Source organism: Gordonia liuliyuniae (genome assembly GCF_021739025.1).
Taxonomy (GTDB): Bacteria; Actinomycetota; Actinomycetes; order Mycobacteriales; family Mycobacteriaceae; genus Gordonia; species Gordonia liuliyuniae.
Window position 1 is genome coordinate 749242 of sequence record NZ_JAKKOT010000002.1, and the last position, 56310, is coordinate 805551.

Annotated in this window: 56 protein-coding genes, 1 tRNA gene and 1 pseudogene (2 of these 58 cut by a window edge); 35 read left to right on the plus strand and 23 right to left on the minus strand. The window is 67.2% G+C overall.

Annotated elements, in window-relative coordinates; translation table 11 throughout:
• The 4 genes in view from nth to L5G28_RS04495 are tightly spaced (each overlapping or abutting the next) and all read left to right on the plus strand, a layout consistent with a single transcriptional unit that may run on beyond the window.
• Positions 1–247, plus strand: the final stretch of a protein-coding gene (gene nth, locus L5G28_RS04480) for an endonuclease III (RefSeq protein ID WP_237000554.1). Its footprint begins 440 nt before the window's first position; 247 of the gene's 687 nt are visible here — the last part of the coding sequence; its start codon lies beyond the left edge, outside the window; its stop codon occupies positions 245–247.
• The gene (locus L5G28_RS04485; RefSeq protein WP_237000461.1) at positions 244–948 is read left to right on the plus strand and encodes a TlpA family protein disulfide reductase; all 705 of its coding nucleotides are present in this window, start codon (positions 244–246) and stop codon (positions 946–948) included. Before nth ends, L5G28_RS04485 begins: the two co-directional genes overlap by 4 nt.
• Positions 945–1736, plus strand: a complete 792-nt coding sequence (locus L5G28_RS04490) for an NUDIX hydrolase (RefSeq protein WP_237000462.1) — start codon at positions 945–947, stop codon at positions 1734–1736. Before L5G28_RS04485 ends, L5G28_RS04490 begins: the two co-directional genes overlap by 4 nt.
• On the plus strand, positions 1733–2944 hold the full coding sequence (locus tag L5G28_RS04495) for a MarP family serine protease (RefSeq protein WP_237000463.1): 1212 nt from the start codon (positions 1733–1735) through the stop codon (positions 2942–2944). Before L5G28_RS04490 ends, L5G28_RS04495 begins: the two co-directional genes overlap by 4 nt.
• A 22-nt stretch (positions 2945–2966) precedes the next feature.
• Here the strand turns inward: L5G28_RS04495 and L5G28_RS04500 are convergent, their stop codons facing one another.
• The 3 genes from L5G28_RS04500 to acs form a co-directional block, all read right to left on the minus strand.
• On the minus strand, positions 2967–3905 hold the full coding sequence (locus tag L5G28_RS04500; RefSeq protein ID WP_308191558.1) for an alpha/beta fold hydrolase: 939 nt from the start codon (positions 3903–3905) through the stop codon (positions 2967–2969).
• Positions 3906–3927: 22 nt separating this feature from the next.
• Positions 3928–4455 carry a phage holin family protein gene (locus L5G28_RS04505; RefSeq protein ID WP_236997929.1) on the minus strand — a complete coding sequence of 176 codons (528 nt, stop codon included), beginning with the start codon at positions 4453–4455 and terminating at the stop codon, positions 3928–3930.
• A gap of 204 nt (positions 4456–4659) precedes the next feature.
• Positions 4660–6600, minus strand: coding sequence for an acetate--CoA ligase (acs, locus tag L5G28_RS04510; protein WP_236997928.1), 1941 nt, complete (start codon positions 6598–6600; stop codon positions 4660–4662).
• A 251-nt stretch (positions 6601–6851) separates the two neighbouring features.
• Between acs and L5G28_RS04515 the strand changes: the two genes are divergently transcribed.
• Entirely contained in the window at positions 6852–7604 is a 753-nt protein-coding gene (locus L5G28_RS04515) for a Fic family protein (RefSeq protein ID WP_237000464.1), read from the plus strand.
• 424 nt (positions 7605–8028) lie between these two features.
• Here L5G28_RS04515 and L5G28_RS04520 read toward each other — a convergent pair whose 3' ends face one another.
• The gene (locus tag L5G28_RS04520) at positions 8029–8847 is read right to left on the minus strand and encodes an HAD family hydrolase (protein ID WP_237000465.1); all 819 of its coding nucleotides are present in this window, start codon (positions 8845–8847) and stop codon (positions 8029–8031) included.
• Between the two features lie 273 nt (positions 8848–9120).
• Here L5G28_RS04520 and L5G28_RS04525 point away from each other — a divergent pair, with 273 nt between their 5' ends.
• From L5G28_RS04525 to L5G28_RS04560, 8 genes are all read left to right on the plus strand, one after another.
• Complete coding sequence (locus L5G28_RS04525) at positions 9121–10011, plus strand: esterase/lipase family protein (protein WP_372477173.1); 891 nt, start codon at positions 9121–9123, stop codon at positions 10009–10011.
• Between the two features lie 127 nt (positions 10012–10138).
• Positions 10139–11188, plus strand: coding sequence for a septum site-determining protein Ssd (ssd, locus tag L5G28_RS04530; RefSeq protein ID WP_237000466.1), 1050 nt, complete (start codon positions 10139–10141; stop codon positions 11186–11188).
• Entirely contained in the window at positions 11185–12363 is a 1179-nt protein-coding gene (locus tag L5G28_RS04535) for a TadA family conjugal transfer-associated ATPase (protein ID WP_237000467.1), read from the plus strand. The genes ssd and L5G28_RS04535 overlap by 4 nt, the downstream gene beginning before the upstream one ends.
• Complete coding sequence (locus L5G28_RS04540) at positions 12360–13148, plus strand: type II secretion system F family protein (RefSeq protein WP_237000468.1); 789 nt, start codon at positions 12360–12362, stop codon at positions 13146–13148. The genes L5G28_RS04535 and L5G28_RS04540 overlap by 4 nt, the downstream gene beginning before the upstream one ends.
• Positions 13145–13729 (plus strand): type II secretion system F family protein, encoded by a 585-nt coding sequence (locus L5G28_RS04545; RefSeq protein ID WP_237000469.1) that lies wholly within the window; start codon positions 13145–13147, stop codon positions 13727–13729. Before L5G28_RS04540 ends, L5G28_RS04545 begins: the two co-directional genes overlap by 4 nt.
• An 89-nt stretch (positions 13730–13818) precedes the next feature.
• Entirely contained in the window at positions 13819–14037 is a 219-nt protein-coding gene (locus tag L5G28_RS04550) for a DUF4244 domain-containing protein (protein WP_236997920.1), read from the plus strand.
• A gap of 34 nt (positions 14038–14071) precedes the next feature.
• Positions 14072–14386: a TadE family type IV pilus minor pilin gene (locus L5G28_RS04555; protein ID WP_237000470.1), complete on the plus strand. Its 315-nt coding sequence runs from the start codon at positions 14072–14074 to the stop codon at positions 14384–14386.
• Positions 14383–14742 (plus strand): Rv3654c family TadE-like protein, encoded by a 360-nt coding sequence (locus L5G28_RS04560; RefSeq protein ID WP_237000471.1) that lies wholly within the window; start codon positions 14383–14385, stop codon positions 14740–14742. Before L5G28_RS04555 ends, L5G28_RS04560 begins: the two co-directional genes overlap by 4 nt.
• 91 nt (positions 14743–14833) lie before the next feature.
• On the opposite strand, the gene sftH is transcribed toward L5G28_RS04560, so the two are convergent.
• A complete protein-coding gene (gene sftH / locus L5G28_RS04565; protein ID WP_237000472.1) occupies positions 14834–17167 on the minus strand; it encodes a DEAD/DEAH box helicase in 2334 nt (777 codons plus the stop codon).
• 291 nt (positions 17168–17458) lie between these two features.
• Between sftH and L5G28_RS04570 the strand changes: the two genes are divergently transcribed.
• Positions 17459–17662 carry a cold-shock protein gene (locus L5G28_RS04570; RefSeq protein WP_236997916.1) on the plus strand — a complete coding sequence of 68 codons (204 nt, stop codon included), beginning with the start codon at positions 17459–17461 and terminating at the stop codon, positions 17660–17662.
• 136 nt (positions 17663–17798) lie between these two features.
• Complete coding sequence (locus L5G28_RS04575; protein ID WP_237000473.1) at positions 17799–18377, plus strand: hypothetical protein; 579 nt, start codon at positions 17799–17801, stop codon at positions 18375–18377.
• On the opposite strand, the gene L5G28_RS04580 is transcribed toward L5G28_RS04575, so the two are convergent.
• The 4 genes from L5G28_RS04580 to L5G28_RS04595 form a co-directional block, all read right to left on the minus strand.
• On the minus strand, positions 18374–19519 hold the full coding sequence (locus L5G28_RS04580) for a hypothetical protein (RefSeq protein WP_237000474.1): 1146 nt from the start codon (positions 19517–19519) through the stop codon (positions 18374–18376). The two genes, L5G28_RS04575 and L5G28_RS04580, sit on opposite strands and share 4 nt — an antisense overlap.
• A 60-nt stretch (positions 19520–19579) precedes the next feature.
• Complete coding sequence (locus L5G28_RS04585) at positions 19580–20509, minus strand: hypothetical protein (RefSeq protein ID WP_237000475.1); 930 nt, start codon at positions 20507–20509, stop codon at positions 19580–19582.
• A 115-nt stretch (positions 20510–20624) separates the two neighbouring features.
• Positions 20625–21005 carry a hypothetical protein gene (locus L5G28_RS04590; RefSeq protein ID WP_237000476.1) on the minus strand — a complete coding sequence of 127 codons (381 nt, stop codon included), beginning with the start codon at positions 21003–21005 and terminating at the stop codon, positions 20625–20627.
• A 53-nt stretch (positions 21006–21058) separates the two neighbouring features.
• Positions 21059–22075: an LppP/LprE family lipoprotein gene (locus tag L5G28_RS04595; protein WP_237000477.1), complete on the minus strand. Its 1017-nt coding sequence runs from the start codon at positions 22073–22075 to the stop codon at positions 21059–21061.
• 388 nt (positions 22076–22463) lie between these two features.
• Here L5G28_RS04595 and L5G28_RS04600 point away from each other — a divergent pair, with 388 nt between their 5' ends.
• Both L5G28_RS04600 and topA read left to right on the plus strand, forming a co-directional pair.
• Positions 22464–22754: a helix-turn-helix transcriptional regulator gene (locus L5G28_RS04600; RefSeq protein WP_237000478.1), complete on the plus strand. Its 291-nt coding sequence runs from the start codon at positions 22464–22466 to the stop codon at positions 22752–22754.
• Between the two features lie 139 nt (positions 22755–22893).
• On the plus strand, positions 22894–25956 hold the full coding sequence (gene topA, locus L5G28_RS04605) for a type I DNA topoisomerase (protein WP_237000479.1): 3063 nt from the start codon (positions 22894–22896) through the stop codon (positions 25954–25956).
• A 163-nt stretch (positions 25957–26119) separates the two neighbouring features.
• On the opposite strand, the gene L5G28_RS04610 is transcribed toward topA, so the two are convergent.
• Positions 26120–27679, minus strand: a complete 1560-nt coding sequence (locus L5G28_RS04610) for an adenylate/guanylate cyclase domain-containing protein (RefSeq protein ID WP_237000480.1) — start codon at positions 27677–27679, stop codon at positions 26120–26122.
• Positions 27680–27763: 84 nt separating this feature from the next.
• Here L5G28_RS04610 and L5G28_RS04615 point away from each other — a divergent pair, with 84 nt between their 5' ends.
• Positions 27764–29038, plus strand: coding sequence for a DNA polymerase III subunit delta' (locus tag L5G28_RS04615; protein ID WP_236997912.1), 1275 nt, complete (start codon positions 27764–27766; stop codon positions 29036–29038).
• Between the two features lie 11 nt (positions 29039–29049).
• Here L5G28_RS04615 and L5G28_RS04620 read toward each other — a convergent pair whose 3' ends face one another.
• Together L5G28_RS04620 and L5G28_RS04625 are read right to left on the minus strand one after the other, a co-directional pair.
• A complete protein-coding gene (locus tag L5G28_RS04620) occupies positions 29050–29982 on the minus strand; it encodes an LLM class F420-dependent oxidoreductase (protein WP_237000481.1) in 933 nt (310 codons plus the stop codon).
• A 55-nt stretch (positions 29983–30037) separates the two neighbouring features.
• A complete protein-coding gene (locus tag L5G28_RS04625) occupies positions 30038–30238 on the minus strand; it encodes a hypothetical protein (RefSeq protein WP_237000482.1) in 201 nt (66 codons plus the stop codon).
• Between the two features lie 109 nt (positions 30239–30347).
• Here L5G28_RS04625 and crcB point away from each other — a divergent pair, with 109 nt between their 5' ends.
• Together crcB and L5G28_RS04635 are read left to right on the plus strand one after the other, a co-directional pair.
• Complete coding sequence (crcB, locus tag L5G28_RS04630) at positions 30348–30773, plus strand: fluoride efflux transporter CrcB (RefSeq protein WP_237000483.1); 426 nt, start codon at positions 30348–30350, stop codon at positions 30771–30773.
• Positions 30770–31126 (plus strand): fluoride efflux transporter FluC, encoded by a 357-nt coding sequence (locus L5G28_RS04635; RefSeq protein ID WP_237000484.1) that lies wholly within the window; start codon positions 30770–30772, stop codon positions 31124–31126. Before crcB ends, L5G28_RS04635 begins: the two co-directional genes overlap by 4 nt.
• A 19-nt stretch (positions 31127–31145) precedes the next feature.
• On the opposite strand, the gene L5G28_RS04640 is transcribed toward L5G28_RS04635, so the two are convergent.
• Positions 31146–31712 (minus strand): TetR/AcrR family transcriptional regulator, encoded by a 567-nt coding sequence (locus L5G28_RS04640; RefSeq protein ID WP_237000485.1) that lies wholly within the window; start codon positions 31710–31712, stop codon positions 31146–31148.
• On the minus strand, positions 31709–32935 hold the full coding sequence (locus L5G28_RS04645) for a cytochrome P450 (RefSeq protein WP_237000486.1): 1227 nt from the start codon (positions 32933–32935) through the stop codon (positions 31709–31711). Before L5G28_RS04645 ends, L5G28_RS04640 begins: the two co-directional genes overlap by 4 nt.
• Positions 32936–33447: 512 nt before the next feature.
• On the opposite strand from L5G28_RS04645, the gene L5G28_RS04650 reads away from it, so the two are divergent.
• Entirely contained in the window at positions 33448–33903 is a 456-nt protein-coding gene (locus L5G28_RS04650; protein WP_237000487.1) for a glycine-rich domain-containing protein, read from the plus strand.
• 338 nt (positions 33904–34241) lie between these two features.
• On the opposite strand, the gene L5G28_RS04655 is transcribed toward L5G28_RS04650, so the two are convergent.
• Entirely contained in the window at positions 34242–34718 is a 477-nt protein-coding gene (locus tag L5G28_RS04655) for a hypothetical protein (RefSeq protein WP_237000488.1), read from the minus strand.
• 327 nt (positions 34719–35045) lie between these two features.
• On the opposite strand from L5G28_RS04655, the gene L5G28_RS04660 reads away from it, so the two are divergent.
• The 5 genes and pseudogenes from L5G28_RS04660 to L5G28_RS04675 all read left to right on the plus strand — a co-directional run bounded on the left by L5G28_RS04660 (position 35046) and on the right by L5G28_RS04675 (position 37384).
• Entirely contained in the window at positions 35046–35705 is a 660-nt protein-coding gene (locus tag L5G28_RS04660) for a glycoside hydrolase family 19 protein (protein WP_237000489.1), read from the plus strand.
• Positions 35695–36030 (plus strand): hypothetical protein, encoded by a 336-nt coding sequence (locus L5G28_RS04665; RefSeq protein ID WP_237000490.1) that lies wholly within the window; start codon positions 35695–35697, stop codon positions 36028–36030. Before L5G28_RS04660 ends, L5G28_RS04665 begins: the two co-directional genes overlap by 11 nt.
• A complete protein-coding gene (locus L5G28_RS04670; RefSeq protein WP_237000491.1) occupies positions 36027–36437 on the plus strand; it encodes a hypothetical protein in 411 nt (136 codons plus the stop codon). Before L5G28_RS04665 ends, L5G28_RS04670 begins: the two co-directional genes overlap by 4 nt.
• A 102-nt stretch (positions 36438–36539) precedes the next feature.
• Positions 36540–36773, plus strand: a pseudogene (locus L5G28_RS19480) (recombinase family protein); the annotation flags it as partial.
• Positions 36774–37048: 275 nt separating this feature from the next.
• Positions 37049–37384, plus strand: coding sequence for a hypothetical protein (locus L5G28_RS04675; RefSeq protein ID WP_237000492.1), 336 nt, complete (start codon positions 37049–37051; stop codon positions 37382–37384).
• Positions 37385–37477: 93 nt separating this feature from the next.
• Here the strand turns inward: L5G28_RS04675 and L5G28_RS04680 are convergent.
• The 3 genes from L5G28_RS04680 to L5G28_RS04690 form a co-directional block, all read right to left on the minus strand.
• A tRNA-Thr gene (locus L5G28_RS04680) sits at positions 37478–37550 on the minus strand.
• Positions 37551–37613: 63 nt separating this feature from the next.
• Complete coding sequence (locus L5G28_RS04685) at positions 37614–38474, minus strand: arylamine N-acetyltransferase family protein (protein WP_237000493.1); 861 nt, start codon at positions 38472–38474, stop codon at positions 37614–37616.
• Positions 38475–38509: 35 nt separating this feature from the next.
• On the minus strand, positions 38510–39667 hold the full coding sequence (locus tag L5G28_RS04690) for an NAD(P)-dependent malic enzyme (RefSeq protein ID WP_372477167.1): 1158 nt from the start codon (positions 39665–39667) through the stop codon (positions 38510–38512).
• 230 nt (positions 39668–39897) lie between these two features.
• Between L5G28_RS04690 and L5G28_RS04695 the strand changes: the two genes are divergently transcribed.
• Genes L5G28_RS04695 through L5G28_RS04705 form a run of 3 tightly spaced genes read left to right on the plus strand, consistent with a single transcriptional unit; the run spans position 39898 to position 42402 of the window.
• Positions 39898–40536 carry a GntR family transcriptional regulator gene (locus tag L5G28_RS04695; protein ID WP_237000495.1) on the plus strand — a complete coding sequence of 213 codons (639 nt, stop codon included), beginning with the start codon at positions 39898–39900 and terminating at the stop codon, positions 40534–40536.
• The gene (locus tag L5G28_RS04700) at positions 40533–41798 is read left to right on the plus strand and encodes an MFS transporter (protein ID WP_237000496.1); all 1266 of its coding nucleotides are present in this window, start codon (positions 40533–40535) and stop codon (positions 41796–41798) included. The genes L5G28_RS04695 and L5G28_RS04700 overlap by 4 nt, the downstream gene beginning before the upstream one ends.
• Positions 41799–41817: 19 nt before the next feature.
• A complete protein-coding gene (locus tag L5G28_RS04705; RefSeq protein WP_237000497.1) occupies positions 41818–42402 on the plus strand; it encodes a hypothetical protein in 585 nt (194 codons plus the stop codon).
• 25 nt (positions 42403–42427) lie between these two features.
• Here the strand turns inward: L5G28_RS04705 and galE are convergent, their stop codons facing one another.
• Both galE and rfbB read right to left on the minus strand, forming a co-directional pair.
• The gene (gene galE / locus L5G28_RS04710) at positions 42428–43453 is read right to left on the minus strand and encodes a UDP-glucose 4-epimerase GalE (protein WP_237000498.1); all 1026 of its coding nucleotides are present in this window, start codon (positions 43451–43453) and stop codon (positions 42428–42430) included.
• Complete coding sequence (gene rfbB / locus L5G28_RS04715) at positions 43453–44469, minus strand: dTDP-glucose 4,6-dehydratase (RefSeq protein WP_237000499.1); 1017 nt, start codon at positions 44467–44469, stop codon at positions 43453–43455. Before rfbB ends, galE begins: the two co-directional genes overlap by 1 nt.
• Before the next feature lie 126 nt (positions 44470–44595).
• On the opposite strand from rfbB, the gene rfbA reads away from it, so the two are divergent.
• Complete coding sequence (gene rfbA, locus L5G28_RS04720) at positions 44596–45471, plus strand: glucose-1-phosphate thymidylyltransferase RfbA (RefSeq protein WP_236997898.1); 876 nt, start codon at positions 44596–44598, stop codon at positions 45469–45471.
• Entirely contained in the window at positions 45471–46067 is a 597-nt protein-coding gene (locus tag L5G28_RS04725; RefSeq protein WP_237000500.1) for a dTDP-4-dehydrorhamnose 3,5-epimerase family protein, read from the plus strand. Before rfbA ends, L5G28_RS04725 begins: the two co-directional genes overlap by 1 nt.
• A gap of 60 nt (positions 46068–46127) precedes the next feature.
• On the opposite strand, the gene L5G28_RS04730 is transcribed toward L5G28_RS04725, so the two are convergent.
• Positions 46128–47408, minus strand: coding sequence for a M1 family metallopeptidase (locus tag L5G28_RS04730; RefSeq protein ID WP_237000555.1), 1281 nt, complete (start codon positions 47406–47408; stop codon positions 46128–46130).
• A 135-nt stretch (positions 47409–47543) separates the two neighbouring features.
• Positions 47544–51431 carry a Pls/PosA family non-ribosomal peptide synthetase gene (locus L5G28_RS04735; protein ID WP_237000501.1) on the minus strand — a complete coding sequence of 1296 codons (3888 nt, stop codon included), beginning with the start codon at positions 51429–51431 and terminating at the stop codon, positions 47544–47546.
• Between the two features lie 188 nt (positions 51432–51619).
• Here L5G28_RS04735 and L5G28_RS04740 point away from each other — a divergent pair, with 188 nt between their 5' ends.
• Both L5G28_RS04740 and fgd read left to right on the plus strand, forming a co-directional pair.
• Positions 51620–52801, plus strand: a complete 1182-nt coding sequence (locus L5G28_RS04740) for an acyl-CoA dehydrogenase family protein (RefSeq protein ID WP_237000502.1) — start codon at positions 51620–51622, stop codon at positions 52799–52801.
• Positions 52802–52831: 30 nt separating this feature from the next.
• On the plus strand, positions 52832–53842 hold the full coding sequence (gene fgd / locus L5G28_RS04745; RefSeq protein ID WP_236997894.1) for a glucose-6-phosphate dehydrogenase (coenzyme-F420): 1011 nt from the start codon (positions 52832–52834) through the stop codon (positions 53840–53842).
• Positions 53843–53849: 7 nt separating this feature from the next.
• Here fgd and L5G28_RS04750 read toward each other — a convergent pair whose 3' ends face one another.
• Positions 53850–54374, minus strand: a complete 525-nt coding sequence (locus L5G28_RS04750; protein WP_237000503.1) for a hypothetical protein — start codon at positions 54372–54374, stop codon at positions 53850–53852.
• Positions 54375–54580: 206 nt separating this feature from the next.
• On the opposite strand from L5G28_RS04750, the gene L5G28_RS04755 reads away from it, so the two are divergent.
• Together L5G28_RS04755 and L5G28_RS04760 are read left to right on the plus strand one after the other, a co-directional pair.
• Positions 54581–55648, plus strand: coding sequence for an AraC family transcriptional regulator (locus tag L5G28_RS04755; protein WP_237000504.1), 1068 nt, complete (start codon positions 54581–54583; stop codon positions 55646–55648).
• Between the two features lie 223 nt (positions 55649–55871).
• Positions 55872–56310 carry the 5' portion of an SDR family oxidoreductase gene (locus L5G28_RS04760; RefSeq protein ID WP_236997891.1) on the plus strand. 317 nt of this gene lie beyond the right edge of the window, so only the first 439 of its 756 coding nucleotides appear in the window; it begins with the start codon at positions 55872–55874; its stop codon lies beyond the right edge, outside the window.

The window sequence follows — 56310 nt, forward strand, 5'->3', positions numbered from 1 at the left end:
CCCGGTGAAAGTGGAACGCGCGGTCGGGGAGCTCATCGAACGCAAGGAGTGGACCGACCTGTCGCACCGGATCATCTTCCACGGGCGACGCGTCTGTCACGCTCGGACGCCCGCGTGCGGCGTGTGTGTGCTCGCCAAGGACTGTCCGTCGTACGGCGAAGGACAGCTCGACCCGATGAAGGCCGCCGCACTCGTCAAGGGGCCGGAGACCGAGCACCTCCTGGAACTGGCCGGGGTGAACACATGAGTCGGCTCGACACCGCGAAGAAGGCGTTGGCGCAACCGGGGATGCGCGCGATGATCGCGTTCGTAGTCGTCATGATCGCACTGGTGGCGGCGCTCTGGCCGCGCGGCGGCGACGAACCCGCGTCGGCGCCCGCGCCCAGCTCGTCTGCTCCGACATCGGGAGTAACCGATGCGGGCGCGTCGGTGGACGAGGTGGCCCAGGCCCGTGCGGCGGCCGCGCTCACCGCATGCCCGAGTGGAACCGGGCCCGCGACCGGCGTGCTCGCCGGGGTCTCGGCGCCGTGCATGGCCGACGGACAAGTGGTCGACCTCGGGACGGTCACCGCCGGCCGACCGCTCGTGATCAACATGTGGGCGGTGTGGTGCCTGCCGTGCCGGCGCGAACTCCCGCTGTTCGACCGGCTCGCAGCCCAGGCCGGCGACCGATTGAACGTACTGGCGGTGCATGCCAAGGAGGGCGCGGACAAGGAGTACTTCGTGCTCAAGTTCCTGCAGGAGTTGAACGCGCACCTGCCGGTCGTGACCGATCCGCACGGCGACATTGCCAAGGCCGTCGCCGCGCCGCGAGTGTTCCCGTCGACGGTGATGATCCGCGCCGACGGGACGGTCGCCGCCGTCCTGCCGCGTGTGTTCGACACGTACCAGGACCTGACCTCAGCGGTCCGCGAACACCTCGGCGTCGACGTGGGGGAGGCATCGTGACTCGACACGACCCGAAACTGCCCGACGCGAATCTCTTGGTGCCCCGCACCGAGGTGCCCGAATGGCTGCGCGCCGTCACCGACGACGTATCGGAGGTCAACAAGAAGGTGCTCAACCGGGGCGGCGACCGAGCCCGGATCGCTGCCGACTTCGTCGCGACTCGCTCGGCGGCCGTGCTCGTTCTGTTCGGCGGATCGTTCGCCGCCGCGACCGACTATCCGGGCGGTGTCCCCGCCGACGCCGACATCCTGTTGACCGAGCGCGCGACGACGTTGCGCACCCACGGCGGACAGATCGCGTTCCCCGGCGGGGCCCGCGACCCCGGCGACGAGTACCCGGTCGGGACCGCGCTTCGCGAAGCGTGGGAGGAGACCGGGTTGGTCGCCGACGGCGTCGATGCGCTCGCCACCCTGCCCGTCTTCCCCGTCCCGTCGGGTTTCGAGGTCACGCCGGTCCTCGCGCACTGGTCGCGACCGTCGCAGGTGAGCGTCGTCGACGAGGGGGAGACGGCGCGGGTGACGCGAGTGAACTTGCGAGAGCTGTTGAGTCCGGAGCATCGATTCCAGGTGATCCGCGAGATCCCGGGCATGGCGCCCTATCTGGGCCCGGCGTTCGTCTACGACGGCATGTTGGTCTGGGGGTTCACCGGCGGTCTGCTCGCCGCGATCTCCGAGACCGCAGGCTGGGACGTGCCGTGGGACCGTGACGACGTCCGTCCGTTGGAGCAGATGATCTCCGAGACCGGCGGGCGCCAAGTGTCCGGATTCGCTGTGGAGCCGCCCCGGTGAGCGGGTCGCTGTGGGTCGACCTCATCATCCTCGCGGTCGCCCTGCTCGCCGCGTTCAGTGGCTACCGGCAGGGGGCTGCAGCGTCCGCGCTCGCGTTCATCGGCGTGATGATCGGTGCGGTCGCAGGCATCCTGTTGGCGCCACTGGTGATCGAGCAGTTCGACGACCGACGCCTCCGCCTCGTGATCGGCGTGATGCTGATCGTGGTGCTCATCGTCGTCGGCGAACTGTCCGGCATGGTGCTCGGACGCGCCGTCCGAAGCAGCATTCACTCGCGGACGTTGCGGCATCTCGACAGCGGAATCGGCTCGGTGCTGCAGGTGATCGCAATCCTCGTGGCCGCATGGCTGCTGTCGTTCCCGCTCGCCAGCTCCGGGCAAGTCCGCATCTCCGACGCCGTCGCGGGATCGAAAGTGGTGGAGAGCGTCGACGCGGTGGCCCCGCAGTGGATGCGGGACCTGCCGAACGAACTGACCGACCTCATCGACTCGTCCGGGATCAAAGAAGTCATCGGCCCGTTCGGCGAGACGCGGGTCGCCAATGTGGACGCGCCGGACGGTCGGCTGGCCGACCTCCCTGTCGTGCAGCAGGTGCAGCCGAGCGTCCTCAAGATCAACGGCGTCGCCCGCAGCTGCGGGCAAGCGTTGGAGGGGACCGGATTCGTCGTGTCACCCGAGCGGGTGATGACCAACGCGCACGTCGTCGCAGGCACCGACTCGGTCAACGTCGAAGTGGCCGACGGTCGTGAACTCGAGGCGACGGTCGTCTGGTTCAACTCGCGCAATGACATCGCCGTCCTCGACGTGCCGGGTCTGCGGGCGTCGGCCCTCAAGTTCGCGACCGGCGCGGGCGGCACCGGCGATGACGCGATCGTCCTCGGCTACCCGGAGAACGGCCCGTACACGGTGACGCCGGTCCGGATCCGCAACGTCGTGCAGTTGAACGGACCCGACATCTATCAGCACGCCAAGCAGATCTCCCGCGAGGTGTACACGGTCCGCGGGAACATCCGGTCCGGCAACTCCGGCGGCCCGATGATCAACCGTGACGGATCGGTGTTCGGCGTGGTGTTCGGCGCGTCCGAGAATCCCGCCGACCACACCGGGTTCGTCTTGACCGCAGACCAAGTGCAGAGCGACCTCGCCCAGTCGGAGAAGCGTTCGGGTTCGGCCGAAGCCGACACGCAGCGCTGCGTGTCCGCGCACTGAGCACGGGGCCCGTCGTGTGCCGTCAGGCGCCGAGGTGGTCGAGCACTTCGGCGTTCACAGCGTCGGGCGCCTCCTGGTGCAGGAAGTGTCCGGCACCGGCCACCGTGCGGTAGGTGAAGTCGCGAGCCCAGTGCTCACTGTCGGCCATCAACGAATCGAGGATGTAGTCGTCCTCCCGGCCGCGCAGCGCGAGGAACGGTTGGTCGAGCCGTTTGTCCATCACTTCCATGAACCGCCAGCCGTCGGGACGGAACTGGGAACGGAACGCCCATCGGCGATACTCGAGGCTGCAGTGAGCGACGCCGGGGATCTGGATGGCCAGCCGGTTGCGTTCGATGGCTTCGGCGAAGTCCGCGGTCTCCTGCCACGCCTCGCCGGACTGGGCGTGGAAGTACTCGTCGATGAATGCGCCGTTGCCGCGAGTGAGCCGTCGCTCCCCGATCCGGGGTAGCTGATTGTGGATGAACGGCGCCAGGAACGACGATCGCTCCTCCGCATTGAACAGGACGCCCTGACGCAGGGCGCGGGGATGCGGGGACGACACGACGACGACCCGGTCGATCGCGCGCGGATGCAGAGTGGCCGTCGCCCAGCAGACGAGACCGCCGTCGGCGTGCCCGACCAGGGACGCCGACGAATGCCCGAGCGCCCGGATCAGCGCGTGCGTGTCGCCTGCCAGCGTCCACCCGTCGTATCCGCGTGGCGGCTTGTCGGAGTCGCCGTATCCGCGCAGGTCGACGGCGACCGCGCGGTATCCGGCAGCGGTCAATGCGGGAAGCTGGTGACGCCACGTCCACCAGAACTCACCGAAACCGTGCAGCAGCAGTACGAGCGGCCGATCGGCGATCGACCGGTCGCTCTCGACCGCGTGGAAGCGCAGGCCGCCCGCACGCACGTCGAAGTGCTGCCACGGCCCGTCGAACCGAACCTCTGTGGGGTCCGGAGGAGTGTCGTTGTTCAACTCGTCGATCTGTGAAGAGCCGTCAGCGGCTCATCGGATCACGTGCCGGCGGGATCTGCGGGTGGGCGACGCCGCCGGTCGACGACTTCTCCCGGCCCGGAACCACGCTGCTGATCTCCGACAACGATTCGATGGTCTTCTCGGGCTTCCGCAGCTTCCGGAACAAGATGTAGCCGGCGACGATCGCGGCGATCGACACGAACAGCAAGATCAGGAAGACGATGCCGAACGCGGCCCACGTCGGCAGCCACAGGTCGAGCAGGAAGCCGAGGAATACGAAGAAGAACAAGCTCGCATACAGGAGGAGGACGGCTGCGCCGACGATCAAGCCGGTGCCCGCACCTGCCTTCTTCGCCTCGTTGACGAGTTCGGACTTGGCGAGTGCGACCTCGGCCCGGAACAGCGTCGACACGTTGGCCGACGCGTCCTTGACGAGATTGCCGATGGTCGGCTCGCCGTCCTTGCCGAGGTTGGCATCCGACATCGGAATAGACGGGACGCGCGGAGCGTCGGCGGGCTGCGGAGGCCAGGTGTCCTGATTGCCGCTCACGAGTTCTCCCTTGCTGAACGTTGGTCGGCCTTCATGTTGCCATGCCTGAAGTTTCGAGCCGACGCCCACACGCGGATCGAGGGCATTAACCTCCGCGGTCGACCGCACGCCTGCTCTGTCGCGGGGGCCTGCCGCAGCCGATCGAGCGGAGTCGCGATCACGACTCCGCTCGATCGGGGTGGGCCGACCAGGCCCTGAAGACGGTCAGGCCCGCTTGGCGCGGATCGCCTCGAACACCGCGGGGTCGACGAGGGTCGACGTGTCGCCGAGTTCGCGGCCTTCGGCGATGTCCTTGAGGAGGCGGCGCATGATCTTGCCCGATCGGGTCTTGGGCAGTTCCGGGACGATGTTGATCTCGCGCGGCTTGGCGATCGGCGAGATGTCGACGGCCACCTGCTGGCGCAGTTCGGCGACCAGGTCGTCGCCCGGTGCCGCATGCTCCATCAGGATGACGAACGCGACGATGCCCTGGCCGGTCGTCTCGTCGGCGGCGCCGATGACGGCGGCTTCGGCGACGGCAGGATGTGCGACGAGCGCCGACTCGACCTCGGACGTCGAGATCCGGTGCCCGGACACGTTCATCACGTCGTCGACGCGACCCAGCACCCAGAGCGCGTGGTCCTCGTCGAAGCGGGCGCCGTCGCCCGCGAAGTACCAGCCCTGCTCGGCGAACCGCGACCAGTAGGTCTCCTTGAAACGATCCGGGTCGCCCCAGATGCCGCGCAGCATGCCGGGCCACGGGCGGTCGAGGACCAGGTAGCCCTGCTCGCCGTCGGGCACGGGGGCGCCTTTGTCGTCGACGATCGACGCGCTGATGCCGGGCAGCGAACGCATCGCCGAACCTGGCTTGGTCGCGGTGACGCCGGGCAGCGGGGAGATCATGATGCCGCCGGTCTCCGTCTGCCACCAGGTGTCGACGATCGGGCAGCGTCCGCCGCCGATGACGTCGCTGTACCAGCGCCACGCTTCCGGGTTGATCGGCTCACCGACGCTGCCGAGCAGACGCAGCGACGAGAGGTCGTGCGCGTCGGGGATCTCGCGGCCCCACTTCATGAATGTGCGGATCAGGGTCGGTGCGATGTAATACGTGGTGACGCCGTACTTCTCGATGATCTGGAAGTGGCGGTGCTCGTCCGGCGAATTCGGGGTGCCCTCGTAGATCACCTCGGTCGCACCATTCGAGAGCGGGCCGTACACGAGGTACGAGTGGCCGGTGACCCAGCCGATGTCGGCTCCGCACCAGAAGACGTCACGACCCTCTTTGTGGTCGAACACGTTGTGGAAGGTGTAGGCGGCCTGGGTCAGGTAGCCGCCCGACGAGTGGACGATGCCCTTCGGTTTGCCGGTGGTGCCCGACGTGTAGAGCAGGAACAGCGGGTGTTCGGCGTCGAACGACTCCGGCTCGTGCTCGGGGGACTGCTCGGCGACGGTGTCCTCCCACCACACGTCACGGCCCTGCACCCAGTTCAGGTCCGGGTCGTGGTTGGTGCGGCGTACGACGATGACCTTCTCGATCGACTTCGCTGCGTCGGCACCGGTGCCGAGGGCTTCGTCGACGGCCTCCTTCAACGGGGCGGGCTTCCCGCGACGGAACTGTCCGTCGGTGGTGATGACGACCTTCGCTTCGGCGTCGTCGACGCGGGAGCGCAGAGCGGCGGCCGAGAAGCCGGCGAACACGACCGAGTGCGTCAGACCGAGGCGTGCGCACGCGAGCATCGAGATGATCGCTTCGGGGACCATCGGCATGTAGATGGCGACGCGATCTCCCGCGACCAGGCCGATCGATGAGAGGTAGTTCGCGGCGCGCGACACCTCGTCCTTGAGCTGGCTGTAGGTGATGTCCCGTGTGTCGTCGAGCGGCTCGCCGACCCAGTGGATCGCGACCCGATCGCCCTTGCCCGCGGCGACGTGGCGGTCGACGCAGTTCACCGCGACATTCAACTCGCCTCCGACGAACCATTTCGCGAACGGAGCGTTCGACCAGTCGAGGACCTGTCCGAACGGCGTCGTCCAGTCGAGGCGCCGTGCCTGCTCGGCCCAGAACTCGTCGGGGTTCGCGTCGGCGCGGTCGTACATCTCGACGGTCGCGTTCGCGTTGTCGGCGAACTCCTTCGAGGGCGGGTACACCTTGCTGGCTTCGGTCATTCCTCGTCTGCCTTTCCTTGTCGAACTGCCGCGCTGAGAGCACGTCGGCCACCGCGCACAGTGTTGTCTGGCACCGGATGCCGCCTACCTGTGAGGGTAGTCACTGTACGTTGCAAGCGCGTAGCGGGTAGCGACCGTGAGCGGCACTGGCGCGATGAACGGTCGCTCGAGCACGATGGGTGGATGCTGCGCGAGGTCGAGCCGTCGACGCATCGCACGACGGCGCGGCGGACGCATATATCGTGGCCGGTGTGAGTGTTGATCCGCTGGCCCCGCTGCTTGACCTGCCCGACGTCCGCGATGCCGCGGAGTTGGCACGCGACGCGTTGGGAGTGGTGCATCGGCATCGCACCAACCTGCGCGGGTGGGACAAGACATCGCGCGAGGCGTCGTGGCGTGCGGGTCGTTCGTCCGCAGCCATCGAAGGCGGCAGCGTCGAACTGCAGCGCGACGCACAGTTCGACGATCCGATCACCGAAGGCGCGATCCGGGTGGCCCAGGCTCTCGACACCGACGGGATCGACCAGCTCGTGTCGGTGTTTCGTCGCGCCCCTGCGCAGGCTCTCGCTCGACTGCACACGCTCGCCGCAGCCGGCGTCGTCGACGATCCTGAACTGCTCGGCCGTCCACGGTCGGATCCTCATATCGCGCAGCGTCTGGACTTCCTCGGTCAGCTCATCACCGGCGGGACGACGGTCCCCGCACCGGTGGTGGCGGCGATCGTCCACGGCGAACTGCTGTCGTTGGCCCCGTTCACCGAGGGGAACGGCGTGGTCGCACGCGGGGCGTCGCGCCTAGTGTCCGCGTCGACGGGCCTGGATCCGCATCTGCTCGGCGTCCCCGAAGTGACGTGGTTGAAACGCATCGGCGAGTACCGCGAACTGTCGACGACGTTCGGCACCGGCGACCCTTCCGCAATCGGAGCGTGGATCGTCCTGTGTTGTGAGGCGATGGAGGCGGGGGCCGTCGAAGCCAAGTCGATCGCCGACGCGGCCGCTGGCTGAGTTGCACACGATAACGAGCCGCACACGATAACGCGCCTGCACACGATTGCGGGCGGTGCCGGTGGTCGATTGTCATCTCGACCGGGCACCGCCCGCGAGCACGAGCGAAAGTTACCAGGCGTGCTGGGTGGGTTGTGTGGGCCGCCTCGGCGTTCCCAAGTCCACCTCAACGTGTACTCGAAATACAGCGACGCTTTCCCTGTGTGAGTTCACGAATGGTGGCCGAGGGTTCGCAGGCGCACAACGCTTCTGCCAATGCGGCGTGCTCCGCGTGGGTGCTTGCCGCCCGTGCTGGGAACCTCAGATCCGGGGGCTCAGGCCTTCTCTGCTGGCCTGAACTTTGCCGTCTGTGATTCCGTAACCACATTCTTACCCTGTGACTGTCGTCACTGCAAGGGGTTCGACGGAAATCGATCGAGATCGATCAGGCGGCGCGAAGCTGCAGGTGACGGGCCTGGTGGCGGTGATAGATGACCGCTGCGGCGGCGATCGCTCCGATCCCTGTGGCGCACAGTGCTCCTCGTCCGAGTGTGCCGGGACTCGGCCGGTGGGAGGCGGCTGCGGGAGTAGCGAAGTCGAGGATCTCCCATTCGTTATCGGCGGCGTGACGGCGGAGAGTTCTGCCTGGATTCACGACTGCCGGCCTGCCGACGGCGTCGAGCATGGGGAGGTCGGTGGCGGAATCGGAGTAGGCGTAGCACTGGCTCAAGTCGTATCCGCGCTCGGCCGCCAACTCTTCGACGACGGCGGCCTTCTCGTCGCCGTAACAGTAGAAGTCGAGATCGCCGGAGTAGAGGCCGTCGATCACGCGCATGATGCTGGCGCGGACGATGTCGACGCCGAGCAGGTCGCCGATCGGCTCGACCATCTCGATGCCCGATGCCGAGATCAGCACGACGTCGTGGCCGGCGTCCTTGTGTTGCTCGATCAGTTCGAGGGCCTCCGGGAACACGACCGGGCGCACCACGTCGTCGAGGGTTTCGGCGACGATCGACCGCACTTGCGCGGCGTCCCAGCCGGTGGACATGTCGGTCACGTGTTTGCGGAGCTTGTCGACGTGGTTCTCGTCGGCGGCGGTCAGCAGGAACTGGAGTTGCGCTATTCCGGACCGCAGCATCGTGCGGCGCGACAGGAGTCCGCCCTCGTAGAACGGGCGCGTGAATGCGAGGGCACTGGAGCGCGCGATGACCGTCTTGTCGAGGTCGAAGAAGGCGGCGATGCGCGTAGGCTGTGCCGTGGTCACGTTCGATATCGTACATCGCCGGAATGTGATCCACGGAACACGAAATGGGTAATAGTTGGACTTGCAATCTTCGCGTCGGCGCGTGTAACTTGGGGTTTGTCCGGCAATGCCGGAAGCATTCAGCCCGACCCCCCGGGGCTGAACTGCTGATGACCCCGGCCTCCTCCCCCCTGGCCGGGGTCGTCTTCTATTCTGAGGCCTTTCTGTACGGCTGATCGAGCATTTCTCTCGCCGTGAATCGAATTCTCCAGGCTGTTTGAGACGTTTCCCAGTATTCGTCGCGCTCCGGGCGTATGTTCTACTGACAAGCTGCCGGAGCATTACAATTTCTTCAGCGGAATCCCCTATGAACTGCAGCATCCCGGCGGATCGCTGCCCGGGTCCAACGACTTCGGCTGTACGCCGACGCCGGAGCATCCGCGCCCGGTGATTCTCGTGCACGGGACCGGCGGCGCGCAGGCGACCAATTGGGGGCCGTACCCGGCGCTCCTCTCCAATCGCGGATACTGCGTCTTCGCCCTGATCTATGGAGCGATCCCGGGAGCTCCGTGGCCGGTCAACCAGATCGGCGGCTTGGGCAAGCAGGACGTCAGCGCTCGACAGCTCGACCGTTTCGTCGACAAGGTTCTCGCAGCCACCGGTGCCGAAACCGTCGATCTCATCGGCCATTCCCAGGGCACCTACATGCCGACGTACTACGTGAAGTTCCTCGGCGGAGCCGAGAAGGTGACCAAGTACGTCTCGCTCGCACCATTGTGGCGTGGCGCGGCGAGCACCGTCCCCATCCCGAACATCGGAAGAATGCTCGGTGCGATCGACATGCCGGTCTGCACCGGTTGCGGCGGCATGATGGCGGGGTCGGCGATGAACAAGAAGATATGGGCAGGCGGCAGCCCGTACGTGACGGGAATCGACTACACGAACATCATGACGCGCGGCGACGAGTTCGTCGTCCCGTACACCTCGGGCTACGTGAAGCCGCGCGCAGGCGAATCGGTCGCCAACATCGTCGTCCAGCAGGGCTGCGCCAAGGACTTCAGCGACCATTTGGCCATCGCGAGTTCGCGCCGCGCCGCCTACCACGTGCTCAATGCGCTCGATCCGGCGCATCCGGTCACCGTGCCATGCGAGTACGTCGCACCGTTCACCGGGCAGCACTTCTGAGTTACGGGCAGGGTGGTTGAGCGACTGCCTTGGCTGTTGAGTACCCGACGGGGCTACTGACCTGGAGAGATACCAGCCTGTGGATAACGGGCTTTTCGATGTGCGGTGATCGACGCATCATCAGGCCATGACTGATGTCCTGCTGGTCCTCACCGACAACACACTCCACTCCGACCTCGCACGCTGCGCCGCGGCCGCCGGATACACGATGGTGATCGGCGACGCGGTGTCGTGCCGCCACGACTGGCTGCGTGCGTGCGCGGTGGTCGTCGACGCCGACGCGACGGCGGTCCTCGCCGTCCTGCACCCGCCGAAGCGTCCGGCCGTGGTGGTCGTCGGAGCCTCCGACGACGACCCGCGCGCGTGGCAGACCGGACTCGCGTTGGGGGCGCAGGGCGGATTCGTCCTCCCGGACGAAGAGGCCGGCCTGGTCGGCGCCCTCTCGGAGTTCCGGCGGCCGGTCCGTCGGCCCGCGGGCGCGGTCGCGGTGATCGGCGGGCACGGGGGAGCGGGGGCGTCGTCGCTGGCCGCTGCCGTCGCGCTGGTCGCTGCGCGCGACGGTGAGCGCGTCCTGCTGCTCGACGCCGACCAGTCCGGTGCTGGAGCCGACCTGATCCTGGGGGTGGAGGACGAGCCGGGCCTGCGGTGGCCGGACGTCACCGGCGAGACCGGAGCCATCGCGGGGCCGGCGTTGCGCGCCGCACTTCCCGGGGTCGGGCGGGTCAGCGTGATGACGTCCGCGCGTGACGATGTCGAACCGTTGCGGCCCGACACCGTGCTCGCCGTGGTCGACGCCGGACGGAGCGCGGGTGATGTGGTCGTCGCCGACGTGGGACGCGAACCGGGGCCGGTCGCTGCGGCCCTCGTCGACAGCGCGGACTTCGCTGTCGTCGTGACCACCGCATCCGTTCACTCCGTCGCGGCCACACGTCGTACGGCCGCTCGGCTCGTTCCCGAACGCGACGTCGTGCTCGTGGTCCGCGGGCCGTCGCCCGGCGGCCTTCGGGCGAGCGACGTGGCGGCCGCCATCGGGTTGCCGCTGCTCGGCGGGTATCGGCCCGAGCGCGCCCTCCCACAGCGGTGCGAGGGCTCGGGGTTGTCGCTGCGGTCCCGCAGCCCGCTGACGGCGGCCGCACAGGACGTCTACCGTCGGCTGCATGCGGGAGCGGCGCGATGACCGCCGTCGGACGCGCCGACCTGCTGGATCGGGTTCGCGACCGGTTGGCGACACAGACCAGTGACCCCGAGCCCGCGGTGATCGCGGACGCGATCCGGGCGGAGTCGGGCGGGCTGCTCGGTGACACCGATCTGCTCGACGTGCTGCGGTATCTGCAGACCGAGATGGTCGGTGCGGGACGGTTGGAGGGGCTGCTCGCCGACCCGGATGTCACCGACGTCCTCGTCGTCGGGCCCGACCGCGTCTGGGCCGACCGCGGCGACGGGCTGGAGCTGACCGGCGTGCGGTTCGATGACGAGGCCTCGGCGCGGCGGCTCGCGGGCCGTCTGGCCCTCGGCGCGGGCCGACGACTCGACGAGGCTCAGCCCTGGGTCGACGGACAGTTGGCGGGAGTCGGACGACGGGACGTGACCGTCCGCTTGCACGCGGTGATCCCGCCGCTGGCTGTCGACGGCACGTGCATCTCGTTGCGCGTTCTGCGCGGCGCGACTCAGACTTTCGACGCGTTGGTGAAGACGGGGTCGATCCCCGGCGAAGCCGCCGACCTGCTCCGTGAGGCGGTCGCGGCCAGGCTCGCGTTCCTCATCGTCGGCGGCACCGGATCCGGGAAGACGACGCTGCTCAACGCACTCCTCGGCCAGGTGGATCCGGGTGACCGCGTCGTCACCGTCGAAGACGCGTCCGAACTCGCGCCGCAGCACCCGCACATCGTGCGGCTCGTGTCCCGGAACGCGAACGTCGAGGGTGTGGGGAACGTGCCGGTCCGGGCCCTCGTCCGGCAGGCGTTGCGGATGAGGCCGGACCGGATCGTCGTCGGCGAGGTGCGGGGCGCTGAGGTGATCGACCTCCTGATCGCGCTCAACACCGGGCACGACGGGTGTGCGGGAACTCTGCACGCGAACTCGACGTCGGAGGTCCCGGCTCGGATGGAGGCGCTCGCCGCGCTGGGTGGCATGGACCGGGCCGCGCTGCACAGTCAGCTGGCCGCGGCGATCCAACTCGTCCTCGGGTTGGGTCGGGACCGCGACGGACACCGAGGTCTCCTCGAGATCGGTCTTCTGACCCGGGCCGACGACGGACTCACCACGATCGAACGGGCGTGGTCGAGGCGGTCTGGGTTCACGGCGGCGCGAGCCCGGATCGACGCATTGATCGCCGACAGGCGGCCGCGATGACCGCGGCCTTTCTCGCGGCAGGCGGGATCGGTCTGCTGTTGTGGCCGAGGCCCGCCGTCTGGTCGCGGCTTCCGTCTGCCGAGCGGCATCGGCAGAGTCGACGCGTCGACCCGGTGTGGCTGTTCGCGGCGGCTCCGGTCCTGGCTGCTGCCGTGGTCGGCGTCGGTCCGGGGATTGCTATCGGGATCGTCGCCGTCACGGCGATCGCGCTGCGGCGTCGAGCGGTGCGTCGCGCAGAACTGGACCGTCGCCGTGATGAGCTGCGGCGTGCGTTGTCGTTCATGATCGCCGAGATGTCGGTCGGTGCCCCGGTTGTCCTCGCCTGTCGCAGTGCTGCTGACGAACTCGCGGGCGACGGCCCGTCGCCGGTCTCGACGGAACTGGCGCGAATGGCTGCGCGAGCCGAACTCGGCGGTGACCCGGCCGACGCGGCCGCCTGCGGAGCAGGCGACGTCGGAATCGATCGATTGGCGACCGCGTGGGCCGCGTCGTCGAGTCGGGGCCTTCCGATGGCAGATTTGTTGCAGATGCTCCGTTCGGATCTGTCGGCTCGTGCCGATCACGCGTCGCGGACCCGTGCCGGCCTGGCCGGCCCGCGGGCGACGGCGATGGTGTTGGCGTTGCTGCCGGCCTTGGGGATCGGACTCGGGCATCTGATGGGGGCTGCGCCGCTCGCGGTGCTGTTGTCTCCGGGGATCGGAGCCATCCTGCTGGTGGTGGGCGCCGCACTCGTGTCGGCGGGGGTCTGGTGGACGAACGCGATCACCGAGAAGGCCCTCCGATGACGGTGCTCGTCGTCGCCCTGTTCGCCGCCGCCGGTCTCTGGATGTGGCCGTCCGCCGACTGGGTGCTTGCTCGCGTCGTCGACCGGCCGACCAAGGTCCGTGAGGCGCGGTGGTTGGGTAGGTCCCGCGCCGGCCCGGATCCGTTCGACGTCGCCGCGACGTACGACCTGTTCGCTGTCTGCCTGCGCGCTGGACTGCCGGTCGCCGCGGCCGCCGAGGTCGCTGCCGAGCACGCGCCGCCGGTCATCGGCGAGCCGATGGCGCGTGCCGCCGATCTGCTCGCGCTCGGCGCCGACGGTCAGACGGCATGGGCCGTCGACGCGGCAGGCGACGAGTCGTTCGCCGAACTCGCGGCCCTCGCGCGTCGCGCGGCGCGGGCCGGGGCGTCCCTCGCGGACGGCGTCGCCGAACTGGCGTCGGCGACGCGTCGTCGTGCAGCGGACGAGGCCGTGGAGGCGGCGGAGAAGGCCGGCGTCAAAGTGAGCGGTCCCCTCGGTCTGTGCTTCCTTCCGGCGTTCGTCTGCCTGGGTATCGTGCCTGTCGTGATCGGCCTCGCCGCCGGGATGCTGACGTCGGTGTAGCCCTGTGGAATCCGATGGAACTGGATGTCCGCGGCGTGCGTCTGACCTTGTGAGGGCTCGAGACGCGAGCCCGACATGAGGGGGACGACATGGGCACGAGTCGATTGATGCAGTGGTGCAGCGAGGTCCGAACGCTGACCGGCCAACTCGTCACGGACGAATCGGGGATGTCCACCGTCGAGTACGCGATCGGGACCGTCGCTGCGGCGGCGTTCGGTGCGTTGCTCTACACGGTGGTCACCGGCGACAACATCTTGTCTGCATTGACGGGGATCATCACGCGGGCATTGAGTACGGCGGTGAGTTGAGGTGTGGGCGCGGTTGCTACGGGACGAGGGCGGGATGGTGACGGTGGAGGCGGCGTTCGCTCTCGCGGCGATCGCGGTCTTTCTGGTGACGGGGACCGGCGCGGTGGCTGCGGTCGTGATGCAGATTCGGTGTACGGACGCCGCTCGTGAGGTTGCTCGGCTTGCTGCTGCGGGCGACACTTCGGCGTCGGAGGTGGGGCGTTCGGTGGCACCGGGCGGCGCACGGATCTCGGTGTCGGCCGGCGGGGAGACGGTGACCGTGTCGGTGTCGGCGGGCGTTCCGATGTTGCCGATGGTGACGGTGTCTGCGCGGGCAGTCGCCGCGATGGAGCCGGGCGGGGTTCGGTGAGGTGTCGTGACGAGGAGGGGTTCTCGACGGTGACCGGGGCTGCGGTGATCGCGGTTCTGGCTGCTGTTCTCGTCGGCGTTCTGTATGTCGGGGCGGCCGTGTTGGCTCGCCATCGTGCGCAGTCGGCGGCGGATCTGGGCGCGTTGGCTGCGGCGTCTGTGCACGTGTCGGGGAGTGCGGATGCGTGCGAGGTCGCTCGTGAACGGGTCGCCGACCAGGAGGGGTCGCCGTCCGTGGCGGAGTGCGTGGTCGACGGCCAGGACGTGGTGGTGCACGTCGTGGTTCGGGTACAGCTGGGCGGTCTGGGGGTTCGTGATGCGATCGCGGTGGCGCGGGCTGGTCCGGTTCAGTCGTGACCGACCGGAATCGAATCGTCCCGTCCGCCGATCTGATCCACCATGTGGTCTGGATCGGCGGAGCAAGCTCGCCCAGCCGTGTCCCGGGCCGTCACGAGCCGTAGTGTCGCCCGATCAGGCGTAGCAGTTTGATCGCGTGCTCTTTGTCGAGCGGCTCGTTTCCGTTGCCGCACTTGGGTGATTGCACGCACGACGGGCAGCCGCTCGTGCACGCGCACGATGAGACGGCTTCGTCGGTGGCGGCGATCCAGTCGTCGAACGCCTCGTGACCGCGTTCGGCGAAACCGGCACCGCCGGGGAACCCGTCGTAGACGAACACCGTCGGCAACCCGGTCTGCGGGTGCAGGTCGGTCGACAAGCCGCCGATGTCCCAGCGGTCGCACGTGGCGACGAGTCCCAGCATGCCGATCGCCGCGTGCTCGGCGGCATGGAGTGCGCCCGGGAACTTGTCGGGGGCGATCCCGGCAGCGACCAGCGCATCCGGTTCGACGGTGTACATCACCGCACGCGTCGACAACTGGTGCTCGGGCAGATCGAGGGGGACCTGGTCGAGGATCTCGCCGGTGAGCGCCTTCCGCAGGAAGCCGACCACCTGGCTGGTGACGGTCACCTCGGCGAATGAGACGGTCAACGGGCCGAACGACCGTTGCTCGACGACACGGTCGACGACGACCTCGCTGACTTCACGAGCAGTCGTCGTCCAATCCGGCTCCTCCGGGTGAGCGAGCGCGAGACCGTCGTCGAGCGCGAGTTCGTCGACGACGAAGCTCTCACCCTGGTGCAGATACACCGCGCCCGGGAACACCGATGTCATGGCGCGTGACGTGTCGACGGTGCCCAGTAGCCGCGACGTCGTCGCGTCGACGATGAGGACCTGGCCGCCGATGCCGCCGCGGATGTCGATGTCGCCGTGCGGATCGAGGCCGGGCGCCGGATACCAACCGGCCTTGCGCCGCTTCAGCTTCCCGTCGTCGACGAGGCCGGCGATCACCTCGTCGGCATGCCAGCCAGTCGCCTCGGCATCAGAGATGGGGAACTCGGTGGCCGCACACAGCAGATGCGGTCCGAGAACGTACGGGTTCGTCGGATCGGTGACCGTCGCCTCGACGGGTCGCTCCAACAACGCGTCAGGGTGGTGGACGAGATATGTGTCGAGCGGGTCGTCCCGGGCCACCATGACCACCAGCGAACCTTCCCCGCGACGACCCGCACGACCGGCCTGCTGCCAGAACGAGGCGACGGTACCCGGATAGCCTGCGACGACGACGGCGTCGAGTCCGCTGATGTCGACGCCGAGTTCGAGTGCGTTCGTCGTCGCGACCCCGAGGAGTTCGCCGTCGGACAGCGCTCGCTCGAGTCGGCGTCGATCGTCGGCCAGATACCCGGCACGGTAAGCGGCGACTCGATCGACCAGTTCGGGCGCCGACTCGGCGAGCAACTGGCGGGCCTTCACCGCAGTCACCTCCACGCCGCGTCGCGAACGGACGAAGCACAGGGTGCGTGCACCCTCCACCACGAAGTCCGCGAGGAGTCGCGCGGCCTCGGCGCCCGCAGAGCGTCGAACGGGGGCTCCGTTCTCGCCGCCGCGTTCGGTGTCGGTCGTGCCCTCGACGAATCCCGGCTCCCACATCGCGACGGTCCGTTCGCCGTGCGGCGACGTGTCGTCGGTGACCGCTACGACGTCGTCACCGATCAATCGAGACAGCGCTTGCGCCGGATTCGAGACGGTCGCGCTGGCACCGATGACGACCGGGTCCGCCCCGTAGCGGCGTGCGATCCGCAGCGTCCGCTGCAACACCAGCGCCGTGTGCGAGCCGAACACGCCCCGGTAGTGGTGGCATTCGTCGACGACGATGTACTTCAGCTTGGCGAAGAACTGGCGCCACTTGGCGTGCGACGAGCAGATCCCGACATGCAGCATGTCCGGGTTGGTGAAGATCCAGCGCGAATGCATCCGCGCCCACTGCCGCAGCTCGGAGTCGGTGTCGCCGTCGTAGGCGCTCGGCTGCAGATGGCTCAGCGACGGCACGCCCGCGATGATCTGAGCCGTCGCCCTCAATTGGTCGGCGCCGAGCGCTTTGGTCGGCGACAGGTAGAGGGCGGTGGCGTTCGGGTCCTGCGCGAACGTGGTGAGGATCGGGAGTTGATAGGCCAGCGACTTGCCCGACGCGGTGCCGGTGCACACGCAGACGTGGCGGCCCGCGTACGCGTGATCGGCGGCCTCGATCTGGTGGCGCCACGGGCGTCGCAGCCCGTGGTCGGTGAAGGCGTCCCGCACCTCGGGATGAACCCAGTCCGGCCACTCGCTGAATTCGGCTGTGCGCGTGGGTATCACGGCCATGTGGGTGAGCGGAGACTCGTCGCCGGACTCGGCGCCCGCGAGGGTTCTGCCGAGCAGTTCGCTGCCGTAAGTGGCATGCTGCATCGACGTCGCTCCAATGTGTTCGGGGTAGGCACGTCAGTTTACCGTCGGAGCTGGGCACGAGCCGGTCACGGGCAGTTTGGTTCCGAACGCGCTAAAAGTATCGCGCGGGCCGGAAACGTGGTTAGCTAAAAGCGGTCGCACACTCCGCTCAAAGGGCGGAGTCCGTTGCGAACGTGGTACTGCAGTCGGTTCCATCGCCGTATGGCGAGGTCTTGTCGAGGTATGGCGGTCGGAACAGGCCCCCGCCGGGGACGCTCCGTGGCGGGTGATGAAAAGTTAGGAATGCAGTAGATGGCACAGGGCACTGTGAAGTGGTTCAACGCGGAGAAGGGCTTCGGCTTCATCGCGCCTGACGAGGGCAACGACGACGTGTTCGTCCATTACTCGGAGATTCAGGGCAACGGCTTCCGCACCCTCGAAGAGAACCAGCGCGTGGAGTTCGAGGTCGGCCAGGGCACCAAGGGTCCTCAGGCCACCGGAGTCACCGCAGTCTGATTTCGTACGCCCTCGGGCGTCCCAGACTTACGAGACAACACTCCCGGCACCGCTTCGGCGGTGTCGGGAGTGTTGCGTTGCGACCACGAGCGTTGTGGTGTGCCGCTGTTGTATTGGGCCGCAGTAGGATCGACACGTGAGCCAGATGTCGTTGTTCTCCGCGGACACGGAAGACCCCGTGATCGACGATCTCGCAGGCCTGCTCGCCGGACAGGGACAATCGGTCCACACGAACCTGGGGGCTCGAGTATCGATCGTCCTCGGCGCGCAATGGCGTGCTGACGAGATCGCCGCGGACATCATGGCGACCGGACTCGACGCGCAGACGCTGATCTCCGATGAGGGGTCGCCGATCGCGCGGACCGAAGCCAACCCGCGGATCACCGCATTGCACCGCCGCTGGTCGTCTGGCGCAGTGAAAGCCGTCCCTGAGGGTTGGACGCCGAGTGCGCGTGCTCTACGACTGTGGGTGCTCGCGTCGGGCCGATTCGACGGCCCCCACTACATGCTGGGCCTCGACCCGAGTGCCCCGGAGACGCACGCGCCCCTCGCCACCGCGCTGATGAGAGTCGGCATCGCGCCGACCCTCATCGGAGTCCGTGGAAGTCAACCGGCGCTGCGAGTGTCCGGGCGCAAGCGCCTGACGCGGCTCGCCGAGACCGTGGGAGTCCGGCCTGGTGACGCTCCAGACGGAGTGTGGCCGGGGGAGTGTTAGAAGCCTCTCGCGAACGATTTCGCCACCAGTGCTTTGAGTGCTGGGTGGCTGATCGTATCGACGTCGACGGGCTCCACGACCTTCAAAGCGGGCATGGTGCCGGCTGAGAGGGGGCCGTCTGATCTGCAACGCGCAAGGTAGCGGTTCGCCCCCGCTAGGTAGGCGTCGACCCAGGCAGGCTTCCACTGAGGCGGGTTGCTCGCGTCTACCGGATCGAATCCGAGCTCGCGGACAGCCCGGACCCGAAGTTCGATGAGGCGGGCGTCGGCGGCATCTCGTTCCGCATCAGTGGTCGCTGTTTCGATGGCCGCGGCCAAGGAATCGAGTGATTCACCCTGCGCGGCCAACCAATCGAAGCTGAGGTCGGCGACAGTCGTCTCCCACGCCGTGTCCATCGCTGCGACCAACTGACATTGGGTGGTCGTCATGGCACTGAAGCGTACGAACGACTGCCCGTTCGGGGTGTCGAGCCATACCTCGAAATCGAAGTCCGAGTCGGTTGCCATGTCGCGGTTCGCTGGAGTCCCGGATGGGTAGTTGTCTGCTGTCAGAGTCGAGTGCGGCCCTACGCGGGCGGCGTCAACAGCGGCTTCCCTCGGTCGGTCGGAGAATGAACTGAGCAGCGGAGAAGCGGTCGGGATCGGCGCAGCGCCCGCCGGAGACGGCGCGTGTGCAGCGTTCGGTTCCGGGGCTCCGGCGCGGGAAGGCTGTCGGGCGGGCTTCTGCGACGGGGCACCGAAGAGCGTCGTTCCCTGAGCCTGAATATCGGGGATGGTCTGCGCTGACTGTAGACGACGCACATATGCGGAGTACCCGACCGCGATCACCAGGAGAAGATAAGCGCCGACCAGGAAGACGGCCAACCAGAGTGTGGTTACGAGAAAGCGTAAAAGGACCCCGACGATGCCGAAGTCGAAGACTCGCAGATCCCACAGCAACCACCAGATCAGCAGCAGTATCGGGAGGCATACGACGAGTGCGATGGTGGTGGCTCCGCGCGAGACACGAGTCGCATAGGTGAGGAGATCACTTCGCTCGGACTCGGTATGAGGAGTCGGGCGAGCGTTCATGGACTGAGGCGCCACGCTGCGAAGCGTTGCGGTGTAGACCGCTTTGAACACGGAGTCGGGGCGCGAGTCCACTCAGGACTCCTTTCTCGGTACGGCGTCGGAGCGCCGCTGTGCTAGTGCGGTGCGTGGAGATCAGTGGGGCAGAAGCTGTTTCAGTGCCGGGCTCTTGATCGATGCCGAGTTGACGAACTGGTACTGGCTGAGCGTTGGAAGGCTGTTCGCAGGCGGATGCGTGCGATAGGCGTCCAAGGAGTACACCCGAATCTGGCGGGCGTAGGCCGCGGCGTCGGTCGTCGACCATGCGGGGACCTCGTCCGACATGGGGTCGAAGCCGAGTTCGCCGGTACCCTGCGTGCGGAGAGACATGAGCGCGGCAGCCCGCTGCGGCTTGTCACTCGAGAAGAATCTCCAGACACCGGCGCCGGCGAGGCCGAGTGCACCGAGGATGAAGACTAAGTTCACCATTCCGATGACGCCAGCGGCCACGAAGACGATCCAGAGCGCTGCACACACACCAGCGCCGATGAAGAAGCGTTTAGCGATTGTTGCGTTGCGTTCGTCTGGGTTGAAGGTGGCGAATTCGATCTGTTCGCGTCGCGGCGACTTCCATTCGGACTTGATCGCTTCGACGGCGTCTCGCCAGTGCTTGTCGTTGGCTTCGATCTCCTCGGCCATCGCCGCAGCACGTCCGTACCACGCGGTGAACGCCTCGCCGTCCGGTGTCTGCCGCCAAATCGCGAATGCCTGCCGGTCTCGCTTGTCCTCTTCCTGGCCGCGTCGAACGGCCTCCTCGCGTTGGAGTTGCAGCTGGTCTCGCTGGATTTCGAGCTGCCGAACCAGCAGTTGGTTGTTTGCCGCGGTTGCTCGAGCGATCTCGCTCTGGACCCGAATCATCTCGGCATTGGCCAGCGCAGCGGCCTGCGATTGAGTCTCAAGAGTCCGGAGCTGTCGCTCGGTGACTGCAGCAGTTTGCTTGGCGGCAGCAGCAGTTTGCTTGGCGGCAGCTGTGGCGCGCGCCGAGTCGGCGAGCATCGACCGCTGGTAGTGGCTGTACTTGGGCATTGTGATTCCTAAATCGGGGGCGGGTGACTTATCCGGTGCGCGTTCGGAGAACTACGTCGCCGTCCTCGACGTCGGAGGTCTGATCGTCCGCGCCTCTCCGCATTTCGCTGCTGTGTCAGCGCGGGATCAGATGGTTGCGTCCGACGACGAACCCTGCGCCGTAGAGGTTTCCGGCGTAGCGCCCGTGCTTCGACTTGACGAAGGTCGAACGCGCGCCGCCGAGGTCGAAGTAGCCTCCGTTGCGGGTAGCGATGATGCGAACGCGAGTGTTGGGGCGGCCGGGGACCTTCACCGACATCACGTTTCCGCGCACCCAGACCTTGGTGTAGGAGGTCGAGTGGTCGTAGAAGACGTTGTTCTTCACTTTGAACGTGTAGGCGCCGTTGTCGATGCCGTACGTCTTTGCGTCCGCGTCACCAGCGGCGACGGTGACGCCCGTGACTGCGGCAGCGCCGATGGTGAGGGCTGCGATTGTGCGCTTGAGGGTGGTGATCATCGTGTCGGATTCCTTGAGGTCGTGTATCGGGATCGATATCTAGGGAGCGCGAACTACGGAGTGCAGCCGGCAAGCTGTGTCAGTCGGGCCGGGATGTCGCCGGTCTTGACGACCTTCCCGTCCTGCCACGTGTGGGTGAGGGTCGCGCGGCCCGTCATGTCGGCATTCGAGTCGCCTTCATTGGGATAGCGGTACGTGACGACGACGGTGTCGTCGCCGTCGTTCTTCACGGACTCGACCGGCGGGTAGCAGGTGGCAGCAGGGCCGACGTACTCGCCGTCATGGAAGAGCATGATCCCGACCGGGCTCGAGTTGGTGGCCATTTCGACAGTGGTCGTAGCGAAGCCGAGCGTCGCACAAGGCTCCGGTATCTGCGTCGCAGTGGTTCGCCACGCCCAGTCGTTCATCGTCGGCAGGGCTGCGATCGCCCGCTGGACAGTCGACGTCATGTCCTTGGACCGGTCGCAGGACGTGGTGGACGCGGTGGACGTGGTCGACGGCGCGGTGGACGAATCCAGCGATTTGATCCGCACGTCCTCGCACTTGAAATGCTGCTGACCGACCGACATGTCAGTGATCTCCGACGGGTTCACGGTCCGTCGGCCGTCGACCACCCACTCACCCGCCTCACCTGCACCGCTTCCGGGTTTGAACGCGAAGTCGATGACGCGTCCGGACTTCGGCGATGGCATCTCGGTGCTTCCCAACGCGAGAGCCTTGTCTTTGCGGCACATGGCCCGGGCGAGGATCCGTTCGCCGGGAAACACCCAGATCCCGGTGCCGAACTTGATGTTCATCGTCTCCCCGGGGGCCGCCATGAGTCTGAGCTGCCCGTTCTCCCAGCGGTATACCTGGAAGAGTGAGTTGGAACCGAACATTCCGACGGGTACGACGATCTCAGCGCCCGGCTTACCGTCGAGATCGTAGAAGGCGATCTTGTCGCCGAAATCGTCCGGAACCGGAGTAGTCGCGAGACTGTCTGCGGCGTCGACGTCCACCGTCGCCGTCGTGCCGTCGGGAGCCGTGGCCGAGACGAACTTAGTTCCGCTCGGGTGGACGCTGATCGCCATCGGCGTACCGGACCCGTCAAGATCGACAACGGCGACCGGGGTGCAGGATCCGCTCACATCGGGTGGACATGGGTTCGCAGCCTCCGCAGTGGGCGTCGGAGCGGACGGGTCTGATCCGGTCCCGGAGTCGTTAGTCCCACACGCGGCGACCACGGTAGCCGTGATCAGGACCGCCCCAGCGATGATCGCGAATCGACTGCGCCGCACCGCTGTACCCATATAGACCACGATTGTCCCCCCGCAGGCGAAACGCCTGTTCGGCTCATTCGTCACAATTTAGCGACGACTATCCGACACGATAACCTAACTATGGATGCCCAATCCATTATTGGGTTGCCATGACCGCACGGAGGATGATCGATGAATGTCCTTACGAGGAGCCGATTACGTGCAGCGCACTGAGGCGTTGTGCCGGATTCTCAAGTCATATCGCGTGCTCAGCGGTCTGACCCAGCTCGAGTTGGCGGATCGGCTCGGGGTTGTCCAGTCGCTCGTATCGAAGGTTGAGTCGCGCGAGCGTCGGCTCGATCTGATCGAGATGCAGGAGTACCTGAAGCCACTCGGCCGGACCGTCCACGATGTCCTCGCCGACCTCGAGCGGTACCCCGTAGCGACCGGTCGAAGTGCGGTGGAAGAACTTGCTCACGAGACGGTCTCGCGTGTCGTCGACGACGAATGAGATCAGTCCACTCCGATTACCTGGGGTGGAGTGCAGACGACACCATATATAAGGTACAACGGCATCGAAGCGTTACAACGGAACCGAACACCGATATAACGGCATCGAACAGCGAAACTACAGACCGAAGGGCTCTTAAGTGGCCGCCACTGACAGTGCTGACCCCGCCATCCGGCGACTCGTAATCGTCGAGTCTCCGACGAAAGCGCGCAAGATCGCGGGGTACCTCGGCGCGAACTACGTCGTCGAATCGTCACGTGGACACATTCGGGACTTGCCGCGAGGCGCCGCCGACGTGCCCGCCAAATACAAGGGGCAGCCGTGGGCGCGCCTAGGCGTGAACGTCGACGACGGGTTCGAGCCGCTCTACGTGGTCTCGGCAGACAAGAAGTCGACAGTCTCCGAACTCCGGGCGTTGATGCGCGACGTCGACGAGCTCTATCTCGCGACGGACGGTGACCGCGAGGGGGAGGCCATCGCCTGGCACCTCCTCGAGACGTTGAAGCCGAAGATCCCGGTGAAGCGCATGGTGTTCCATGAGATCACCAAGCCCGCGATCATCGCCGCCGCAGAGAACCCGCGCGACCTCGACACCGACCTCGTCGACGCGCAGGAGACCCGGCGCATCCTCGACCGCCTGTATGGGTACGAGGTGTCGCCGGTCCTGTGGAAGAAGGTGATGCCGAAGCTGTCGGCGGGACGCGTGCAGTCGGTCGCGACCCGAGTCATCGTCGAACGTGAACGCGAGCGCATGGCATTCGTCTCGGCCGACTATTGGGACATCGCCGCGACGATGGATGCCGGAGCGGACGCGAAACCGCGAACCTTCTCCTCACGCCTGGTCAACATTGACGACGAGCGGGTCGCCACCGGACGCGACTTCGGCTCGGACGGCAAGATCAAGAAGGCGACCGGCGTCACCGTGCTCGACGGCGCCCGTGCGAACGCGCTCGCCGCCGGACTCGAAGGCGCCGCGCTCACGGTGACGTCCGTCGAGGAGAAGCCGTACACGCGCCGCCCGTATGCGCCGTTCATGACGTCGACCCTCCAGCAGGAGGCCGGCCGCAAACTGCGTTTCACGTCCGACCGGACGATGCGCATCGCGCAGCGGCTGTACGAGAACGGCTACATCACCTACATGCGTACCGACTCGACAACCCTGTCGGAGTCGGCGATCGACGCGGCGCGCGCTCAGGCCCGCGACCTGTACGGCGACAAGTTCGTGCACTCCTCGCCGCGCCAGTACACCCGCAAGGTGAAGAACGCGCAGGAAGCGCACGAGGCGATCCGCCCTGCGGGCGAGTCGTTCCGTACGCCCGGCCAGGTCGCCTCAGCGCTCGACACCGACGAGTTCCGCCTGTACGAACTGATCTGGCAGCGCACCGTCGCCTCCCAGATGGCCGACGCCCGCGGCACCACCATGAGTCTGCGGATAAGTGGACGCGCGGACACCGGATTGAAGCCTGGCGGCGAAGAGGTGACGTTCGCGTCGTCGGGCCGCACCATCACGTTCCCGGGCTTCCTGTCCGCGTATGTGGAGAGCGTCGACGAGCAGACCTCCGACAAGTCCGACGACGCGGAGAGCCGTCTCCCGAACCTGACCGAAGGCCAGTCGCTGACGGCGTCGACGCTCGTCGCCGACGGACACTCGACCAACCCGCCTGCCCGTTACACGGAGGCTTCGCTGGTCAAGGTCCTCGAAGAGCTCGGCATCGGTCGTCCGTCGACGTACGCGTCGATCATCGGCACCATCCAGGATCGCGGTTACGTGGTCAAGAAGGGCAACGCGCTCGTCCCGTCGTGGATCGCGTTCGCCGTCGTCGGACTGCTGGAGGGCTACTTCAACAGTCTCGTCGACTACGACTTCACCGCGTCGCTCGAAGACGACCTCGACCAGATCGCGTCCGGCGACCAGGATCGGACCCGTTGGCTCACCGAGTTCTACTTCGGTGACGAGGCGCAGCAGTCCGGCGACGACGCGGCGGGCGCCATCGCACGCAAGGGCGGGCTGAAGAAGCTCGTCGGCGTCAACCTGGAGGGCATCGACGCCCGCGAAGTGAACTCGATCAAACTGTTCGAGGATTCCGAAGGTCGGACGGTGTCCGTCCGGGTCGGCCGGTATGGTCCGTACCTGGAGCGGAACGTCGCAGGCCCGGACGCCGAACCCGATCTCAAGCGAGCCAACCTGCCGTCGGACATGACGCCTGACGAGTTGACTCTCGAAGTGGCCGAGAAGCTGTTCGAGACACCGCAGGAAGGGCGCGAACTCGGCGTCGACCCGGTGACCGGACACCGCATCGTCGCCAAGGAGGGCCGCTTCGGCCCCTACGTCACCGAGATCCTCCCCGAGGATGAACCGGAGGACGACGACGGGTCGGCCGGCACGCCCGTCCCGACCATCCCGGCAGGTCCGACACCCCGCGATGGTGGCGAGGGCGGGGTCCCGGCCGGCGACGCCGTCGTAGCGCTCGACGACGTACCGTCCGGCGGAGTCACGACGGCGACGTCGACCGTGAAGAAGGCCGCCAAGAAGACGGCTAAGAAGACGGCTAAGAAGGCCGCGAAGAAGGCAGGCCCCAAGCCGCGGACCGGTTCGCTGTTCAAGTCGATGGAGATCTCGACCGTCACGCTCGACGACGCGTTGAAACTCCTGTCGCTGCCGCGTGTGGTGGGTGTCGACCCGGAGTCGAACGACGAGATCACTGCGCAGAACGGCCGGTACGGTCCGTACTTGAAGAAGGGGACGGACTCGCGGTCGTTGACGTCCGAAGACCAGCTCTTCGAGATCACACTCGACGAGGCGTTGAAGATCTACGCGGAGCCCAAGCGACGCGGTCGCGCCGCTGCCGCACCGCCGCTGCGTGAGTTCGGCAAGAACGATGACGTCAGCGGTGGCGCGATGGTCATCAAGGACGGTCGCTTCGGTCCATACGTGACCGATGGCGAGACCAACGCGAGTCTGCGTAAGGGCGACGAGGTCGCTTCCATCACGCCCGAACGTGCGATGGAGCTGCTCGCCGACCGCCGAGCTCGAGGCCCGGCGAAGAAGGCTGCCAAGAAGACAGCCAAGAAGAGCCCGGCCAAGAAGACCGCAGCGAAGAAGACTACAGCGAAGAAGACCACGGCAAAAAAGACTGCAGCCAAGAAGACCACGGCAAAAAAGACTGCAGCCAAGAAGAGCCCAGCCAAGAAGACCGACTGACGCCAGCGGCACCGTCGTGCCCTGGGCACGACTATGCGCTCAGGGTCGGGGTCTGAGCACGAGGTGACGCTCAGGGCACGAACCGGGCAGGTGGTGCGCGACGGGCACGAACCGGGCAGGTGGTGCGCGACGGGCACGAACCGGGCAGGTGGTGCGCGACGGATCAGTCGGACGAGGTCGGGGAGTTGACGTCGATGTCGGGGCGGGCGAGCAGCGTCTCGATGCCGCGGCCGCGGAGTTCGACGCCTTCGCCGATCGCCCAGTGCGCGGCTTCGGTGTCGCTGGCGAGGAAGGCGGCGCGGGCCGAGCCGAGGACGCGAGTCGGCTCGTCCTTCGCGAGTTCGGTCAGACGCGCGGCCTCATTCACCGGGTCGCCGATCACCGTGTACTCCAGACGCTGCTCGGAACCGATGTGGCCGGCGACCGCCTTGCCCGCGGACACGCCGATGCCCATGTCGACGTCGCCGAGACGTCGGTCGAGTTCCACGCGCAGGTCACGCGCCGCAGCCAGCGCAGCACCCGCGAAGTCTTCCTGATCGAGCGGCGCACCGAAGATCGCGAGGGCCGCGTCACCCTGGAACTTGTTGACGAAACCGCCGTGGCGTCCGACGACCTCGACGACGACCTGGAAGAACTCGTTGAGCAGCTCGACCACCTCGCGTGGCGGTCGGTTGACCGCCAGACGTGTCGAGCCGACGATGTCGACGAACAAGACGCCGACATAGCGTTCCTCGCCGCCCAACTCGGTACCGGTCTCGATCGCGCGCCGAGCGACGTCCTCGCCGACGTAACGGCCGAACAGGTTGCGCAGTTCCTGACGTTCCCGAACATCCGACACCATGTCGTTGAACCCGGCCTGCAATGACCCGAGGTCGTTGCCGTCATACACCTTCACAGCCACGTTCAGGTTGCCCGCACGGACCCGGGCGAGAGCGATCCGCAATTGCTTGATCGGGTCGGTGATCGAGCCGACGAGACGCGTGATCGCGAGGAGCCCGAAGACGAGCGCAGCCGAAGCCATCCACAGGATCGGGCGTTGCAGGCCCTCGGCGTCGGTGTCGATGAACTCCAGACGTTGCAGCGTGATCAGCGCGATGATGACGAGCATCGGGACCGCGACGGTGACCGCCCAGAACGAACTGATTCGGGTGGTGATGCCGGGCGCGTGGACGCTGTCGGGATCGTTCGCCATCGCCGCGACCGTGATCGGGCGAAGGACGCGTTCGGATTGCATGAACGAGAGCACGCCGGTCACCAGACCGCCCACCACGCTGGCGAGCGCCACCAGAGCCGCGTCCTTGCCGGACGTGTTGCTCCAGTTGATCAGGGCCAGGAGGGTGCCGCCGATCGCCCACAATGCGAGGTTGGTGATGGTCAACAGCGTCGGCAACCGGAGTGCGCGTCGACGGGCCGCCCCGTCATCGAGCCGCGACCTGCGTCGGTGCCAGATCAGCACGGGCAGACTCAAGCGAGTCACCACGTACATTCCGACGAGGACGGCGATCACCAGATACACGGCGAACGCGATCTGGTTGGCGCCGTTGGCGTCGCCGATGGAGAAGGCGTCGGCCGGCGGCATGCCCCAGCGCAGGAAGGCGAACGTGAACAATGCGCCGATGAGATTCGCACGGAGCAGGTCGAGGGCAAGAATCGGCCACGGCGTATGAGCCAACCAGCGCAGAGTGTGCGCGGGCCTGGCGAGCCCGAAGCGTCGTGCAACCACGAAGTCCACGGTAGCCGCCTGCTTGCAATTGTTAAACGACGCGCGGTTGGCCGGTCGTCTGAACTGGGGCTTAGGCTGGCATGTGTGACTAATGTCTTCGACCGCATGATCGGACAGGACGTGCTGGCCGCCGAGCTGCGGGATGCGGCGACGTCGGCGAGGGCGGTCGCGGCACGCTTGGACGAAGCCGCCGACGGCGCCGTGTCCATGTTCAGCGACGACCCGCTCGATGAGCTTCCGGTCGGCGTCCGCGAATCGATGACACACGCCTGGCTGTTCACCGGTCCGCCCGGGAGCGGCCGCTCGGTGGCGGCGACGGCGTTCGCGGCCGCGCTGCAGTGTCTGGACCCCGACCGGGTCGGCTGCGGCGAGTGCCGGGCCTGCACGACGACGATGGGCGGTACGCACGGCGACGTGCGGCACATCCAGCCCGACGGCTTGTCGATCTCGGTCGGGCAGATCCGTCACATCGTGTCACTGGCTGCGCGACGCCCGACGACGGGACGCTGGCAGATCGTCGTCGTCGAAGACGCCGACCGCCTCACCGAGCACGGCGCTAACGCCTTGCTGAAGGCCGTCGAGGAACCGCCGGAACGCACGATCTTCCTGCTCTGCGCTCCGTCGGTGGCGCCCGAAGACATCGCGATCACGCTGCGCTCGCGGTGCAGGCACGTCGCGCTCACCGCACCGGCGAGCGACCAGATCGCGAAGGTGTTGATCGAACGCGACGGCATCGACCCGGAGCCCGCGCACTGGGCGGCATCGGTGTCGGGCGGGCACGTCGGCCGGGCCAAACGTCTCGCCACCGACCCGATGTCCCGCGAACAGCGAGAGCAGGCCCTGAGCCTCGCGCGTGCGGCGACGCGTGACTCGACCGCGTTCGCGGCCGCCGACCGACTGGTCAAGACGGCGATCGAGACCGCGGACGCGATCAGTGCCGAAGTCGACGCCGCCGAGACCGACGAGCTGATGACCGCGCTGGGCGCGGGCGGCACCGGAAAGGGGACGGCGCGCCCGCCCCGCGGAACCGCGGGCGTCATCAAAGAACTCGAGAAACGTCAGAGGTCGCGCAAGACTCGTCTGACGCGCGACGTCCTCGACCGCGCCCTCGTCGACCTCGCCGCTCTGTTCCGCGACGCGTTGTCGCGGTCGCTGGGCGCGCAGGTGACCCTCATGCACCCCGACAAAGAGCACGACGTCATCGCGGGCATGGCCGGTTACGCGTCACCGGAGAAGCTCCTCGCCTGCATCGAAGCGGTCCTCGAATGCCGGGACGCCCTCGAGAAGAACGTGAAGCCGAAGTTCGCGGTCAGCGCGATGGTCGTCCGAATCGGCGATCAGCTCGCGAGCAGGCGGTAGCGCGACGGGAGTCAGCCGAGCTGCGGGGCCACCTTGTCGGCGACCAGCGCGAGATGGTCCAGATCGTGGAGGTCGAGTACCTGCAGGTAGAGGCGGGTGACGCCGACCTCGCGGTACGACTCGATCTTCGCGACGACCTCGTCGACGGTGCCCGCCGCGCCGTTCTCGCGGAGTTCGGAAGGCTCCCGACCGATCGCGTCCGCGCGCCGCGCGACATCGGCGTCGCTCTCGCCGCAGCACAGGACGAGGGACGCCGAGTACACGAGTTCGTCGCTGTCGCGCCCGACGCTCGCACAGGTCGTGCGGACGCGGTCGTACATGGCGACGACGGTCTCGCGGGGCGCGAACGGGACGTTGAACTCGTCGGCGAACCGGGCGGCCAGCGCCGGGGTCCGGCGCGGACCGAGGCCACCGATGATGATCGGTGGGCGGGGCGACTGCGTCGGCTTGGGGAGCGCAGGCGAGTTCGCGACGGACAGGTGTCGGCCAGCGTAATCGAACGTCTCACCCGCAGGCGTGGTCCACAGGCCGGTGACGATCTCGAGGGTGTCTTCCAGACGGTCGAAGCGTTCACCGAGGTTCGGGAACGGGATGCCGTACGCCGAGTGCTCGGCGTCGAACCACCCCGCACCGAGACCGAGGTCGATACGGCCGCCCGACATCTGATCGGCCTGCGCCACGGAGATGGCGAGCGGTCCTGGGTGGCGGAACGTGGCCGACGTGACGAGAGTGCCGAGCCGGATCCGCGATGTCTGCAACGCGAGACCTGCCAACGTCAACCACGCGTCCGTGGGACCGGGGAGACCGTCGCCGTCGCCCATCGCCAGATAGTGGTCGGACCGAAAGAAGGCGTCGTACCCGAGGTCTTCGGTGGCGCGGGCGACGGCGAGCAGGTCGTCATACGTCGCGCCCTGCTGGGGCTCAGTGAAGATTCGAAGGTCCATGACAGGTCATGGTTCCACCAGAGGTGTGCGGGCGGTCAGAGGGGGCCGTCCGCGGTCAGGCGTCGCCCGGCTCCTCCTGTGCTGACTCCTTCTGTGCTGATTCCCTCTGCGCCGATTCTTTCTGGGCGCCGTCCTCGCCGTCGTGTTCGGCGAACACGTCGTCGCCGCCTGCGCCTTCGAGGACGGTGAGCTCGTTGTCGATCGCCGCGGTGAACTCTTCGGCCTTGTGTTTGATCTTGTCGATGAACTCGGACATGGCAGGCTCCTCGGTGCGGGACGGACTGGTACCACCGATTGTATGGGTGGCACGGAGCCTAAGCTGGTGAAGCCTCATCCGAATTCGAGAGACGCGAGGAGATTCCACAGTGGCCGATCGAGCGTCACGCGGATCTGATCTCGCGCTCGTGTTCGTCGGCGGCGCCGCGGGGACGGGGCTGCGGTGGCTGGCGGAGCAAGCGTGGCCTGCCCACGACGGGCAGTGGCCGGTCGGCACCTTCGTGGTCAACGTGACCGGTGCATTCGTGCTCGGCGTCCTGCTCGAGACGTTGGTCCGCCTCGGCCCGGACGACGGTGCGCGACGGCGGTTCAGGCTCGCCGTCGGGACCGGGTTCTGCGGCGCGTTCACCACCTACAGTGCGTTCGCGCTGGAATTGAGCCTGCTCGGCAAAGGAGGGCACGTCGCGCTCGCGCTGCTGTACGCACTGGTCAGCGTGTGTGTCGGCATCGTCGCCGCGTGGGCGGGGATGCGCGTCGCTCGTCGGGTCGTGCGCCTGCATGGCGGTGCCGTGTGATCCCCGCGCTGGTCGTCGTCGCGGGCGCGCTCGGATCGGTCCTGCGGTTCGTCGTCGACGATGCGTCCCGGCAGCGGTGGCCGGCTGCCTTCCCTGGTCCCGTGTTCGCGATCAATGTGACCGGGTCGTTGCTCATCGGCGTGGTTGCGGGCGTCGTGATGTTTCACGGTGCGTCGTCGGACTGGTCGGCGGTGGTCGGCACCGGCTTCTGCGGTGGGTACACGACGTTCTCGACCTCGGTGCTGGACACGGTCCGGACCGGCGGACGCCGCGGCCTGCTGTACGCGATGCTCACGTTGGTCGGGTCGGTCGGGGCGTGCGCGATAGGTCTGGCCATCGCCTGGTCGGTGTGACCGTCGGGCTCGTCGGGACTTAGGCGAACGATGCGAGGACTGCGGGCGTCACGAACCGTTCGATGGTCTCGCGTTCGTCCGGGCCCGCGGGTACGACGAGCAGGGACACGATGACTCGGACGATCCACCTGGCCGCGGCGACGCCCGCTGCCCCGTGGTCGCCGACGAACCGGTTGGCCAATGTCTCGATCGCGGACGACGAGAGCGCGAGTTCGCTCGCCAAGCCCGCTCCGGCGGGAGAGAACCACGCCGACAGCGCGGGATCGGCACGGACTTCGGTCAACGCGAACAGGATCGCCTCGGTGAGTCGGTCGTCGGGCGCCGTCAGGTGCGCGGTCCGGTTCGTGACGGCCGCCCCGATGGTGAAGGCGATCTGCTCCACGTACGCGAGTTGCAACGCGGTACGGCTGTCGAAATGCCGGTACAGGGTGGCGCGGGAACAGCCGACCGCCGCCGCGATCTCGGACATGGAGGCGTCGGCCCCGTGCTGCGCGAACACGTCGCCTGCGATCGCGAGGATCCGGTCTCTCGCCGCGGAGCGGCGGGCGCCCTGAGCCCAACTGCTGCGATCTGGGTGACTGGTCATGGCGTGAACGGTACCGACGTCGGTCTGCGCACGTAGTTGCCGTCGGCCCATTCGATGCGGTCGACGTCTACCTCGAAGTCCGGGCATCGGGCCAGGAGCTCTTCGAGTGTGACGAGGGCCTGCATGCGCGCGGCTGCTGCGCCGAGGCAGTGGTGCATGCCATGACTGAAGGTGAGGATGTTGCGGGGCTTTCGTCGTACGTCGAGACGTTCGGCGTCCGGGCCGTACGCGTGCTCGTCCCGATTGGCCGACCCGTAGCAGAGCAGGACCTTTCGTCCGGTGGGAATCGTGACGCCGTGCAGTTCGACGTCGCGTGTCGTGGTGCGGGCGAGCCCCTGTACCGGGGAGGTGAGACGCAGTAGTTCGTCGATCGCGTCGGGTAGCCGGTCCGGCTCGTCGAGCAGGATGTTCCGTTGATCGCGGTGGGCGGTCAGCAGCGCCGACGATCCGCCGAGCATGCCGGTCGTCGTGTCGTTTCCGCCTGCGACCATGGTGAAGGCGAACGCCAGGATCGACAGGAGGCCTGCGGGGTCGGTTTGCGGGTCGTCTGCGATTCCGGCGGCGACGAGATGCGAAACGGTGTCGTCGCCGGGCTCGGCGCGCCGGAGTTCGATGAGTTCGGCGAAGTAGCCGGTGAGTTCGAGCACCGCGTCGGCGGCCGTGGTCATGGCGGCGCCGAGGTCGCCGCCGGGGTTGGCGCCGACGATCGCCTCGGTCCAGGCGTCGAACCGGCGACGGTCGACTTCCGGGACGCCGAGATAGTGCGCCACCACCATGCTCGGCAACGGTTTGAACAGGTCGGCTGCGATGTCGCCGCCGCCGTCGGCTTTGAGTGATTCGATTCGTTCGACGACGAACTCGCGCACCAACGGTTCGAGTGTCACCACCTGGCGCGGAGTGAACCCGCGCGAGACGAGCCGGCGGAACTCGGTGTGTGCGGGCGGATCCTGCATCACCATCGGCGGATTGTCGCTGAGACCGATCGTCGCCAGCTCGCCATAGGTGACGGTGAGTCCCTGCGCGGACGAGAACGTCTCCCAGTCCTTGGCGGTAGCGGTGACGTCGGCGTGGCGCGTCAGCACCCAATAGTCGTCGAACGGAGCGGTGGACGGCACCACGTGGTGGACGGGGTCGTCGCGCCGCAACGCCGCGTACATCGGGAACGGGTCCCGCCACGTGGGTCCCGACCGAAGTGCGAAACGCGGTGACGAATCTATATCCATGTCGCAATAATGAGACAGATAGTAGAAAGTGTCAACCAGACGTGAGCCGCCTAGGAGAATCGGTGGACGGTGTTGGTGTCTCCGGGGGCTCCGGGGCCGCAGGGCGCGGAGGGGCCGACGGGTCCGTCGGCGACGCTCACTATCGGTACCGTGACGGGCGGCGAGACCGCCGATGCATCCTTGTCGGGTGAGTCGCCGAACCAGATGCTCAGTCTGGTGCTGCCGCAGGGCGAGAAGGGTGAGACCGGCGGCACCGGTCCGGTGTCGACGGTGCCGGGTCCGGCCGGTCCGGCGAACCATCTGTCGATCGGTACGGTCGTCGAGGGTCCGGCGGCCGCGACGATTACGGGGACGTCGCCGGGGCAAGAACTGAACCTGTCGATCCCTCCCGGACCGAAGGGTCCTACTGGTCCGGCCGGTGAGGTGTCGGAGGCGGAACTGAATCAGGCTGTCAGTGATGCGGTGGCGGCGCTATCGATGGGTCGCCGACGGCGCTCGATACCCAGTCGGTGTTGGCGGCGGCGCTCGGCAACGACCCGAACTTCGCCGCGACGATAGCGGCACAGATCGGCGCGAAGGCCGCTACGAGGAGGTTCGAGCGGGGCGTCAGACTTCAACGGGACGCCGACGCTGTCGTTCTCGGTTGGCGCGGGTGGCGCGCAGGCACTGAACTCGGACAAGGGTGGGCCGAAGCCGGGCAGGCGATAACGGTGACGGGGATCGGGTCGGGCCTGTCGGCGGCGGGCGGCGCCGGCACGACGAGCGGCCAGAACGGTGCAAGTCCTGGCAACTCGACGTTTGAGCACGTCGTCTATACCGGCGGGGCGGGCGGTGCCGGTAATGCTGGTTCGCCGACCGCTCCGGGCGCAGCGGAAGTGGGCGGTAAAGATGGCATCTTCGGTTCTCGTACGCGTGGCGCGGCGGGAGCACGCGGACAGGCGTGGTGCCGGTTCCGATCTTGGTCCTGACTGTCTACGAACTCGCCCGCCGCCTCACGACTAAGGAACGGGGCGACTTCGTAGTCTCTCCAGAGGGCGATCTTATGGTTTGAGAACCCGAAAGCTCTCAGGGGGATCCGAAGGGACTGTGACCTGAGAGGTCGTGCTCGTGGACGAGGGTGAGTAACCCTTCGTGTCGTCCGACGCGGTTTCGTCTCCGCATCCTGACAACGTCAGGATTGTTGTGGCAGCGATCATCGCCAGGGAGAGCTTGCTGTCCATATTTTCCAGTCGCCTTCCGGATAGAGATGGTAACCAATCATTAGCGTTTCCCCGTCGACGTAGCGCTCCCCTTCGGCAGCATGTCGCTACAATCCGGCGACGCCTCCACCTCTATTCATGTTCGTGATGACGTGCCTACCGTCCACTTCTTCGACAGAGAAAGTGGCTCGCAGGGACCCGCTCTTTTCGCCCACAGAAACAATGCGTGAGTCGTAAAGCCGTTCAACACGCATGTCGTCAGGGTTTAGTGAGGTAAACTGGTGCTTATCTCGTTCCTCCTGGGTATATCCCTCTACGCCGGACGTGCCGTTCTCGCGAAGGTGGCGATCAAACTTCTCTGCAGACTTGGCCGCTTCAATAATGTCGGTCGAATTAGTCAGCTGAGGGATGTGCTCGTATCGTGCTTCAGAAACCGCACCAATAAGCGAACTGACGACCTCTCGTGACTTTTCGTCGGCCTTCTCTTCTGTACTGTTTCGCGTGTAGATGAGATAGCGGACGATCAGCACGCACGCCAGCACGACCGCCGCTACTGTCACAACAAGCTTCTTCCTGTAGGTCATCGCTGAAACCTTCCGTTGGTCGCTAATCTCGCCGCTCGTCGCTAACCCAATCTGGACACCTGGTCATTCCGACGCAGTAGGCCGTCTTTACCCCTAATGGCCCGTTGACCTTCTCGCCATAGTATTCATCGTGATACTGGTCCGATGTGGCCACGGCCACTGCTACTTCTTCAACGACCTTACAGTCGCTTCTGTTGCAGATTCGACGCTTAACCGTGTTCCGATATTCGAGGCCGTCGAGGTCACTATTCGGTCCGACTTGAGAGTCGGGCGACTCCAGGATGGCCTTGATCACCTTCTCGTTTCGGATATTGTGCTTCCAGCGCGATGGGGTGTTCGCTGCAGCGGGCGTCGCAGATGGTCGACGCGTTCGCCAACGCGATGCGCGCCGCGCAGATCACTACCCCGCTCCGGGCGGCGCACTGGTGCGCGCAGATCGGCTACGAGTCCGTCGGACTGCAGTACATGTCGGAGATATGGGGGCCGGCCGCCGCGCAGCGCGGATATGAGGGGCGCGTCGACCTCGGGAACACGCAGACCGGCGACGGCTACCGGTTCCGCGGGTCTGGCCCCATTCAACTGACTGGCCGCCACAACTTCGGGGAGTTCTCCGAGTGGTGTTTCAGCAAGCGATACACGACGGACCCGCAACGGTTCGTCAAGAATCCTGACCTCGTCCGCAACGACCCGAAGTGGGGATTCCTCGCGGCGTCTTGGTACTGGACTGTCGCCCGCCCGCAGCTCAACAACCTCGCCGACGCGGACGACCTGAACGGTGTCACGCGGGCGATCAACGGCGGCCACACCGGCATCGAGGAACGCCGCGCACGTCTGGTCCGGTGCAAGGCGCTCGGGTCGGAACTACTTCCCTCAACGACCGTAGGAGGTCTCAGCATGGATGTCAGCAGCGACGACTTTCCGCTGGCCGATCCTCGCCCTGTGGACGCTCGAACCGATCGCGCGCGGCATCGACTACGTGACCGGTGACCTACCGGGCACGACGTCGAGCCTGACGTTCGTCGGGACGGCGATGCCGCTGCAGTTGTGGAGTGTGCTGTTCCTGGCTGCAGGGATCACGGTGGCGGCGGGGTTCCTCGGGCGCTGGCCGAACATCACCATCGCCGGGCTGCACGTCATGCGGTGCACGTATGCGGCGCTCGCTATCGGGTTGATCGTCAAGTGTGTCGAGCGGGGCGGAGACGGGTTCCGCACCCCGATGATGTTCGCTATCTTCGCGGCGACGTGCTGGTCGGCGGCGCTCGGCTACCTCAACCAGACGCGGACCGAGCGGGCGCTGAAGGCCGCCTCGTGAACGCGCCGGATGGGCTGCCGAGCTGGCTCGTTCTGGTGTTGTTTCTGCTGTTCGGTTCTCCGGCGCTGTGCTCTAAGTCGGCGGCGAAGCTGCCGTCGGTGTTGGGTGCGGGGGCGCGGTGGTGGCAGGCGCGGCAACCGGACAACCAGGTCGAGGCTAGGCGGTCCTCCTCGTATGAGAAGCAGGAGGCGGAGATAGCGCGTATCAGCCGCCAGTACGACCGGGTTAATGAGGACTTTGAGGAGCTGTCGGAGCGGGTCGACGGCTGGGAGAAGAAGCTGACCGAGACGAACCGCCGGTTCTTCGCGGCGCTGTCGTATATCCGGTACCTGGTGGCGACGATTCTGCGACTGGACCCTGGGCACTCGGTTGAGCCTCCGCCGGAAATCCTGCGAGACTTCCTGTAGCACCGAACCTGTAAGGTTGCGGTTTACGACTGTAACCTCGGGTGGCTCGCGGTGAGAGCCTACGGATGGAACGAGGGCCAGATCGTCGACGCCGCAGCCGACGTGCTCCGCGAACTCGCGGAGCGCGTCGCCGACGGCGAACCCATCAAGAAGGTCGCCGCCGACCTCAACGAGCGCGGCATCCCTACCGTGTCCGGCCGTCCGTGGTCGTCGCGCACGATCAGCCGATCCGTCACCAGCCCGCGCGCCGTCGGACTCCGGGAGCGCAACGGCGAACTCACCTCCGACCCCGACGTCGACCCAATTCTCGACGTCGCTCTGTGGGAGCGGGTACGCGACCGCATCAACGACTCTGACCGCAAGCGGTTCACGCCGCAGCGGCGGCAGAGTCCCCTTCTCGCGGACGTGCTGCGCTGCGCGTCATGCGGCCGCCCCATGTACCTGACGGGCGTCAACTACATGTGCGGGGCGGGCGCGTGCCCTGAGCCGCTCACGATCCGCAGGCGATCGCCGAGACCGAAGCGTCTGAGCGGGTGCTCGTGCGGATCACATCGGGGCCGTGGCTCGACGCACTCCGCCCCGTCGCCGAACAATGAGCGGCACACTGGCGGATGGTCGTTGAGGACACGCACCAGCGGATGGTCCGGCTCGCGGAAGAGTTCGGGTCGGGCGGACCGCAGGAGGCATTCGACGCGGGGATGGTTGCGGCACGCCGCACCCTCGCCGACGCCGAGCGGCATCTCGCGACGCTCGCCGCTGTCGACGGGCTGCCCGCGCTCACGGAGGAGTCTGTCGTCGAGTGGTGGGTAGACACCGCCACCGAGGATGACCGGCGCGCGGTGATCCGGTCCGTCGTCGACACGATCGTCGTCAACGAGTCGGCTGCACCCCGCGGCGACCGCCTCGTCTTCAACTGGCGCGGGTTCAACTGGCGCGGGTTCAGCTAAGTTCCGCTCAATATGGTCGGCAAATGGTCACTCGCGCTGCGCCGGAAACGAAGAATGCAGGCCAGAAGGATTCTCTGACCTGCATTTCTGCGGAGCCGCCTAGGAGAATCGAACTCCTGACCTATTCATTACGAGTGAATCGCTCTACCGACTGAGCTAAGGCGGCGTGCTGCCTCGCGGCAGCCCGGATGATGTTACCGACTCGATGCCGGTGGGGGCAAAACGGGGGTCAGCGCGGCTCGTTCTGCTGTCGTCGCACCTTCTCCGATGCGACGAGAGCGGTGGCGTCGGAGGTCGTCAGCTCGATGCCGAACACGTCCTGCAGGACCGTGGCGAGGTCGTCGGCATGCACATGCTGCGCTGTCGGCACGCCGTCGGGCGTCACGGTCGTCAAGGAGTCGCCGTCGAGCGTGTAGTGCGCGTCGACGGTGAACCGTTGGACGAACAGGCGTGCGGTGAACGGCGAACCCGGCGACGTCGACACGAAATGGCTGCCGACCCGGTAATCGATCGGGAACTGGGGATTCAACGTGAACGTGTGGCGATCGATCCACCCGTCCTCGGTGGCATGCCAGAGGATCCAACGGTCGGTGCCGAAGAGATCGCCGACCGGCTCGGTAGTCAGACGCAGACGCCAGCCGTCCTGATCGACTTCGACGCCGTCGCGCAGCTCGATCGGTTCGAGCGGCCCGCGGCCGAACCCGACGTCACAGAGGTACCGGCGCTCATCGATCTCGACGACGATCAACGCGTGAGTCGGCGGACGGGACGACGGGTCACCACCGAGGGTGACTCGTCCACTCAACGCTGTGAATCCGAAGCCGATCTGCTCCAAGACCGCCGCGAACAGAGTGGCGTGCTCGAAGCAGTAGCCGCCCCGCATCGAGTCGACCAGCTTGTGCTGCAACGACTCCGAATCCAGCGGGACGTCACGCCCCACCATGATCTCGAGGTTCTCGAACGGAATCGACGTCGTATGCCCACGATGCAATGCGACGAGCGTGGCGAGGCTCGGCGTCGGATCGCCCTGGAACCCGACCCGCGCGAGATACGCGGGCAGGTTTACGTCGTCGCCGTGCCACATCCTCATACGGCCCATTGTGAACGTCTTCCGCGGCGGAAGACCTACTTGGTGACGCCTTCGATGCGGGCGGCGTCGGCGACAGCCTTGGCGACGGCGGGCGCCACACGCGGATCCAGCGGACTCGGCACGATGTGGTCGGCCGCGAGGTCGTCGCCGACCACGCCGAAGATCGCCTCCGCGGCAGCGAGTTTCATGCCCTCAGTGATGCGGCGGGAGTCAGCGTCGAGCGCGCCGGCGAAGACGCCGGGGAAGGCGAGGACGTTGTTGATCTGGTTCGGGAAGTCGCTGCGGCCGGTCGCGACGATCGCCGCGTGCTTCGCGGCGACCTCCGGGTGGATCTCCGGGTCCGGGTTCGACAACGCGAACACGATCGCGTCGGCGTTCATCGACGCGATCGCCTCCTCTGCGACCGTGCCCGCCGAGACGCCGAGGAACACGTCCGCGCCGGCGAGCGCCTCCGCCGCGCCGCCCGACAGTTCGCGGGGGTTCGACCACGACGCCAGATCAGCCTTGAACTCGTTGAGGTCGTCTCGGTGGCCGCCGATGATCCCCTTCGAGTCGAGGATCACCACGTCCGGGACGCCCGCCGCCTGCAGGATCTTCGCGCACGCGACACCTGCGGCGCCCGCACCGGAGATCACGACCTTGAGTTCTCCGATGTTCTTGCCGAGGTGCGTCAACGCGCCCTTCAACGCGGCGAGCACGACGATCGCCGTGCCGTGCTGGTCGTCGTGCATCACCGGACAGTCGAGCGCCTCGATGACCCGTCGCTCGATCTCGAAGCAACGGGGAGCCGAAATGTCCTCGAGGTTCACTGCGCCGAAGCTCGGGCGCAGACGGATCAGCGTCTCGACGATCTCGTCAGGATCCGTGGTGTCGAGCACGATCGGAATCGAGTTGAGGCCTGCGAACGTACGGAACAGTGCCGACTTGCCCTCCATCACCGGCAACGATGCGCGCGGTCCGATGTCGCCGAGCCCGAGAACGGCAGTGCCGTCCGAGACGACGGCGACCAGTCGATCGGTCCACGTGTACTTGTCGACGAGGTCGCGCTCGGCGGCGATCGCCCGCGACACCTGCGCGACGCCCGGCGTGTACGCGATCGACAGGTCGCGCTGCGTGTCGATCGGCGACCGGAGCTCCACCGACAGCTTGCCGCCCTCGTGCGCGAGGAAGATCTCCTCATTCGTGATAGGCACGTCCGCGAGGCTCGGCTGGCTCGTCGCGCTGTCATTCGATGGACTGGTCACACTTGCTCCTCGATCTCCGGAAACACCGGACGTACTGGGACACGAAAATGTGCGTTCAGCGTATTTCGTGAACGGCCGAAGGAGTGAGCCGAACCACTGTTTGTGAGTGAACTGACAATCTACCGGCGGGTACTCGTTCGCCGCGCACACCCTGCTGCGATAGTATCCATCTTGTGTCTATGACGTATTCAGCGGCGGATCGGGTCTATGCCGACGTGAAGGAACTGATCCTCACCTGCGAGCTTCCCGGTGGGGAACTCATTAGCGAGGGTGAGATCGCACAGCGTTGTGAGGTGAGCCGCACTCCGGTACGTGAAGCATTCCTCCGGCTGGCTGCCGAAGGCTGGATGCGTCTGTATCCCAAGCGCGGCGCACTGGTGGTGCCTGTCGGTGACCAGGAGTCGCGTGACGTTCTCGAGGCGCGCGTGCTCGTCGAATCGCACGCCGTACGTTCGGTGGTCGGCACGCCGTCGACGCTCGCTGCGCTCGGCGCGCGACTCGACGAGAACCGTCGAACGCATCAGGCGGTGGACCCGTCCGACGCCGCCGAGTTCGCCAGACTCGACGCGCAGTTCCACCAACTGATCGTCGCCGCCGACGGCAACGCCTTGCTCGGGGACTTCTACACGTCCCTCGGGGAGCGGCAGCGACGGATGACGGCGGCGCGGCTGCATCTCGGCCGTGAGGTCGTCGACCGCATTCACCACGATCACACCGCACTCGCGGCGGCGATCGCCGACGGCGACGCCGACGGGTTCGCGGGACTGTTGGCGGCCCACCTGGCCGGTGTTCACGACGTCGACGGAGGAGTTCGATGACCACGCTGCGCAACGCCGGTTGGCCCGCGGTCTGCCTCGCCGTGTTCGCGGCGGCGTGGGGCGGCAATGAGTTCACGCCACTGCTGGTCATGTATCGCACGACGACAGACATCGCACCGGTCGTCGTCGACGTCCTGCTGTTCACCTACGTCCTCGGTATCGTCCCGGCGCTCCTGATCGGCGGACCGCTGTCGGACCGGTACGGTCGCCGTCCGCTGATGCTGCCCGCGCCGGTGATCGCCGCGGTCGGCTCGGCGCTGCTCGCCGCCGGGGCCGACTCGGTGCCGCTGCTGGTGACCGGACGCATCGCCAGCGGTGTCGCGTTGGGGCTGGCGATGGCCGTCGGCGGCAGTTGGATCAAGGAGCTGTCCGATGCGGACGGTGCGAGCGTGACGGCGGGAGCGCGGCGTGCCGCGCTGAGTCTGACGGCCGGATTCGGCGTCGGTGCGGGCGTCGCGGCGATCCTGGCGCAGTGGGCGCCCTGGCCGGGACAGCTCTCCTATCTGATCAACATCGTGTTGTCCGGCATCGCATTCGCAGCGCTCCTGCGGGCGCCGGAGTCGCACCCGCCGCGCGACACAGGCCGCAGCCTCGGGCAGGACCTTCGTGTCCGGTCCGCGCGGCACCCACGCTTCTGGTTGCTCGTCGCGCCGGTCGCACCGTGGGTGTTCGGCGCATGCGCCGTCGCCTACGCCGTGATCCCCACCTTCATGACCGACGAGACATCGAACTGGGCGATCGCGTTCGCCGGACTGTGCTGCGTCGTCGGCCTGGCCGCAGGCTTCCTGATCCAGACGGTGGGCAAGCGACTCGACAAACCCGGATCGCCGCGGACGGGCGTCATCGCGCTGCTCTTCGTCGCGGTCGGACTCGGCTCGGCGATCGTGGCCGCCGCGAACCACGCGGTCGCGATGGCATTGGTCTCGGCCGCCATCCTCGGCTGCGGCTACGGGATGGCGCTGATCTCCGGGCTGCTCGAAGTTCAGCGGATCGCCCGACCAGACGAACTCGCCGGACTGACCGCCGTCTTCTACGGGCTCACCTACCTGGGTTTCGCGTCACCGGCCGTCATCGCCGCCGTCATGGAGCGCTTCGAATTCATCGGATACGGTGAGATCTTCGGATTCGGCGTCGCGATGGCACTGCTGGCGGTGGTCGTGATGGTGATCGGCAACCGCACCGGGATGGCGGGACCGCACACGATGCGAAGTCACGTCACCGACGTCGAGTTGACGCACGAGGAGTCGGCATCGAGCCGCTGACGATCAGGATGGACCGGTGGTGGCCGACTGCAGGCGTTTCGTCACTCTCACGTGGCAATGCTGGTTGTTCGCGGTCGGATCCGTGTTCTTCGCCGTCGGGACCGCGCCCGGCTTCCCGTCCGTCATGGGCGCCGCCGTCACCAACATCCTGTGCTTCGTCGGTTCGTGGTTCTTCACCGCCGCCGGACTGATCCAGCTCATCCTCGCCGACCCCGGCGCCGGACGGTGGTCGTCGGCCATTCAGTCACTCGGGACCGTCCTGTTCAATGTGAGCACCGGAAGCGCGGTGTGGGCGCACGCCGTGCACACGGAGCGGACCGACGTGTGGGCGCCCGACGCGCTCGGATCGCTCGGCTTCCTCGTCAGCGGCGGCCTCGCACTGCTTCTCGTCCAGGCGTGGGCTCCGCGCTCGCGTGACTGGCAGGCCACGTGGATCAACATGATCGGCTGCCTGGCATTCGCAGCGTCGGCCGTCGGCGCCTTCGTCCGCACGACCGGGGTGACGGCGGACGCACTGCTCGCGAACGTCGGAACGTTCATCGGTGCGCTGTGCTTCCTCGTCGCGGCGTTGATGATCCTGCCGCGCTGGAGCACACCGCACTAGCGCTGTCGGTTCTCGCGGGCCGGACTCACTCGTCGTCGTCGGGGAAACCGTTCGGGTTCTTCGACTGCCAGCGCCACGTGTCCGCGCACATGTCGTCGATCGTGCGGGTCGCCGTCCACCCGAGTTCGGCGTTGGCCTTCGACGGGTCGGCCCAGTAGGCGGGCAGGTCACCGGGGCGACGCGGCACGATCTCGTACGGTATGTCGCGGCCGCTGGCACGCCCGAACGCGGCGATCACCTCGAGCACGGACACGGCGTGGCCGCTGCCGAGATTCCACACCGACAACGGCTGGTCGCCGACGGTGATCTTCTCGAGCGCGGCGAGATGTCCGGCCGCGAGGTCGTCGACGTGGATGTAGTCGCGGACGCCCGTGCCGTCCGGGGTGTCGTAGTCGTCGCCGAACACCGACAACTTCTCGCGACGTCCCACCGCCACCTGCGAGACGAACGGCATCAAGTTGTTGGGTAGCCCGTTGGGATCCTCACCGATCTCACCGCTCGCGTGCGCGCCGACCGGGTTGAAGTAGCGCAGCAGCGCGATGCGCCACGAGTCGTCGGCGACCGCCAGGTCACGCAACACCTGTTCGATCATCACTTTGGTCCACCCGTACGGGTTGGTCGCCGACGTCGGCATGTCCTCAGTGCGCTCCCGGACCGGGTTCTCGCCGTACACGGTGGCCGACGACGAGAACACGAACGTGCGCACACCGTGCTTGGCCATCGCCGCAAGGACCGAGAACGTGGTGTCGAGGTTGTTGCGGTAATACGAGAGAGGCTTCGCGACCGACTCGCCGACGGCTTTGAAACCGGCGAAGTGGATCACGGCGTCGACCTGCTCGTCGGCGAACACCCGCTCGGTCGCGATCTCGTCGGTCAGGTCAACCGTGTACACGGTCACCGGCGAACCAGACAGGGCGACAAGCCGTTTGACGATGCTCGGCTTGGCGTTGCTGAAGTCGTCGGCGATCACGACGTCGTGCCCGGCAGCCTGGAGCTGCAGGACGGTGTGCGAGCCGATGTAGCCGGCGCCGCCGGTGACGAGAACGCGCATCAGGATCCTTCTCGGTCGAGGATGTTCTGGGTCTGTGCATACGACGCTTCCACACCGTCCTTGACGGGCGCCCACCAGTCGCTGTGACTCCGGTACCAGTCGATCGTGGCGGCCAACCCGGACGCGAAATCGGTGAACCTGGGCGACCAACCGAGCTCGGTGCGCAGGCGTGTCGAATCGATCGCGTACCGGCGGTCGTGGCCTGCCCGATCGGTCACGAAGTCGAAGGCGTCGCGCGGACGGCCCAACGATTCCAGGATCGATTCGACGACAGTCCGGTTGTCGACCTCGCCGTCGGCGCCGATCAGGTACGTCTCACCCGGCTGTCCGCGCTCGATGATCGTCCACACCGCGTCGTTGTGGTCGTCGACGTGGATCCAGTCGCGGACGTTGCGGCCGTCGCCGTACAGCTTCGGTCGAATCCCGGTCAGCACATTGGTGATCTGCCGGGGAATGAACTTCTCGACATGCTGGTACGGACCGTAGTTGTTGCTGCAGTTCGAGATGGTCGCGACGACTCCGAACGAGCGCACCCACGCCCGGACCAGCAGGTCGCTGCCCGCTTTCGTGGAGCTGTACGGACTCGACGGGTTGTACGCGGTCTCCTCGGTGAAACGCGCGGGATCGTCGAGGTCGAGATCGCCGTACACCTCGTCGGTGCTCACATGATGGAGTCGAACGCCGTGGCGGCGTACCGACTCGAGCAGCGTGTACGTGCCGACCAGGTTGGTCTGCACGAACGACGACGGGTCGGCAAGCGAATTGTCGTTGTGCGACTCTGCCGCGAAGTTCACCACCACGTCCGCAGCGGCCACCAGCGGGTCGACGACGGCGGCGTCGGCGATGTCGCCGCGCACCACGTGGACCCGGTCGGCGACAGGCGTCAATGTCGACGGGTTGGCCGCGTACGTGAACTTGTCGAGCACGGTGATCGACGCGTCCGGTCGGGTCTCGAGGGTGCGCAGCACGAAGTTCGCGCCGATGAAGCCGGCGCCGCCCGTCACCAGGACTCGCATGGATCTCCTTCGTCGTGAACGTCTCGACTCCGTCCGACCAGCAGGGGCGTCGATCGCCAGGGATCGATCAGCCGAGTGGTCGATCAGTGCCGGGACCGTGAACGACTCTACCGATAGGGTTGCGTCATGCGCGGAATCATCCTCGCGGGCGGCACCGGCTCGCGACTGCACCCGATCACGCAGGGCGTGAGCAAACAGCTGGTCCCCGTGTACGACAAGCCGATGATCTACTACCCGCTGTCGACGTTGATGCTGGCGGGTGTCCGCGAGGTCCTGGTGGTGACGGCTCCGCACGATCGTGCATCGTTCGAGCAGTTACTCGGCGACGGATCGCAGTTCGGCATTGACATCACGTACACCGTGCAGCCCGAACCGGAGGGGTTGGCGCAGGCGTTCGTGCTCGGCGCCGACCACATCGGCGACGAGACGGCGGCCCTCGTCCTCGGGGACAACATCTTCTACGGGCCCGGCCTCGGCAACCAGTTGCGCGGTTACGGAGACGTCGACGGCGGCGCGATCTTCGCCTACCGTGTCGCCGATCCGACGGCGTACGGCGTCGTCGAATTCGACGACGCGGGCCGAGCGATCGCGCTGGAGGAGAAGCCTGCGCGGCCGACGTCGCGGTACGCGGTGCCCGGCCTCTACTTCTACGACAACGATGTCGTGGAGATCGCGTCCCGCCTGCGCCCGTCGGCGCGGGGCGAGTACGAGATCACCGACGTCAACGCCGAGTACCTGCGACGCGACAAGCTGCATGTCACGGTGCTGCAGCGGGGCACCGCCTGGCTCGACACCGGCACCTTCGACTCGCTCCTGGACGCGAGCAACTTCGTCAGGACCGTCGAACAGCGGCAGGGCCTCAAGATCGCGGTGCCCGAGGAGATCGCGTGGCGCCTCGGCTACATCGATGACGCGCGGCTGCGTGACCTCGCCCAGCCGCTCCTCAAATCCGGTTACGGCGCATACCTCTTCGACCTACTCGACCGCGGACGAGAACTGTGATGCGGGTTCGACCGCTGAGCATCGACGGCGCGTGGGAGTTCACGCCCGTCCAACACGGCGACGACCGCGGCGTCTTCCTCGAAGCGTTCAAAGCGGATGTGCTCGCCGAGACGATCGGCCACCGGTTCGACCTGGCGCAGGTGAACACCTCGGTGTCGGCTGCAGGCGCGCTGCGCGGCATCCACTTCGCCGACGTCCCGCCCGGACAGGCCAAATACGTGACATGCGCGGTCGGTGCCATCGTTGACGTCATCGTCGACATCCGTGTCGGTTCACCGACGTTCGGGGAGTGGGATGCAGTGCTTCTCGACGACGTCGACCGCAGGGCCGTCTACCTCGCCGAAGGGCTCGGGCACGGCTTCTGCTCCCTGCACGACGGCTCGACCGTCACCTACCTGTGCTCGACCGGCTACAACCCGACAGCCGAACACGGGGTGAACCCTCTCGATGAGGAGTTGGGCATCGAGTGGCCGACCGTCGGCCGCGACGGTGCACCGCTGCACTATGAACTGTCCGGGAAGGATACCGCCGCACCGTCGTTGGCGCAGGCGCGGACTGCCGGGCTGCTACCGGAATTTCCAGCACACATGCGGTAAGCACTCGGCCGAAATACCCGATTCCCGGAGAATACGTGCTGGTAATTCTCGGCCGTGTGTCTACAGAGTCGGATACCGCGGTAGTTCGGGCGTGAACAGCCAATCCCGCCACAGGTCCTTCAGCGACTCAGAGGTGAACGTCGACGCGAGCGCGATGAAGTCTTCGGTGGTCGCACACTGATATCGGTACTTGTCGGTCCACCGCCGCAGCAGTGCGAAGAACTCGCCGTCGCCCAGCCGGAGCCGCAGCGCGTGCAGAGTGAGAGCTCCGCGTTTGTAGACCCAGTCGTCGAACATGGTGCGGGGGCCGGGATCGGCGAGCGGTGTCGTGAACCTCGTCTGCTGCAACTTCTCGTAGTAGTGGCGGCCCCATTCGTCGGCGGACCGGCCACCGCTGTGCTGACTCCACAGCCATTCGGCGTAACAGGCGAAGCCCTCGTGCAACCAGATGTCGCGCCACCGGGCGCCGGTCACCGAGTTCCCGAACCACTGATGGGCCAGTTCGTGGGCTACGAGCCGTTCATGGTCGAGGGAACCGTCGCAGTGATTGGCTCCGAACGTGGAGAAGCTCTGCGCCTCCAACGGAATGTCCAGTTCGTCCTCGGTGACGACGGCCGTGTACTGGGGGAACGGGTACGGCCCGAACATCTCGGTGAACGCACCGACCATCTGCACCTGGTGCGCGAAGCTCACGTCGAAGCGCTTCGACAGCGACGGTGGGACCAGCGCGTGCACCGGGACCGGCGACGTCGCCAGGGTCCGATGCTCGTACTGGCCGATCTGGATGGACGCGAGATACGTCGACATCGGCTCCACCTGGTCGTACATCCACGTGGTCTGCGCGGCGCGGCGCTGCTTGGACGCGAGCCGCCCGTTCGCGAGCACGTAGTACGCACTGTCGGTGGTGACCTCGATGTGGAACGACGCCTTCGCCTCGGGGTGGTCGTCGCACGGGAACCACGACGGGGCGCCGTCCGGCTGGTTCGCGCACAGGGCTCCGTTGTCGAGCTCCTCCCAGCCGACGTCGCCGAACGGTCCGCGCACCGGCCGGGGCGTGCCGCCGTAGCGGACGAGGATCGACATGACGCCGCCCGGCGGGATCGGCGAGCCCGGGGTGATCGAGAGCTTGTCTCCGCGATGCGAGTAGCGGGCGCGGGAACCGTTCACGGTGACCCGGTCGACGCGCATCGACGTCGCGAGGTCGAGGGCGAACCGCGTCAACTCCTGGTACGAGGTGGCGGAGATCGTCGCCGTGCCGGACAGACGGTTGCTGGCGACGCGATAGCCGAGTTCGAGAGCGTATCGCGAGATCCGGTAGCCGAGATTGCCGCTGTGCGGCATGTACGGGTCGAGCTCGTGGTGACCGCCCGGCAACGTCGGTTCCTGCGTGTTCCGTTTACTCGGCACTACCTCTCCGTCTGTTGTCCGCGATACGCGTCAACCCTACCGGCGTCGCCGGAGCAGCGACCTGCGTGATCACCGTGTCCACGGCGCGATCGGGTTGCCCTGCCACACGGTGTGGTCCGGGACGACGTCACCGCGCATCACCAGGGACGCTGGGCCGACTGTCGCCGACTCGCCGACACCGGACGCCGGGAGCGCGACGCAGTGCGGCCCGAGGGTCGCGCCCGCGCCGATCCGGACGTGGTCGATCGCCATCACACGGTCGTGGAACAAGTGAGTCTGGACCACGCAGCCGCGCTGCACGTTGGCGCCGTCGCCGAGTTCGACGAGATCCGCTTCGGGCAGCCAGTACGACTCGCACCACACGCCCCTGCCGATCGTCGCGCCCAACGACCGCAGCCACAGGGTGAGGGCCGGGGTGCCGGTCGCGGCATTCGCGAACCACGGTGCGGCCACCGTCTCGACGAAGGCATCCGACAATTCGTTGCGCCAGACGAACGAACTCCACAGCGGATGCTCGGACGGTCGGATCGGTCCGACGACCGTCCACTTCGCCACACAGGTCACCGCACCGGCCACCGCGCCCGCGGCCAACAGGATCACACCGCTCAGCAGCACCGCCGCGATCACGCCCCACTTGTCGGCGGCGATCTGCATTCCGAACAGCACGCACACCCCGATCGCGAACGACACCATGACCGCAGTCAGCCGCAGCGTCTCGACGGTCGCCCGCGCGGCCCTCACGCCGAAAGTCGGCGCGAAGGTGCGCGCCGAATCGGTCTGCGCCGCGGTGCGTCGTAACCGGACGGGCGGACTGCCCAACCAACTCGACCCGTTCTTCGCCTTCGACGGCGCGGCCGACAGCACCGCGACGAGACCGTTCTTGGGAACCTTGCGGTCCGGCGCGATCATGCCGGAGTTGCCGAGGAATGCGCGTTTACCGATCTTCGCCTCGCCGACCCGCATCCAGCCGCCGCCCAACTCGTACGACGCGACCAGCGTGTCGTCCGCGAGGAACGAGTCGTCGCCGACGGTCGTGAACTTGGGGACCACGAGGGCCGTCGAGATCTCGGTGCCGGTGCCGATCGACGCGCCGAGCGCACGGAACCACCACGGGGTCAACAGGCTTGCGTACAGCGGGAAGAGGTAGGTGCGGGCCGCATCCATCATGCGTTCGGTCGCCCACACCTGCCATCCGACGCGGGACCGGACGGGGTGTGTTCCGGCCGTCATCCTGATCGACGCCAACCGGACCCCGATCAAGGTGAGCAGCGCGAACACCGCCATCGCGGCGACGGCGCCGACGGGGGCGAGCGCGAGCATCCGCCACGTCGCGGTGCGCAGACGGTCGGCGGAGACGGCCCAGCTGCCCGCGACGGCGAGGCCGACCGCCAACGAGATCAGCGGGCCTGCGGAGATGACGAGCGCGGTGCCGCCGTAGACGGCCACCCACCACCGACGCGTCTTCGGACGTTCCGCCGGCCACGTCGGCTTGGCTTTGCCGAGCTTCATCGCGGGGGAGCCGCCCCAGCGCTGCCGGGCCTTGACCTTGCCCGTCACACCGGAGCCGGGGTCGACGATCGCGTCGCGGCCGACGACGGCTCCGGGGAACAGCGTCGAGCGGCTGCCGACGACGGCGCCCGGTTTCACGGTGATCTCGCCGATGATCAGGACGTCGCCGTCCAGCCACCAGCCCGCGAGGTCGACTTCGGGTTCCACGGCGGCTCCGTCACCGATCCGCAGCAGTCCGGTGACCGGCGGCAGCGAGTGCAGGTCGACGTCGTCGCCGATCCGCGCGCCGAGAGCACGTGCGAGGGTCGGCATCCACGGCGCGCCCGACAGATTGTGCGCACCGCTCGCCGCCATCAGACGCTCGGCGATCCAGAGACGGACGTGGACGCTGCCGCCGCGCGGATACCGTCCGGCGGTGACCCCGTGCAGGAGCAGGCGCGCACCGATCGCCGCGATCGTCATGCGGCCCACCGGCGTCACGAACACGCCGAACGCGATGAGCAACGCCCACCAGTTCACGCTGATGAGCCACGGGGCGTCGTAACCGAGCCTGCCGGCCGCCCAGTCGGCGACGTTGTTCGCCACCCCGAGCCAGGTGACCCATTGGACGCCGGTCAGCGTGGCGAGCGGAACCGACGCGACGGTCTGCGCGACACCGGTCGAGAACGGGACGGGCTTCACCTCGCGGGGTTCGACGGCCGCCGTCGGGTCGAGCGCATCGAGCATCTCCGCCAGCGAACCGAGTCGCGGGTGGTCGTAGAGGGCGGCGACGGTGATCTCCGGGTATCGGCTGCGCAACGCGGTGACCAGCTGCGCGGCCGAGAGCGACCCGCCGCCCTCGGCGAAGAAGTCGGCCGTGGGGCTCGACACGTCGACGCCGAGCACGGTGGACCACTGCTGTGCGAGCCACGCCTCGGTGCTGGACAGATCGGACGGTTCGTCGCAGGAGTCGGTGCCCGGGGCGGGCCAGGGGAGAGCGTCGCGGTCGACCTTCCCGGAGGTGCGGGTGGGCAGCTCGTCCATCAGGACCAGCCGCGGGACGAGAGCGGCGGGCAGTTCGGCCTGCAACCTCGCGCGTGCCGCCGCGACGTCGAAGTCCGGGTCGGTCGACGCGAGGTAGCCGACGAGGAACGCGTTGCCCGATTCGGTGGTGCGGACGGTGACCGCCGCACCGCTGACGCCGGGGAGACTCTGCAGAGCGTTGTCGATCTCGCCGAGCTCGATGCGCCGTCCGCCGATCTTCACCTGGTCGTCGGCGCGGCCGACGAACAGCAGTCCAGCGCTGTCGAGGGTGACGATGTCGCCGCTGCGGTAGGCGCGGTCCCAGCCGAGCGCCGGTGCCGGAGCATACTTCTCGGCGTCCTTGACCGGGTCGAGGTAGCGCGCCAGTCCGACGCCGCCGATCACGAGCTCGCCGGACTCGCCGTCGGCGACGGGTTCGCCGTTCGCGTCGACGACCGCCAGATCCCAGCCGATCAACGGCAGCCCGATCCGGACGGGTTCCCCGCGCCGCAGAGGGGCCGCGCAGGCGACCACGGTCGCCTCCGTGGGACCGTAGGTGTTCCACACCTCGCGGTCGGCGGTGGCGAGCCGGTCCGCGAGTTCGGGCGGGCACGACTCCCCGCCGAAGATCAGCAGTCGCACCATCTCGAGCGCTTCGGCAGGCCACATCGACGCGAGCGTCGGCACCGTCGACACCACATTGATGTCACGTTTCACCAGCCACGGGCCTAGATCCATGCCGGACCGCACCAGTGCGCGGGGCGCGGGCACGAGGCAGGCCCCGCTGCGCCACGCCAACCACATCTCCTCGCACGACGCGTCGAACGCGACCGACAGTCCCGCGAGCACACGATCGCCGGGGCCCAGCGGGGCGTCCTGAAGAAACAGGGCGGCTTCGGCGTCGACGAATGCGGCGGCGTTGCGATGGGTCACGGCGACGCCCTTCGGCTTGCCCGTCGACCCCGACGTGAAGATGATCCACGCGTCGTCCGACGGTGTCGCGGGCGAGGCGCCGACCGGAGCGCTCGGCCCGTCCGGCGCCTGCGTCGCCACCCGGGCCGTCTGCGGATGGATTCCGTCGGCGTCGATGATCGCGTCGACGTCGGCCTCGTCGAACACCAGGCGGGCGCGCTCGTCGGGATCGTCCGCGTCGACCGGAACGTATGCGGCACCCGCCCAGAGGGTCGCCAGGATCGCGAGGTACAGGTCGCGGCTGCCCGACGGCATGCGGATCCCGACCCGGTGGCCGCGGCCGACACCGATCGCCGACAGGCGGCCGCTGACGCGACGGATCAACGCGATCAGCTCCGAATAGGTCACCATCGCGTCGGAGTCGTCGATGGCGGGCGCGTCCGGATGAGTCCTCGCCGTCTCCGCGAGGACATCGCAGAGGGTGCGAGGCAGCGGTGCCCGATCGGCGAGCAGATAGGCCGCGGGTATCGGCACGGGAGCCCTCCGGGGATCGCTCGAACTCTTGGGGTGTCGGACGCGGGCGCGGCACGACAGGCTAATGATGCCCCAGCATCGGCTCCCTCGCAGCGCGGCGAAGTCGGCGACGGTCGTAAGGTGAGGACTGACACTCGATCAGCCACTCGATCAGCGGCGGACACCGCCGGAAGAGGAGACGACGACGTATGACGCCCAGCAGCGTGGACGAACTGTTCGGATTCGCCGGACTGCTCGACGACGATGAGCGAGCCATCGTCGACACCGTCGCCGCGTTCGGGGCCAAACGTCTACGCCCGCACGTGGCGGGTTGGTTCGAGGACGGCACGCTCCCGGTCCGCGAACTCGCTCTCGAACTCGGCGGGCTCGGCCTGTTCGGCATGCATCTTCAGGGCTACGGCTGCGCGGGCACATCGGCCACCGCGTACGGGCTGGCCTGTATGGAGGCCGAAGCCGTCGACAGCGGCCTGCGCAGCTTCATCTCCGTCCAAGGCTCGTTGTCGATGTTCGCGATCCACGCGTTCGGCAGCGACGAGCAGAAGGACCAGTGGCTGCCCGCGATGGCGCGCGGTGAGGCGATCGGCTGTTTCGGACTCACCGAGCCCGACTTCGGATCCAACCCGGCGGGCATGCGCACCACCGCCCGCCGTGACGGCGACGACTGGATTCTCAACGGCGCCAAGATGTGGATCACCAACGGGAGCGTCGCCGACGTCGCCGTCGTCTGGGCGCAGACCAACGCCCCCGACCCGCGCGGTATCCGTGGATTCGTCGTACCCACCGACACCCCGGGATTCTCGGCGAACGAGATCAAGCACAAGATGTCGCTGCGCGCCTCGGTGACCGGTGAACTCGTCCTCGAGGACGTCCGGTTGCCGGCCGACGCGGTGCTGCCTGGAGTCGAGGGCCTCCGCGGACCGCTCAGCTGTCTCAACGAAGCCCGTTTCGGCATCGTGTTCGGTGCGGTCGGCGCCGCACGCGACAGCCTCGAGACGGCGCTCCGGTACGCCGACGAACGCGAGGTGTTCGACAAGCCGCTCGGCGGATTCCAGCTGACCCAGGCGAAACTCGCCGACATGGCGCTCGAAGTCGGCAAGGCGTTCCTGCTCGCCGTTCACCTCGGACGGATGAAGGACGCCGGGACGATCCGTCCCGAACAGATCAGTCTCGGCAAGCTCAACAACGTCCGGGAGGCGATCGCGATCGCCCGCGAATGCCGGACGATCCTCGGCGCCAACGGGATCACCCTCGAATACCCGGTGATCCGGCACGCCAACAACCTGGAGTCGGTCCTCACCTACGAGGGCACGAGCGAGATGCACCAACTGATGATCGGCAAAGCACTCACCGGGTTCGACGCCTTCCGCTGACACGACCCCACACCACATCGAAGGAGCCCCATGGCATCGCTCAAACTCGGATTGAAAGCTTCGGCGGAACAGTTCGGCCCCCGTGACCTCGTCGAACTCGGTGTCGCCGCCGAAGAGTTCGGCTTGGACTCGGTGACCGTCAGCGACCACTTCCAGCCGTGGCGCCACAACGGCGGCCACGCACCGTTCTCCCTCGCCTGGATGGCCGCGGTCGGCGAACGGACCGAGCGACTGCAGATGGGGACGTCGGTGTTGACCCCGACATTCCGCTACAACCCCGCGGTCATCGCGCAGGCGTTCGCCACGATGGGCTGTCTGTTCCCCGACCGCGTCATGCTCGGTGTCGGCACCGGTGAGGCACTCAACGAGTACGCGACCGGGTTCCGCGGCGAGTGGCCCGAGTTCAAGGAGCGCTTTGCGCGGCTGCGCGAATCGGTCCGCTTGATGCGGGAACTGTGGACGGGCGAGAAGGTGAACTTCGAGGGCGACTACTACTCCACACAGGACGCCTACATGTACGACGTGCCGGAGAAGCCGATCCCGGTGTACATCGCCGCGGGCGGACCCGTCGTCGCCCGCTACGCGGGTCGTGCGGGCGACGGTTTCATCTGCACCTCGGGCAAGGGCATGGACCTCTACACCGAGAAGCTGATCCCGGCGGTCAAGGAGGGCGCGGCGAAGGCCGAACGCGACTTCGACGGAATCGATCGGATGATCGAGATCAAGATCTCCTACGACCGCGACCCGGACCGCGCACTCGAGCAGACCCGGTTCTGGGCTCCGCTCTCGCTCACCCCCGAGCAGAAGCACAGCGTCAACTCGTCGGTCGAGATGGAACGGTTGGCTGACGAACTACCGATCGAACAGGTCGCCAAACGGTGGATCGTCGCGTCGAACGCCGACGATGCCGTCGCCCAGATCAAGCCGTACCTCGACGCCGGGCTCAATCACCTCGTTTTCCACAACCCGGGAGCTGACCAGCGACGCTTCCTTGAGGCGTTCACCGAGGACGTCGTGCCGGCGCTCCGCTCGCTCGGGTAGGGGTCGGTTAGCTGGTCTTGCTCGCCTCGGCGGGGGCGGTTGGTTCGGCCGGCGGGGTCACGGTCTCGGTGTCGGTCACCGTCTCCGTCTCGGTCGCCGTCCGGGTCCGCGTCACGGTGTCCGTCACCGTCCGCGTCCCGGTCTGGCGCTCGGTCGCCGTGTTCTCGCGGGTCGCTGTCGTCGTCTGCGTGACGGTGGTGGCGTCCCCGTCCTCGGTCTCGGTCTGCGTGACGACGCTCGTCACGGTGTGCGCGGGCGTCTCCTTGCGGTCCTTGTTGCCGACGATGAAGAACGCGATGATGACGATCGCGGCCGCTGCGCAGGCGACGGCCGCGATGATCTGCATACGCCGCGCCGCGGCGCTCGCACCCGCTGCGGCCGTCGCGGCGGTCGGGGGTCCGCTGTAGAGGTCGTTCGGGATCGCGCCGTACGGTGTCTGCGTCATGTCGTGGGGTGCGGACTGCTCGCGCGAGAGATCATCGCCGCTGGTCCCGGGTTCGTCGGGAGTGTGCGGGGGCGGCGGTTGGGTCAACGGTCTGCTCCTAGTGCGGGGCGGAAATCGGTTCTCGGAGAGTTGTGCGCGCGTTCACTTTACCGTGCTGATTTCTGATCGAACGATCTGGTTTTGGTGAATAGCGCCCTCGACAGTTGTCAGTGCAAGTAGTGTCCGATACGGCAGTATTGCCTCGGCTCCCTCCCTAGCCGACTTCAGATCGTGACGAAACTGATCGAGGTCATATGACGACGATGAACTATGCGCCGACCCGCCCCGGTCTCGGCAGGCCGCTGGTTGCCGCCCGAGAATCCGCTGATGACGTCGGCATCCAGCTCACCCCCCAACTGGTTGCGGCGTGGGAGTCGCGACTCGGTGTGGACCGGGCGCGCCTCGCCCGTCCGTCCCGCTTCCTCGGTGCGACGGGGGTGCAGGAGTGGCAGGGCGGCGTCGACATCGTTCCTCGCGATCCTGACCGGTTCCGCGCGGTCCGGTTCGACCGTGAGCTGTCGATGACCGCGACGTTCTGCGCACTGCACTCGCCCGCCCGGGTCGCGCGGACGGCAGAACGCATCCAGGCCGATCCCCACGAATTGCTGCTGGTCACGGTCACCTCTATGCGTGGTCGGACCGTCCTGCGCCAGGACGGACGGGAGCACGAGTACTCGGCGGGCGACCTGGTGTTCGTCTCGACGGCGAGCCCCTTCATTCAGAGTGCCGCAGGCGTCACCGACCCGTCCGGCCTGGTGATCCCGCTCGCCGTGCTCGGCAAGCATCGGCCGCTCGCCGAACAGCCGCGTCGGCCGATCAACAAGCGGACCCTGCTCTCGCGGGCCGCCGCCGGATTCGTTCGGCGGTTCGCCGCCGACACTGCGGCCGCCGATGTCCCCGCGCCGTCGGCCGACGCCGAGCTCGCGGCCGTCGACCTCATCACCGCGGCTTTGGCCGAGCTCGCGTCCATCGACGGGTACCGGTTGCAGGACGATGCGCTGTTCAACCATCAGTCGGCGATCGACTTGATCGCGCGACGACATCGCGACCCGGACTTCACGCCGGACAGCATCGCCGCCGAACTCCATCTGTCGCGGCGTCAGCTGTATCGCATCTTCGAGAACACCGACCAGTCGCTGGCGACGCGCATCGCGGACGCACGGGTCGAGACCGCGCGCGAGATGCTCGTCGCCAACCCGTGGCTGCCGGTCGGCAACATCTCAGCGGCGTCCGGGTTCGGCTCGGTCGCGACCTTCCGCAACCGGTTCAAGGCGCGTTACGGCATCGGCCCCGTCGAGTACCGCCAGAGCATCGCGCGCTGACGCCGTCGACGGTGTGACTCGTCGACCGGCGAGTCCACTGGTGACGGGTCTGGCTGTTGACGGGGGTCACACCCTGGGGCATAGTGGGCCGTGGAAAAATAAGCGATCGCTTACTCGGTCTTCGGGATGCACTCGTGCTCTCCGCTCGCGGCGAATCGCTGCGAGCGGCGGGTCGACGCGTGGATCATGTGATCGTCGGCAACCAGTTCCATAGGGAGTGTTCATGACCACGCAGCGCACAGCCATCGTCACCGGAGCGGCTCGCGGAATCGGTGCGGAAGTCGCGCGCCGTCTCGCGTCCGACGGACACGCCGTCGCCGTCCTCGACCTCGACGAATCCGCCTGCCAGAGTGTCGTCGACGAGATCGTCGGGGCGGGCGGCAGAGCACTCGCCGTCGGCGCGGACGTCTCCGACGAGGTCGCCGTCGAAGCAGCGGTCAGCCGTGTCGCAGCCGAACTGGGCGCACCGACGATCCTCGTCAACAATGCGGGCATCATCCGCGACAACCTCCTGTTCAAGATGACCGTCTCCGACTGGGACGCAGTGATGGGCGTCCACCTGCGCGGCGCGTTCCTGATGGCGCGCGAGGTGCAGAACTACCAGACGAAGGAAGGCTGGGGACGCATCGTCAACCTGTCGTCGACGTCGGCGCTCGGCAACC

Bases quoted from the DNA above. Each gene is read 5' to 3' on its own strand.
- L5G28_RS04755 (WP_237000504.1), top strand. From the start codon at position 54,581: ATGACGACGATGAACTATGCGCCGACCCGCCCCGGTCTCGGCAGGCCG.
- galE (WP_237000498.1), bottom strand. From the start codon at position 43,453: ATGCGCGTTCTCGTCACCGGCGGCGCCGGCTACATCGGCTCGCACACC.
- L5G28_RS04545 (WP_237000469.1), top strand. From the start codon at position 13,145: ATGACGGTGCTCGTCGTCGCCCTGTTCGCCGCCGCCGGTCTCTGGATG.
- sftH (WP_237000472.1), bottom strand. From the start codon at position 17,167: ATGCAGCATGCCACTTACGGCAGCGAACTGCTCGGCAGAACCCTCGCG.
- acs (WP_236997928.1), bottom strand. From the start codon at position 6,600: ATGACCGAAGCCAGCAAGGTGTACCCGCCCTCGAAGGAGTTCGCCGAC.
- L5G28_RS04535 (WP_237000467.1), top strand. From the start codon at position 11,185: ATGACCGCCGTCGGACGCGCCGACCTGCTGGATCGGGTTCGCGACCGG.
- L5G28_RS04570 (WP_236997916.1), top strand. From the start codon at position 17,459: ATGGCACAGGGCACTGTGAAGTGGTTCAACGCGGAGAAGGGCTTCGGC.
- L5G28_RS04695 (WP_237000495.1), top strand. From the start codon at position 39,898: ATGACGTATTCAGCGGCGGATCGGGTCTATGCCGACGTGAAGGAACTG.
- L5G28_RS04555 (WP_237000470.1), top strand. From the start codon at position 14,072: ATGGTGACGGTGGAGGCGGCGTTCGCTCTCGCGGCGATCGCGGTCTTT.
- L5G28_RS04620 (WP_237000481.1), bottom strand. From the start codon at position 29,982: ATGGACCTTCGAATCTTCACTGAGCCCCAGCAGGGCGCGACGTATGAC.
- rfbA (WP_236997898.1), top strand. From the start codon at position 44,596: ATGCGCGGAATCATCCTCGCGGGCGGCACCGGCTCGCGACTGCACCCG.
- L5G28_RS04675 (WP_237000492.1), top strand. From the start codon at position 37,049: ATGGTCGTTGAGGACACGCACCAGCGGATGGTCCGGCTCGCGGAAGAG.
- L5G28_RS04550 (WP_236997920.1), top strand. From the start codon at position 13,819: ATGGGCACGAGTCGATTGATGCAGTGGTGCAGCGAGGTCCGAACGCTG.
- L5G28_RS04625 (WP_237000482.1), bottom strand. From the start codon at position 30,238: ATGTCCGAGTTCATCGACAAGATCAAACACAAGGCCGAAGAGTTCACC.
- ssd (WP_237000466.1), top strand. From the start codon at position 10,139: ATGACTGATGTCCTGCTGGTCCTCACCGACAACACACTCCACTCCGAC.
- L5G28_RS04595 (WP_237000477.1), bottom strand. From the start codon at position 22,075: ATGGCGATCAGCGTCCACCCGAGCGGAACTAAGTTCGTCTCGGCCACG.
- L5G28_RS04725 (WP_237000500.1), top strand. From the start codon at position 45,471: ATGCGGGTTCGACCGCTGAGCATCGACGGCGCGTGGGAGTTCACGCCC.
- L5G28_RS04645 (WP_237000486.1), bottom strand. From the start codon at position 32,935: ATGGATATAGATTCGTCACCGCGTTTCGCACTTCGGTCGGGACCCACG.
- L5G28_RS04640 (WP_237000485.1), bottom strand. From the start codon at position 31,712: ATGACCAGTCACCCAGATCGCAGCAGTTGGGCTCAGGGCGCCCGCCGC.
- L5G28_RS04485 (WP_237000461.1), top strand. From the start codon at position 244: ATGAGTCGGCTCGACACCGCGAAGAAGGCGTTGGCGCAACCGGGGATG.
- L5G28_RS04660 (WP_237000489.1), top strand. From the start codon at position 35,046: ATGGGGTGTTCGCTGCAGCGGGCGTCGCAGATGGTCGACGCGTTCGCC.
- rfbB (WP_237000499.1), bottom strand. From the start codon at position 44,469: ATGCGAGTCCTGGTGACGGGCGGCGCCGGCTTCATCGGCGCGAACTTC.
- L5G28_RS04590 (WP_237000476.1), bottom strand. From the start codon at position 21,005: ATGATCACCACCCTCAAGCGCACAATCGCAGCCCTCACCATCGGCGCT.
- L5G28_RS04540 (WP_237000468.1), top strand. From the start codon at position 12,360: ATGACCGCGGCCTTTCTCGCGGCAGGCGGGATCGGTCTGCTGTTGTGG.
- L5G28_RS04700 (WP_237000496.1), top strand. From the start codon at position 40,533: ATGACCACGCTGCGCAACGCCGGTTGGCCCGCGGTCTGCCTCGCCGTG.
- L5G28_RS04740 (WP_237000502.1), top strand. From the start codon at position 51,620: ATGACGCCCAGCAGCGTGGACGAACTGTTCGGATTCGCCGGACTGCTC.
- fgd (WP_236997894.1), top strand. From the start codon at position 52,832: ATGGCATCGCTCAAACTCGGATTGAAAGCTTCGGCGGAACAGTTCGGC.
- L5G28_RS04730 (WP_237000555.1), bottom strand. From the start codon at position 47,408: ATGCCGCACAGCGGCAATCTCGGCTACCGGATCTCGCGATACGCTCTC.
- L5G28_RS04585 (WP_237000475.1), bottom strand. From the start codon at position 20,509: ATGCCCAAGTACAGCCACTACCAGCGGTCGATGCTCGCCGACTCGGCG.
- L5G28_RS04685 (WP_237000493.1), bottom strand. From the start codon at position 38,474: ATGAGGATGTGGCACGGCGACGACGTAAACCTGCCCGCGTATCTCGCG.
- L5G28_RS04655 (WP_237000488.1), bottom strand. From the start codon at position 34,718: ATGACCTACAGGAAGAAGCTTGTTGTGACAGTAGCGGCGGTCGTGCTG.